This is a genomic window from Streptomyces nymphaeiformis (assembly GCF_014203895.1).
Lineage (GTDB): Bacteria > Actinomycetota > Actinomycetes > Streptomycetales > Streptomycetaceae > Streptomyces > Streptomyces nymphaeiformis.
This window is the reverse complement of the sequence record NZ_JACHJY010000005.1, coordinates 1-57,671: the sequence shown is the minus strand read 5'-3', so window position 1 is coordinate 57,671 and position 57,671 is coordinate 1. Positions and strand designations below refer to the sequence as shown.

Below are 57,671 nucleotides of genomic sequence, written 5' to 3'. Positions count from 1 at the left end.
CGAGGGCTCCACCGAGATCATGCACCTGCTGATCGCCCGCGAGGCCGTCGACGCCCACCTCTCCGTCGCCGGCGACCTCATCGACCCCGAGAAGTCCCTCGGCGACAAGGCGCGGGCGGGCGCCCGGGCGGGCGGCTTCTACGCCCGCTGGCTCCCCGGACTCGTCACGGGCCCCGGACAGCTCCCCGGTTCGTACGGCGAGTTCGGCGCCCTGGCCGTCCACCTCCGGTACGTCGAGCGGACCTCCCGCAGGCTCGCCCGGTCCACCTTCTACGCGATGTCCCGCTGGCAGGGGCGCATGGAGCTCAAGCAGGCCTTCCTCGGGCGGATCGTCGACATCGGGGCGGAACTCTTCGCGATGAGCGCGGCGTGCGTCCGCGCGGAGCTGCTGCGCACGACGACGGACCACGGCGGCGAGGCGCGGCAACTGGCCGATGCCTTCTGCCGGCAGGCGCGCCTGCGGATCGAGGACCTCTTCCGCAGCCTCTGGTCCAACACGGACGACCTCGACCGGAGGATCGTCGACGGGGTGCTGGCCGGGCACTACGTCTGGCTGGAGGCGGGAATCGTGGACCCGAGCGACGGGGGCCCCTGGATCGCGGACGCCACCCCGGGCCCGTCGACCCGTCAGAACGTCCACCGAAAGCTCGACTGACGGCGCCCGCCCCCGTGGGCCTGCACGGCAGCGGGGCGGGCCCGGGGCGCCGCCCCGCGCCCGTCCCCGTCCCGTCCACCTGCCGGACGTCCCCGAGGCCCGTCCCCGGTGCGCGGCAGGATGGGGCCGTGACCGTCATCGACATCCCCGGTTCCAAGTCCGTCACCGCTCGCGCGCTGTTCCTCGCCGCCGCCGCGGAGGGCGTCACCACCCTGCTGCGTCCGCTCGTGTCGGACGACACGGAGGGGTTCGCCGAGGGGCTCGGTGCGCTCGGCTACGGCGTGCGCCGGGAGGCCGACGCCTGGCACATCGAGGGGCGGCCGGCCGGGCCGGGCGTGGAGACCGCCGACGTGTACTGCCGGGACGGCGCCACCACCGCCCGCTTCCTGCCGACCCTCGCCGCCGCCGGCCACGGAACGTACCGCTTCGACGCCTCCGCGCAGATGCGCCGCCGTCCCCTCGGGCCGCTCAGCACCGCCCTGCGCGAGCTCGGGGTCGACCTCCGGCACGGGGAGAAGGACGGTCACCACCCGCTCGACGTCCACGCCGCCGGCGTCAAGGGCGGGGCACTCACGCTCGACGCCGGCCAGTCCTCCCAGTACCTCACCGCGCTCCTCATGCTCGGCCCGCTCACCGCCGAGGGCCTCGACATCACCGTCACGGACCTGGTCTCGGAGCCGTACGTCGAGATCACGCTCGCGATGATGCGGGCCTTCGGGGCCGAGGTCCGGCTGGACGGCCGTACGTACCGGGTCGCGCCCACCGGCTACACCGCGCGGACGTACGGCATCGAGCCCGACGCCTCCACCGCCAGCTACTTCTTCGCGGCAGCCGCACTCGAGCCCGGCCGTTCCGTCACCGTTCCCGGCCTCGGGACCGGCGCCCTCCAGGGCGATCTGGCCTTCGTCGACGTACTGCGCCGCATGGGCGCCGACGTCGAGATCGGCGACACCGCCACCACCGTCCGCTCCACCGGCACCCTCCGCGGTCTCACCGTCAACATGCGCGACATCTCCGACACCATGCCGACCCTCGCCGCGATCGCGCCCTTCGCCGACGGCCCGGTCCGCATCGAGGACGTCGCGAACACCCGGGTGAAGGAGTGCGACCGGCTCGACGCCTGCGCCGAGAACCTGCGCCGTCTCGGGATCACCGTGCACACCGGTCCCGACTGGATCGAGATCCACCCCGGCACCCCGACCGGGCCCGTCGAGATCGCCACGCACGGCGACCACCGGATCGTCATGTCCTTCGCGGTCACGGGCCTGCGCACCCCCGGGATCACCTTCGACGACCCCGGCTGCGTGAAGAAGACCTTCCCCGACTTCCACCGCGTGTTCGACACGTTCACCCGCACCCCGTGAAGACCGCACGGTCTTTGCGGCAAGAATGGGGGGCATGAGCGACCGCCCCTCTCCTCTTGCCGACCCGCACATCGCCTTCGACGTCTCCGAAGGACGCCGGGACATCGTCGTCCTCGGCTCGACCGGGTCCATCGGCACCCAGGCCATCGACCTGGTGCTGCGCAACCCCGACCGGTTCCGGGTCACCGCCCTCGCCGCCTCCGGCGGCCGGATCGGGCTGCTCGCCGAGCAGGCGCACCGACTGAAGGTCCGGACGGTCGCGGTCGCCCGCGAGGACGCGGTCGAGGAACTGCGTACGGCCCTGAAGGCCCTGTACGGCTCCGAGCCCCTGCCCGAGATCCTCGCGGGCCCGGACGCGGCCACCCAGGTCGCCGCGTCCCCGTGCCACACCGTCCTCAACGGCATCACCGGCTCCATCGGCCTCGCGCCCACCCTCGCCGCCCTCGAAGCCGGCCGCACCCTCGCCCTCGCCAACAAGGAGTCGCTGATCGTCGGCGGCCCCCTGGTGAAGGCGCTCGCCAAGCCGGGCCAGATCATCCCGGTCGACTCCGAGCACGCGGCCCTGTTCCAGGCGCTCGCCGCCGGCACCCGCGCCGACGTCCGCAAGCTGGTCGTGACGGCCTCCGGCGGCCCCTTCCGCGGCCGTACGCGCGAGCAGCTGGCCCATGTCACCCGCGAGGACGCGCTCGCGCACCCGACCTGGGCCATGGGCCCGGTCATCACGATCAACAGCGCCACCCTGGTGAACAAGGGCCTGGAGGTCATCGAGGCCCATCTGCTCTACGACATCCCGTTCGACCGCATCGAGGTCGTCGTCCATCCGCAGTCGTACGTCCACTCGATGGTCGAGTTCACGGACGGCTCCACGCTCGCCCAGGCCACCCCGCCGGACATGCGCGGCCCGATCGCCATCGGCATCGGCTGGCCCGAGCGGGTCCCGGACGCGGCCCCCGCCTTCGACTGGACCAAGGCCTCCACCTGGGAGTTCTTCCCGCTCGACACCGAGGCCTTCCCGTCCGTCGGCCTGGCCCGGCACGTCGGCGAGCTGGGCGGCACCGCCCCCGCCGTCTTCAACGCCGCGAACGAGGAGTGCGTCGAGGCGTTTCTCGCCGGACGCCTGCCGTTCAACGGAATCATGGATACGGTCACTGCGGTCGTCACCGAACACGGGCAGCCCACCAAGGGAACTTCGCTCACGGTGTCGGACGTCCTCGAAGCGGAGACCTGGGCACGGGCCCGGGCCCGAGAGCTCGCAGCGAAGGCAACAGCGGAGGCCCGCGCATGACCGAAATGCTCCTGTACGCCCTGGGCATCGTGCTGTTCGCCCTGGGCCTCCTCGTGTCCATCGCGTGGCACGAGCTCGGCCACCTCTCCACGGCCAAGCTGTTCGGCATCCGCGTCCCGCAGTACATGGTCGGCTTCGGCCCCACGATCTGGTCGCGGAAGCGCGGCGAGACCGAGTACGGCATCAAGGCCATCCCGGCCGGCGGCTACATCCGCATGATCGGCATGTTCCCGCCCGGCGAGGACGGCAAGATCGAGGCCCGCTCCACCTCGCCGTGGCGCTCGATGATCGAGGACGCCCGCGAGGCCTCGTACGAGGAGCTCCTGCCCGGCGACGAGACGCGGCTGTTCTACACGCGCAAGCCGTGGAAGCGCGTCATCGTGATGTTCGCCGGACCGTTCATGAACCTGGTCCTGGCGGCGGTGCTGTTCTTCGGCTCGATGATGACGCTCGGCATCGAGGGCCAGACGACCCAGGTCGCCGGCGTCCAGAAGTGCGTCATCAAGCAGAGCGAGAAGCGCGACACGTGCAAGGCGGGCGACCCCGTCTCCCCGGCGTTCAAGGCCGGCCTGAAGGACGGCGACAAGATCGTCGCGTTCAACGGCGCGCCGGTGTCCGACTGGGACACCCTGTCCGACCGCATCCGCCACACGATCGGCCCCGCCACGGTCACCGTCGAGCGGGCCGGACAGCGCATCGACCTGCACCCGACGCTGGTCTCCAACAGCGTTCCGAAGAAGGACGCGGACGGCAAGGTCGTCCAGCCGGTGACGTACGTCGACGCCGGCTACCTCGGCTTCGCCTCCAAGACCGAGGTCGCGCCCCTCAGCTTCGGCGAGACCACCGAGCGCATGACCGACCTCATGGAGAACGGCGTCCACTCGGTGATCGCCCTCCCCGGCAAGATCCCCGGCCTCTGGGACGCCACCTTCGGCGACGGCGAGCGCGCCGAGGACTCGCCGGTCGGTGTGGTCGGCGCGGCCAGGATCACCGGCGAGCTGATGACCGTCGAGGCACCGAAGACGACGATCCTCGTGATGTTCATGAACCTGCTGGTCATGTTCAACGTCTCGCTGTTCCTGTTCAACATGCTCCCGCTGCTGCCGCTCGACGGCGGACACATCGCGGGCGCCCTGTGGGAGTCCCTGCGCCGTCACGTCGCCCGGATCTTCAAGCGCCCCGACCCCGGCCCGTTCGACGTGGCCAAGCTGATGCCCGCCGCATACGTGGTGGCCGGCGTCTTCGTCTGCTTCACCCTGCTCGTGCTCGCCGCCGACATCGTCAACCCGGTGAAGATCACGTAGCTCCCAGGGGGGCCGCACCCGGTGGTGTCCGGCCCCCCGTCCCCGGGGCGGTAACCTCGGAACCCTGAGCCCGCCGACGCACAACCTTGAGGTTGCACTTCAGATGACCGCGATTTCTCTCGGTATCCCGACCGTTCCGACCCGGCTCGCCGAGCGGCGCAAGAGCCGCCAGATCCAGGTCGGCAGCGTGGCCGTCGGCGGTGACGCGCCCGTCTCCGTCCAGTCGATGACGACGACCCGCACCTCCGACATCGGCGCCACGCTCCAGCAGATCGCCGAGCTGACCGCCTCCGGCTGCCAGATCGTGCGCGTGGCCTGCCCGACCCAGGACGACGCCGACGCGCTCGCCACGATCGCCCGGAAGTCCTCCATCCCGGTCATCGCGGACATCCACTTCCAGCCGAAGTACGTCTTCGCCGCGATCGACGCCGGCTGCGCGGCCGTCCGCGTCAACCCCGGCAACATCAAGCAGTTCGACGACAAGGTCAAGGAGATCGCCAAGGCGGCCTCCGACGCCGGCACCCCGATCCGGATCGGCGTCAACGCCGGCTCGCTCGACGCCCGCCTCCTGAAGAAGTACGGCCGGGCCACCCCCGAGGCGCTCGTCGAGTCCGCCCTCTGGGAGGCGTCCCTCTTCGAGGAGCACGGCTTCCGCGACATCAAGATCTCGGTCAAGCACAACGACCCGGTGATCATGGTCGAGGCCTACCGCCAGCTCGCCGCCCAGTGCGACTACCCGCTGCACCTCGGCGTCACCGAGGCGGGCCCGGCCTTCCAGGGCACCATCAAGTCGGCCGTCGCCTTCGGCGCCCTGCTCTCCCAGGGCATCGGCGACACCATCCGCGTCTCCCTCTCCGCGCCGCCGGCCGAGGAGATCAAGGTCGGCATGCAGATCCTGGAGTCGCTGAACCTGCGCCAGCGCCGCCTGGAGATCGTCTCCTGCCCGTCCTGCGGCCGCGCCCAGGTCGACGTCTACAAGCTCGCCGAGGAGGTCACCGCCGGCCTCGACGGCATGACCGTCCCGCTGCGCGTCGCCGTCATGGGCTGCGTCGTCAACGGCCCGGGCGAGGCCCGCGAGGCCGACCTCGGCGTCGCCTCCGGCAACGGCAAGGGCCAGATCTTCGTGAAGGGCGAGGTCATCAAGACCGTCCCCGAGTCGAAGATCGTCGAGACCCTCATCGAGGAAGCCCTCAAGATCGCCGAGCAGATGGAGAAGGACGGCGTCGCCAGCGGCGAGCCGACGGTCGCCATCGCCGGCTGACCCCGCGCGACGAGAAGCCCCTCCACCCCCACCGGGCGGAGGGGCTTCTCGCGTGCCGCGGAGGCCGCCTCCGGGACCAACGAGCGAACCGAGTCCGAGAAAGGGACACGGGGGTACAGTGCGGAGACCAGCAGATCCGTCCCGTGAGGCCCCCTCGTGCTGACAGAGACCACCACTCGGGTCCTCGAACCCGCCGACCTCGGCGCCGCACTCGCCGTCCTGGAGAGCGCCCCCGTCGAGAACGCCTTCGTGACCGCCCGCGTCCAGGTCGCCGGGCTCGACCCCTGGCGCCTCGGCGGCGAGATGTGGGGCTGGTACACCGAGGGCAGACTGCGCTCGCTCTGCTACTCCGGCGCCAACCTCGTCCCCATCTGCGCCACCCCCGAGGCCGTCCGCGCCTTCGCCGACCGGGCCCGCAGGATCGGCCGCCGCTGCTCCTCGATCGTCGGCCCCGCCGAGGCCACCGGCGAGCTGTGGCGGCTCCTGGAGCCGCACTGGGGCCCCGCGAGGGACGTCAGGGCCCACCAGCCGCTCATGGTCGCCGAGGAGCCCTCCGCGACGGTCACGCCCGATCCGCTGGTCCGCCGCGTCCGCAAGGACGAGATGGAGGCGATCATGCCTGCCTGCGTGGCCATGTTCACCGAGGAGGTCGGCGTCTCCCCGCTCGCCAACGACGGCGGACTGCTCTACCAGGCCCGCGTCGCCGAACTCGTCGGCTCCGGCCGCTCCTTCGCCCGCATCGAGGACGGCAAGGTCGTCTTCAAGGCCGAGATCGGCGCCGCCACCCGCCAGGCCTGCCAGATCCAGGGCGTCTGGGTCGCCCCGGAGCACCGCGGCAAGCGCCTCTCCGAGACCGGCATGGCCGCCGTCCTCCGGTACGCCCTCGCCGACGTCGCCCCCGTCGTCAGCCTCTACGTCAACGACTACAACACCCCGGCGAGGGCCGCGTACCGCCGCGTCGGCTTCCGCGAGACCGGCGCCTTCATGAGCGTCCTGTTCTGAACGCGCTGTCCGGATGCGGGCGGTCGCTTGTAGGGTGCGCCGCATGGATGACGCTGAGGTCGTGATCGGTCCGGTCAATCTCGCCGCCCGGGTGGACGAGGCCCTCGCCGTGCAGGCGGTCGCCTTCGGCCTGGACGCCGGCGAGGTCGCCGTACGCCGCCACATCGTGCTGCGCCACCTCCTCAGCCCCGGCGCCCGCGCCTATGGGGCCACGACCCCCGACGGGCGGCTCGTCGGCTTCGTGTACGGGATGCCCAACGACCGCACCCACTGGTGGTCCACCGTCGTCGAGACGTACCTGCGGGCCACCGGCACCGCCGACTGGCTCGACGACTCCTTCGTCATCACCGAGCTCCACGTCCACCCCGCCTTCCAGGGCCGCGGCGTCGGGCGCGAGCTGATCACCACCCTCACCGACGGCGCCGCCGAGCCGCGCTCGATCCTCTCCGCGATCGACACCGAGAGCCCCGCCCGCGGCCTCTACCGGGCCCTCGGCTACGTCGACCTCGCCCGGCAGGTCCACTTCCCGAGCGCCCCCCGCCCGTACGCCGTCATGGGCGCCCCGCTGCCGCTCAAGCGCCGGAACTGATTTCTCCTGCCAGGGGCGGCCCGGCTAACCTCGGGGCCATCACCGTCCGTCCCTTCAGGAGTACGAGAACCATGGCCAACGCACCGGTCCAGCGCATGTCCCAGTTGATGGCGAAGACGCTGCGCGACGACCCGGCGGACGCCGAGGTCCTCAGCCACAAGCTCCTCGTCCGCGCCGGCTACGTCCGCCGCACCGCCGCCGGCATCTGGAGCTGGCTGCCGCTGGGCAAGAAGGTCCTCAACAACGTCGAGCGGATCGTCCGCGAGGAGATGGACGCCATCGGCGCGCAGGAGGTCACCCTGCCCGCGCTGCTGCCCCGCGAGCCCTACGAGGCCACCGGCCGCTGGGACGAGTACGGCGCCGAGCTCTTCCGCCTCCAGGACCGCAAGGGCGGCGACTACCTCCTCGGCCCGACCCACGAGGAGATCTTCACCCTCCTGGTCAAGGACCAGTGCTCGTCCTACAAGGACCTGCCGGTGATCCTCTACCAGATCCAGAACAAGTTCCGCGACGAGGCCCGCCCCCGCGCCGGCATCCTCCGCGGCCGCGAGTTCCTCATGAAGGACTCGTACTCCTTCGACACCGAGGACGAGGGCCTCGCCCAGTCCTACGCCCTGCACCGCCAGGCCTACCAGCGCGTCTTCGAGCGCCTCGGCCTCGACTACCGCATCGTCGCCGCCACGGCCGGCGCGATGGGCGGCTCGAAGTCCGAGGAGTTCCTCGCCCCCGCCGAGGCCGGCGAGGACACCTTCGCCGACTGCCCGAACTGCGACTTCGCGGCGAACACCGAGGCCGTCTCCTACGAGCTGCAGCCCGTCGACGGCTCCGCCGTCCCGGCCGCCGAGGAGATCCCCACCCCGGACACCCCCACCATCGAGACCCTCGCCGCCTCGCTCGGCGTCCCGGCCTCCGCCACCCTCAAGAACCTCCTGGTGAAGGTCGACGGCGAGATCGTCGCCGTCGGCGTGCCCGGCGACCGCGAGGTCGACATGGGCAAGGTCGAGGACCACTTCGCCCCGGCGACCGTCGAGATGGTCACCGAGAACGACTTCGCCGAGCGCCCCGACCTGGTCCGCGGCTACGTCGGCCCGCAGGGCCTCGGCAAGGTGAAGTACCTCGCCGACCCGCGCGTCGCCCCCGGCACCTCCTGGATCACCGGTGCCAACAAGGACGGCATGCACGCGAAGAACGTCGTCGCGGGCCGTGACTTCGAGGTCGAGGAGTACGTCGACGTCGTCGTCGTCCAGGAGGGCGACCCGTGCCCCAAGTGCGGCACCGGCCTCAAGCTGGACCGCGCCATCGAGATCGGCCACATCTTCCAGCTCGGCCGCAAGTACGCCGACGCCCTCAAGCTCGACGTCCTCGGCCAGAACGGCAAGCCGGTCCGCGTGACCATGGGCTCGTACGGCATCGGCGTCTCCCGCGCGGTCGCGGCGCTCGCCGAGCAGACCGCCGACGAGAAGGGCCTGTGCTGGCCCGCCGAGGTCGCCCCGGCCGACGTCCACGTCGTGGCGGCGGGCAAGGCGCTCCAGACGGAGCTGGCCCTCGAGGTCTCGGAGAAGCTCTCCGCGGCCGGCCTGCGCGTCCTCGTCGACGACCGCGCGGGCGTCTCCCCGGGCGTCAAGTTCACCGACGCGGAGCTCATGGGCGTCCCGAAGATCCTCGTCGCGGGCCGCCGGGCCGGCGAGGGCGTCGTGGAACTGAAGGACCGCCGCACGGGCGACCGCGAGGAACTGACGGTCGCGGAGGCCCTGGCCCGCCTCACGGCGTAACCCGAAGGCACGGGGCCCTTCACCGGGCCCCGCGCCCGTGTGGGCCCGCGCCCGGCGGGGCGGTGCCCACCCCCGTGTGGGCAATCGTCCCGCAGGGCGGGACGGGTGGGCACACGGGACGGCGCCCCTAGCGGCGCCTCCGCGTTCCGAGCCTGGACCCGCACCACCAGGGCGCCGTCACTCGTGGTGCGGGTCAGGGCGCGGGAGCCTCTGACGCCGGCAAGGGCGCCGTCCCGTTGCGCCCACCCTCCCCCAAGCTCTCGGCTTCGCTCGAGCAGGGGGACCCCCCCCTCGCCCCAGCGGAACGCATGCCCACAACGGGGCGGGCATGGGCTCACGCGGTGTCGGCGTCCCGAGGGACCGGGTCCACCGAGGAGCCCGTCAGGTCCTCGATCGCGTCGGCCGCCGCCGCGCGGCCCTTCAGGTACGCCTCGCTCAGCGGCGGTGCCGGCTCCGGTGCCGCCACCGGCTCCGTCTCCGGGGCCCCCGGCGTCGCCCGCTCCAGGAACCGCAGCAGTTCCACCGGAATCGGCAGGACCAGCGTCGAGTTCTTCTCCGCGGACACCGCCATCACCGTCTGCAGCAGCCGGAGCTGCAGCGCCGCCGGCTGGTCCGACATGACCCCCGCCGCCTCCGCGAGCTTCTTCGAGGCCTGGAGCTCCGCGTCCGCGTTGATCACGCGCGCCCGCCGCTCCCGGTCCGCCTCGGCCTGCCGGGCCATGGAGCGCTTCATCGTCTCCGGCAGCGACACGTCCTTGATCTCGACCCGGTCGATCGCGACGCCCCAGCCCATCGCCGGGCTGTCGAGCATCAGTTCAAGGCCCTGGTTGAGCTTCTCGCGGTTGGACAGCAGGTCGTCGAGGTCGCTCTTGCCGATGATCGACCGCAGCGAGGTCTGCGCCATCTGCGAGACCGCGAACTTGTAGTCCTCGACCCGCACCAGCGCGTCCGCCGCGTCGACCACCTTGAAGTAGACGACCGCGTCGACCCGTACCGTCACGTTGTCCCGGGTGATGCCCTCCTGCGCGGGCACGGGCATCGTGACGATCTGCATGTTCACCTTGTGCAGGCGGTCGACGACCGGGACGATCATCGTGAAGCCGGGGGAGCGGATGTCGTCGCGCAGCCGCCCGAAGCGGAAGACGACACCGCGCTCGTACTGCTTGACCACCCGCGCCGCCGCGCCCGCGTACACCGCGGCCGCCGCGGCCGCGCCGGCCGCCGCCATCAGCAGCTCTTGGATCATCACGGCCCCCTGGATCGAGCCGAACCGTACAAAAAGGGTATTCCCTTACAGCCAGCTCGCGAACTCCAGAAGCAGCTCCGCGTCCTGCCGCCGCCCCGCCGTCAGCGCCCGCGTCCCCGACTCGACCGCGCGGAACAGCGTCCAGCCGCGCAGCCGCTCCCGGTCCAGGTCCAGGGAGTCCGCCAGCTTGTTGACCCGCCGCCGGGCCGCCGAGGCGCCGGAGGACGCGGCCACCAGGTCCTCGACCCGGTCCCGTACGAGCCGCGCGAGGTCGTACGCCCGCTCGCCGACCAGCGGCTCGGGGCCCACGGCCAGCCACGGGGTCCGGTCGCCGGCGAGCACCTTGCCCTGTCGGAAGTTCCCGTGCAGCAGCACCGTCTCCGTGTCGGCCGCCACCAGCTCCTCGCGGGCGGCGAGCGCCGCCGCCGTCAGCTCCGCGGTCGCCGCGTCCTCGCGGTACGGCTCCATCGCCCGCGCCTGCCGGGCCGTCCGCTCCGCCGCCGTCTCGAAACCGTGCCCCTCCGGGGGTTCGACCCACAGCTTCCGTACGGTGCCCGCCGCCTCCAGGAGCGACTTCGCCTCCGGCAGGGAGCGCAGCGAGACCTCGGGGTGCAGCCGTTCGAGGACGAGCGCGCCCTCCCCGGCCTCGTCGAGGAGCTGGACCGCGCCCCAGCCGTTCCAGTGCGCCAGAGCGTCCCGCTCCAGGTCGGGGCGGGTGAACGGCGGTGCGATCTTGAGCGCGGCGGGGGAGCCGTCGGAGCGCCGGACGAGCACGACCAGGCTGCTCCGTCCGCCGGGGGCCATCACCCGTTCGGCGTCCAGCGACGCGCGGTCGAGCACCGTGCCGACGAGCTCGGGCAGCTTCCCGAGCCACTCGGCCGCCGCGGCGTCCCCGTACGTCTCACCGAGCGTCCTGGCCAGTCGCTGCGGCGGTTCGAAACCCATGCGTACGTTGTTCCTTCGGTCGGGACGGGACTACACCCGCTCGGCGAGCCCAGGAAAGGTTACGTCGGTGCCGCGCCAGCGGACGGCGCGTACCGCCGCCTCCCGGAGCGCGGCGGCCGCCTCGCCGCGCGCGCGGCCCTCGGTGGCGCGGACGAGGTCGGAGTAGACCCCGGCCACCCGGTCCTCCAGGACCGCCGCGAGCCGCACCGCGCCGGCCCGGTCCGCGACGGCGAACGGCAGCTCGTACGCGGCCTCCGCCGCCACCGGCGTCCCGCCGAGGTCCCGTATCGTCCGGCGCAGCCCGTCCCGCCTGGCCCGGTGCGCCTCGTACGCGGCGGTGGCCTCGGCCCGCCGCTCGGTGCCGATCCGACCGCCGACGACCCCGTACCCGTACACCGCGGCGTGCTCGGCGGCCAGCGCGGCCTGGGTCGCGTCGAGGGCGCTCATGCCCGGGCTCCTTCGGTCAGCAGATAGGCGTGCGCGGCGCCCGCCGCCGCGACGGAGGCGAGCAGCCGGGCGTACTCGGGCGGGGCGGTGAGCAGCGCGGCCGCGTGCCCGTCGGCGGCGGACCGCTCGGCGGCGGCGAGCTCCCTGAGGGCGGCCCGGGGGTCGGCCGCCACCCGTACGGCCCCGGGGGAGGCGACGGGATTCGCGGAGCCGGATGCGGAGGCGGATGCGGCAGGGGTGGCGGGGCCCGCGGGCTCGGCGGCCGAGACGCCCGTGCCCGGCGTCCTCCCGGGCGCGGGGGACGCGGTCCCGCCCTCCCCGAGCGCCTTCGCGTGTGCCGCCACCGCGCCCCGCAGCGGCGTCAGCCGGGGGGTCAGGGTCGGGTGGGCGGCGAGCGTCGCGTCGTAACGTTCCAGCAGGCTCCGCGCCACTGTCACCGAGCGCAGCCGCAGGGCCGCCTCGGCGCGCGCCACCCGTTCGGCCTCCCGTTCGGCGGCGCTCGGCCGCCGGGGCTGCCCGCCGGGCGCGGAGGTGCAGCCCGCGAGGGCGGCCGCCCCCGCCGCGGCGCCCGCCACCAGGACCGCACGCCTGCCCGTCGTCGTCACGCCTTCTCCCTCGGCTGCCGTCCGTCGTCGAAGATCGTCGAGATCACCGCAGGCGAGCGTACCCGCGGGCCTCGGGGCGATGGACGGCAACACCCTCCCGGACCGGATACCCTTTGTGCTGACACGCGACGAACCCACAACAGCACACGCGGCCGAGGAGTCACCCGGATGAGCACCACCCAGAGCGACAGGCTGCGCGGACTCGTGGAGCCGCTCGTCGCCGCGAAGGACCTGGATCTGGAAGAGATCGAGGTGTCCCGGGCCGGCCGCCGCGGACTGCTGCGGATCGTCGTCGACTCGGACGAGGGCGTGGAGCTGGACGTCTGCGCCGAGCTGAGCCGCGAGATCTCCGAGAAGCTCGACGAGACCGACGCGATGGGCGACGGCGAGTACGTTCTCGAAGTCAGCTCCCCCGGCGCCGAGCGCCCCCTCACCGAGCGCCGCCACTACGTGCGCGCCACCGGCCGCCTGGCCAAGCTTCAGCTGGTCGAGGGCGGGGACCTGGTCGCGCGCATTCTCGCCGTGGACGAGGACGGCCTCGACATGGAGGTGCCGGGCGTGAAGGGGCGCAAGCCCACCGCCCGCCGGGTCGCTTTCGCCGACATCGCCAAGGCGCGTGTCGAGATCGAGTTCAACCGCAAGGACAAGAAGGAAGAGGAGGCGTAGCCGTGGACATCGACGTGAAGCTCCTGAAGGGCTTGGCACAGGAGAAGGACATCTCCTTCGAGATGCTGGTCGAGGCGATCGAGTCGGCCCTCCTCATCGCGTACCACCGCACCCCCGACGCCCGCCGCCACGCGCGCGTGGAGCTGAACCGGGCCACCGGCCACGTGACGGTGTGGGCGAAGGAGGACCCCTCCGACCTGGAGGAGGGCCAGGAGCCCAAGGACTTCGACGACACCCCGTCGGACTTCGGCCGGATCGCGGCGAGCACCGCCCGCCAGGTCATCCAGCAGCGGCTGCGGGACGCCGAGAACGACGTGACCTTCGGCGAGTACGCGCGCCGCGAGGGCGACGTCGTCGCCGGTGTGGTGCAGCAGGGCAAGGACCCGAAGAACGTCCTCGTCAAGCTGGACGACAAGCTGGAGGCCATCCTTCCGGTGCAGGAGCAGGTGCCGGGCGAGGAGTACACGCACGGTCTGCGGCTGCGCACGTACGTCGTCCGGGTGGCGAAGGGCGTCCGCGGTCCGTCCGTCACCCTCTCGCGCACGCACCCCAACCTGGTGAAGAAGCTCTTCGCCCTGGAGGTGCCGGAGATCGCCGACGGTTCGGTCGAGATCGCGGCCATCGCCCGTGAGGCCGGTCACCGCACCAAGATCGCCGTCCGTTCCACCCGTTCGGGCCTGAACCCCAAGGGCGCCTGCATCGGCCCGATGGGCAGCCGCGTCCGCAACGTGATGGCGGAGCTGCTCGGCGAGAAGATCGACATCGTCGACTGGTCGGACGACCCGGCCGAGATGGTGGCGAACGCGCTGTCCCCGGCGCGGGTCTCCAAGGTCGAGATCGTCGACCTCGCCGCCCGTTCCGCCCGTGTGACGGTGCCGGACTACCAGCTGTCGCTGGCGATCGGCAAGGAGGGCCAGAACGCCCGCCTCGCCGCGCGCCTCACCGGCTGGCGGATCGACATCCGTCCGGACACGGAGCCGGCCGAGCAGCGGGACTGAGACCGTTTTTGGCCAACAACTGTTCGATTCTTGCCCCAAACGGGTGGGGTCGGTACGGGGAGGTAGACTTAACCGTGTCTGGCCGGACGCATGCCTGCGCGTGCCCTGAGCGAACCTGTGTGGGATGCCGGGAGCGAGCGGCCAAGAGCGATCTGCTGCGGATCGTGATGAACAAGGACGAGTGTGTTCCTGATCATCGCGGTACGCTGCCCGGCCGGGGTGCGTACCTGCACCCCGCCGTGGTCTGTCTCGACCTGGCGGTACGCCGTCGGGCTTTCCCGAGGGCCTTCAAGGTCCAGGGACCGCTCGACACCGAGGCGCTCCGCCACCACGTCGAGCAGTCGGCACCGCAGTGAACAAGATGTACGGCACGGAACACCGTGCGGTCAGGTACCTCGCGAGTTGGAAGTAGGTCGAGATTGCGATGAGCACTCGATGAGTACGCGATGAGTACGCCCATGAAGTAGCGACGGTCCGGCGGTAACCGGACCTAAAAGGAGCGAAGTGGCTAAGGTCCGGGTATACGAACTCGCCAAGGAGTTCGGTGTGGAGAGCAAGGTCGTCATGGCCAAGCTCCAAGAACTCGGTGAATTCGTCCGTTCGGCGTCCTCGACGATCGAGGCGCCGGTCGTGCGCAAGTTGACTGACGCTTTGCAGGGTCCCGGCGGCAACGCCGGCAAGACCGCTGCCAAGCCCGGCGCGCCCCGCAAGGCTGCGCCTTCCCCCGCGGCGCCGTCTCCGGCCGCCGCGGCACGTCCCGCTGCCCCGAAGCCCGGCGCCCCGGCCCCCAAGCCGGCCCCCGCCGCGCCTGCGGCGCCGGCTCCGGTCACTCCGGCCGCGCCCGCGAGCAGCACCCCCTCTCCGGCTCCGGCCGCCTCGGGCCCCCGCCCGGGTCCGAAGCCCGCGCCCAAGCCGGTCACGCCGGCTCCGGCCGCCCCGGAGTTCACCGCGCCCCCGTCGGCTCCCGCCGCCGGTCCGCGTTCCGGTGGCGCCACCCCGGGTCCCCGTCCCACCGGCGAGCGTCCCGCCCGCCCGGGTCAGGGTGCCCCCCGCCCGCAGGGCCAGGGTGCTCCGCGCCCCGGCGGCCAGCAGGCCCCCCGTCCGGGCGGTGCCCGTCCGGCCGGTCCCCGTCCGGGCAACAACCCCTTCACCTCGGGTGGCTCCACCGGAATGGCGCGCCCGCAGGCGCCCCGTCCGGGTGGCGGCGCTCCCCGTCCCGGCGGCCCCGGTGCCGTTCCGGGCGCCCCGCGTCCGCAGGGTGGCCCCGGTGGCGCCCCGCGTCCGCAGGGTCAGGGCGGTGCCCGTCCCACTCCCGGTGGCATGCCTCGTCCGCAGGCTCCCCGTCCGGGCGGCGCGCCCGGCGGTAACCGTCCGAACCCGGGCATGATGCCGCAGCGTCCCGCTGCCGGCCCGCGTCCCGGCCCCGGCGGTCGTGGCCCCGGTGGCCCCGGCGGTCGTCCGGGTGGTCCCGGCGGTGGCGGCGGTCGTCCCGGCTTCGCCGGTCGTCCGGCCGGTCCCGGCGGTGGCGGCGGCGGCTTCGCCGGCCGTCCCGGTGGTCCCGGTGGCGGCGGCGGTCGTCCGGGTGGTCCCGGCGGCGGTGGCGGCGGCTTCGGCGGTCGTCCCGGCGGCTTCGGTGGCCGTCCCGGCGGTCCGGGTGGCCGTGGTGGCACGCAGGGCGCCTTCGGTCGTCCCGGCGGTCCCGCGCGTCGTGGTCGCAAGTCGAAGCGTCAGAGGCGCCAGGAGTACGAGGCCATGCAGGCCCCGTCCGTGGGCGGCGTGATGCTGCCTCGCGGCAACGGCGACACCATTCGCCTGTCGCGCGGTGCCTCCCTCACCGACTTCGCCGAGAAGATCGGCGCCAACCCGGCGTCGCTCGTCGCGGTGATGATGAACCTCGGTGAGATGGTCACGGCCACGCAGTCGGTCTCCGACGACACGCTGGTCATGCTGGCCGAAGAGATGAACTACGTCGTTCAGATCGTCAGCCCGGAGGAGGAGGACCGCGAGCTGCTCGAGTCCTTCGACATCGAGTTCGGCGAGGACGAGGGCGGCGAAGAGGCCCTGGTCTCCCGTCCGCCGGTCGTGACCGTCATGGGTCACGTCGACCACGGTAAGACCCGACTCCTCGACGCGATCCGCAAGACCAACGTGGTCGCGGGCGAGGCCGGTGGCATCACCCAGCACATCGGTGCCTACCAGGTCGGTACCGAGGTCAACGGCGAAGAGCGTCGCATCACCTTCATCGACACCCCGGGTCACGAGGCGTTCACCGCCATGCGTGCCCGTGGTGCGAAGTCGACCGACATCGCGATCCTCGTGGTCGCGGCCAACGACGGCGTCATGCCGCAGACGATCGAGGCGCTCAACCACGCCAAGGCCGCCGGCGTCCCGATCGTCGTCGCGGTCAACAAGATCGACGTCGAGGGTGCCGACCCGGTCAAGGTCCGCGGTCAGCTGACCGAGTTCGGTCTGGTGGCCGAGGAGTACGGCGGCGACACGATGTTCGTCGACATCTCCGCCAAGCAGGGTCTGCACATCGACTCCCTGCTGGAGGCCGTCGTCCTCACCGCCGACGCCTCGCTCGACCTCCGGGCCAACCCGAACCAGGACGCGCAGGGTATTGCGATCGAGTCCCACCTCGACCGTGGTCGTGGTGCCGTCTCGACCGTCCTCGTCCAGCGCGGAACGCTGCGCATCGGCGACACGATGGTCGTCGGCGACGCGTACGGCCGCGTCCGGGCGATGCTCGACGACAAGGGCAACAACGTCGAGGAGGCGACCCCGTCGACTCCCGTCCTCGTCCTGGGTCTCACCAACGTCCCGGGTGCCGGCGACAACTTCCTGGTCGTCGACGAGGACCGTACGGCCCGTCAGATCGCCGAGAAGCGCGCTGCGCGTGAGCGCAACGCCGCCTTCGCCAAGCGCGTCCGCCGGGTGTCCCTCGAGGACCTCGACAAGGTGCTCAAGGCCGGTCTCGTCCAGGAACTCAACCTCATCATCAAGGGCGACGCGTCCGGTGCGGTCGAGGCCCTCGAGTCCTCGCTGCTCCAGCTCGACGTCGGCGAAGAGGTCGACATCCGCGTCCTGCACCGCGGTGTGGGTGCGGTCACCGAGTCGGACATCGACCTGGCCATGGGCTCCGACGCCATCGTCATCGGCTACAACGTCCGTGCGGCCGGCCGTGCCGCGCAGATGGCGGAGCGCGAGGGCGTCGACGTCCGGTACTACTCGGTCATCTACCAGGCGATCGAGGAGATCGAGGCGGCGCTCAAGGGCCTCCTCAAGCCGGAGTACGAAGAGGTCGAGCTCGGTACGGCGGAGATCCGCGAGGTCTTCCGCTCGTCCAAGCTGGGCAACATCGCCGGTGTCCTCATCCGCTCGGGCGAGGTCAAGCGCAACACCAAGGCGCGCCTCCTCCGCGACGGCAAGGTCATCGCGGAGAACCTCAACATCGAGGGTCTGCGCCGCTTCAAGGACGACGTCACCGAGATCCGCGAGGGCTTCGAGGGTGGTATCAACCTCGGAAACTTCAACGACATCAAGATCGACGACGTCATCGCGACGTACGAGATGCGCGAGAAGCCGCGCGCGTAACGCGTAGGGCTGCGTCCGGGGCCGGTCGGCGGAAGTATTTCCGTCGATCGGCCCCGGCCGTTGCGTGTACGGTTCTGGTGTCCCTGCCAAGCGACGGCGTGGCAGGCCACCGAACCCGAACCGGCGGGACATCCGGCACCGCATGTACGTGGGGACTCTGTCCTTCGACCTGCTCCTCGGCGACGTCCACTCGCTGAAGGAGAAACGCTCCGTCGTCCGGCCCATCGTCGCCGAGCTCCAGCGCAAGTTCTCCGTGAGCGCGGCAGAGGTGGGCGACCAGGACCTCCATCGCAGAGCCCGTCTCGGCGTCGCGCTGGTGTCCGGGGACGCGGGGTTCGTATCGGACGTGCTCGACCGCTGTGAGCGGCTCGTCGCCGCACGGCCGGAGGTGGAACTCCTTTCGGTGCGCCGAAGGCTCCACACTGATGAAGACTGATTTGAGCAAGGCAAAGAAGGAGAAGGACCAGTGGCCGACAACGCGCGGGCGAAGAAGCTGGCGGACCTCATCCGGGAGGTGGTCGCCGAGAAGCTGCAGCGCGGCATCAAGGACCCCCGCCTGGGCACGCACGTGACCATCACGGACACCCGCGTCACCGGCGACCTGCGGGAGGCCACGGTCTTCTACACGGTCTACGGCGACGACGAGGACCGTGCGAGCGCCGCGGCCGGTCTGGAGAGCGCCAAGGGCATCCTCCGTTCGGCCGTGGGCCGGGCGGCGGGGACCAAGTTCACCCCCACCCTGGCCTTCGTGGCCGACGCCCTCCCGGAGAACGCCCGCACCATCGAGGACCTCCTCGACAAGGCGCGGGCCTCGGACGCCCAGGTGCGGGAGGCGTCCTCGGGCGCCACCTTCGCGGGCGACGCCGACCCCTACAAGAAGCCGGGCGAGGACGAAGCCGCCGAATGAGCACCTCGGGAAAGACGCCCGACGGGCTTGTCATCGTCGACAAGCCGTCGGGCTTCACTTCGCACGACGTCGTGGCCAAGATGCGGGGGATCGCCAAGACCCGCCGCGTCGGCCACGCCGGCACGCTCGACCCCATGGCCACGGGCGTCCTCGTCCTCGGCGTGGAGCGGGCGACCAAGCTCCTCGGTCACCTCGCGCTGACCGAGAAGGAGTACCTGGGCACCATCCGCCTGGGACAGACGACGATCACCGACGACGCCGAGGGCGAGATCACGGCGTCGGCCGACGCTTCGAAGGTCACCCGCGAGCAGATCGACGCGGGCGTCGCCGAGCTGACCGGCGCCATCATGCAGGTGCCGTCGAAGGTCTCCGCGATCAAGATCGACGGCAAGCGGTCGTACGCGCGCGTGCGCGGCGGCGAGGAGTTCGAGATCCCGGCCCGCCCGGTCACCGTCTCCTCCTTCCGGATGTACGACGTCCGCGAGGCCACGGCCGAGGACGGCACGCCCGTCGTCGACCTGGTCGTCTCGGTGGTGTGCTCCTCCGGTACGTACATCCGGGCGCTCGCCCGTGACCTCGGCGCCGGGCTCGGCGTCGGCGGCCACCTGACCGCGCTGCGGCGCACCCGGGTCGGCCCGTACAAGCTGGACAGCGCCCGCACCCTGGACCAGCTCCAGGAGGACCTCACGGTCATGCCGGTCGCCGACGCGGCCGCGGCGGCGTTCCCGCGCTGGGACGTCGACGAGAAGCGCGCCAAGCTGCTGCTCAACGGCGTCCGCCTGGAGATGCCGGAGTACCCCAAGGGGCCCGTCGCGGTCTTCGGACCCGAGGGGAAGCTGCTCGCGCTGGTCGAGGACCAGCGCGGCAAGGCGAAGAGCCTGGCGGTCTTCGGCTGAGCCGAGGGCCCTGTCGTAGGGCTTCGTCGTGGGGGCGGGCACGCACGCGTGCCCGCCCCCACGTCTTTCCCCCCTCGGTTTCCCCCGGACCGATCCTGTCCTGCCGAGCCGCCGAAATTCACCCCATCGGGGAGGCGCTCGGAGTGAACGGGGGAGTGTCGGGGGGCGCGTTTCCCCGCGGGCGCCTCCGGGTGATCACCGGCCGCCTACCGTCGACACCATGGGACGCGGGGACCTGGCGACGCTGGTGCGGATCTGCGATCTGGCGGGCCGGCCACGCGGCACCGGTTTCCTCGCCGACCACCACGGAACGGTCGTCACCAGCCACGAAGCCGTCGACGGGCTCAGCCGTGTCGTCCTGCACGCCCCCGGCGACCGCAGCTGCCTCGCCGAGGCCGAGGCCGTCACCCCACTGCCCGAGAGCGGCCTCGCGCTCGTCCGCACCGAAGGGCTCGGCGGCCGCCCGCTGCCGCTCGCGACCCGGCCCGAGATCGAGCCCGGCACATACGTACGGATCGCCGCCCAGGGCTGGCGCGAGGCCCGCGTCCTCGGCCCCGCCTCCGTCACGTACACCGCCGCCGACCGCTTCCACGCCCTCGCCGACGCCCTCGAACTCGCCATCGGCACCGAGGGCGCCGAAGTGCTCCGCCGCGGCGGCCAGGCCGCCGGCGGGCCCGTCCTCGACACCGTCACCGGCACCGTCCTCGCCGTCCTCGGCACCGCCCTGCGCGGCGACCGCCGGGCCGCCGGGTACGCCGTGCCGGTCCGTCCCGCCGGGCCGCACCACGAGGGGCCGGCCGTTGTGCCGCCACGGCCCGCCGACCCGCTCACCGCCCTGCTGCGGCGCAACGCGGCCACCGTCCCCGCCTACGGACCCGACCTCAACCTCGCCGCGATCCTGGAACTCACCGCCACCTCCACCGGGCCCGTACGCGAGCCCGACCCCTGGCCCGAGCCGGTCGAACGGCCCGACTGCGTCCGTGAGTTCGCCCGCTTCACGGCCGGCGACGCCCCCGTCCTCGCCCTCGTCGGCGCCCCCGGCACCGGCCGCACCACCGCCCTCGCCGCGCTCTGCGCCCGGCGCACCCGGGGCGCCGCACCCGCCCCCACCGTCCGGCTGCGCGGCGCCGACCTGCGCGCCGAGGACCGCTCGCTCGCCGACGCCGTCGGCCGCGCCCTCCACCAGGCCGGGCGGATCGTCGCCGCGTCCGGGGCGCTCGGCGACACCACGACCGCCACCCCGGAGCGGGCCGCCGCCCTCGCCCGCGACGCGGGCCGCCCGCTCCTCGTCGTCCTCGACGGCCCCGAGGAGATGCCCCCGCTCCTCACCCACCGCCTCGCCGACTGGACGACGGCCACGGAGCGCTGGCTCCGCGCCCACGGGGCCCGGCTCGTCACGGCCTGCCGCCCGGAGCACTGGGAACAGGCCGGCGCGCTGTACGGCCCGGGGGCGCTGCACCGGCCGGCGGGAGACCCGGGCCGGGCCGTGACCGGCACCGGCGACGCCGTGCCCGCCGCAGTCGTCCTCGGGCCGTACTCCGAGGCGGAGGCCCGTGCCGTACGCGAGGGCTACGGGATCGGGGAGACGGACCTCGCCCCGGCGGACGCCCGGCACCCGCTGGCCCTGCGGCTGCTCGCCGAGGTGCGGGCGGCGCTGCCGGGGGAGGTGCCGGGACGGCCCGGGCGCGAGGAGATCTTCACGGCCTACCTGGACCTGATGTGCCTGCGGACCGCCGTCAGGATCGCCGCGGGCTCGCGCCCCCTGCCCCGGGGGACCGCCGTCCGCCGGCTCGCCGCGCGCGTGACCGGCCGGCTGCACGAGGCGGCCCGCCGCTGCCTCGGCCCCGGGCACGGCGTCCTCGACCGGGCCTCCTTCGAGGAGCTGTTCCCCTGGCGGGAGGGCTGGGCCTCGGCCGTCCTCACCGAGGGCCTCCTCGTCCCGGCGGGCTCCGGCTACCGCTTCGCCCACGAGGAACTCGCCGACTGGGTCCAGGCCGCCCACCTGGACCTGGACACGGCCCTGCACGCCCTGGTCCACGGAGCCGGGCCCACGGAGCCGCCCCGCTCGCCCGGCGGTCCCGCGAGGCGGAGCAGGGGCAGGCACGCGGCACCCGAGGCGCCCACCGGGGCCGGCGCCCCTGCAGGTCCGGGCGACGCCACCGGCGCGCCCGGCGGGGCCGCGGGCTCGGCCGAGCCCGGTGTGCCCGGCGGGCCGGGTGTCCCTGGCGGTCCGGGTGCCACCGGCGCGGTCGGCGGGGCCGCGGGGGCCGGTGTGTCCTGGGCGTCCGGCGCGGCCGACCGGCCAGGCGGGGCCGGTCCGGGCGCCGGAGAGCAGGCCGCCGGTGGGCGGCTGCCCGTGCCCCGGCACCGGATCGGGCCCGTGTCGCAGGCGCTGCTGCTGCTCCACCGGGAGCGGGGGGTCGCAGGGCTCGCGCCTCGGCTGACCGGGCTCGTCGAGGCGCTCGGGCGGTTCGCCCGGGAGGGGCAGGGCGGGGACGGGGCCTGGTGGGCCGCGCGGTTGCTCGGGGAGAGCGTGCGGCGCGTGCCGGATCCGCGGCCGTACCTGCCCGTCCTGCGGCTGCTCGCGGATCAGGTCGGGGCCCACCCGGAGCACCATCCCGTCTTCGTCTCCTTCGGGACGGACTTCTGGCTGGCGCTGCCCGTCGGAGAGGACGAGCGGATCGATCTGCTGAGGCGGCTCGGGGGCCGGAGCCTCGACGCCGTCGCCGCGAAGCTGGCCGCCGATCCCCGGGGCGTCCAGCCGCTCCTGTGCCGCTGGTTCGGCGACCCCCGGCCCGACGTCGCCCGCGCCGCCCAAGCCCTCCTGCACACCCACCGCCGGCTCGCCGTCGACGACCTCTGCGAGGCGCTCGTCGCCACCGCCCACCCCCTCGCCGACGGCCTCCTCGCCGCGCTCGCCGAGGACGAGCCCTCCGCGCTCTGCCGGGCCGTCGACCGCTGGGCCCACGACGACGGGCGCCCGGAGCGGCGCGTCGCGGCCGCCGCGTACGGACACCTGGCCGCCGGACACGCCGCCACCTCCGCCGACCGAGAGCTCCTCCGCTACGCCGCCCTCGCCCTGCTCGCCCGCCCCGGCGACCAGACCCTCCACGGTCCCGCCCTCGGACTCCTCGTCCGCGACCCGCACACCCGCTCCCGCCACCTGCCCCGTGCCGTGGCCGAGCTCCGGGTGCCCGCCGCCGCCCTGACCGAGGCCCTCCCGACCCACCCCGAGGAGGTCCTCACGGCCTTCCGGGCCCGGCTGATCGGCACCGGCGAGGCCCCGGCCGCCGCCCTGCGGGCCCTCGCGGAGGTCGACACGCCCGCCCTCGCCCGCCGGATCGCCGCCCTCGTCCGCGACTACGCCGCCCGCCACCCCGAGGGCGCCCCGCTGGTCGCCGCCTTCGTCGACCGCCGCTTCGAGGACGGCCCCGCCGCAAGGGCGATCCTCTTCCCGCTGGTCACAGGCCTCATCCGGGGCCGCCCCGCCCCGCTCAGGCGCGCCCTCGCCCCCGTCCTCGCCGCTCCCGGCACCGGCGCCTCCCGCCACCTGCGGGCCGAACTGCTCGACGTACTCCTGGAGCACGAGCGGTACGAGGCCGAGGCCGGACAGCTCACCGTCCTGGAGGCCCTCCTGCAGGCCGCCGCGGAGGGCGCGGAGCTGCGCACCGTCCCGCGCACCCGGGAGCTGACCCACCGGGTCGGCGCGCTGTGCGTCCGTACCCCCGAGGGCGCCTGGTGGCTCGACCGGGCCCTCGCCGGAGCCGTCCGCGAGCGGCCCGCCTTCGCCGCGCTCCTCGGCGCCTGGACCGTCGCCGCCCCCGCCGACTGGGCCCCGCTGCTCGGCCCGGAGACCCTCCGGGCGCTGCGGAGTCCCGGCACTGCCATGCCGATGCGTACCGACGGCCGTGGACATGGCAGTCTTAGACCTGCGTAAGGCGAACAGGGCGAACAGGCGGACGAGGAGCGGTCACAGTGCAGCGCTGGCGTGGCTTGGAGGACATCCCCCAGGACTGGGGACGCAGCGTCGTCACCATCGGCTCCTACGACGGGGTGCACCGCGGACACCAGCTGATCATCGGGCGTGCCGTGGAGCGCGCCCGTGAGCTGGGCGTCCCCTCCGTCGTCGTCACCTTCGACCCGCACCCCTCCGAGGTCGTGCGCCCCGGCAGCCACCCGCCGCTGCTCGCCCCGCACCACCGGCGCGCCGAGCTGATCGAGGAGCTGGGGGTGGACGCGGTGCTCGTGCTGCCGTTCACCGCCGAGTTCTCCCAGCTGTCCCCGGCCGACTTCATCGTCAAGGTGCTCGTCGACAAGCTGCACGCGAAGGCCGTCATCGAGGGCCCCAACTTCCGCTTCGGGCACCGGGCCGCGGGCAACGTCGCGTTCCTGACCGAGCTGGGCGCCACGTACGACTACGAGGTCGAGGTCATCGACCTGTACGTCAGCGGGGCCGCCGGCGGCGGACAGCCCTTCTCCTCCACCCTCACCCGCCGCCTGGTCGCCGAGGGCGACATGGCCGGCGCGGCCGAGATCCTCGGCCGGCCGCACCGGGTCGAGGGCATCGTCGTCCGCGGCGCGCAGCGCGGCCGCGAGCTCGGCTTCCCGACGGCCAACGTCGAGACCCTGCCGCACACGGCGATCCCGGCGGACGGCGTGTACGCGGGCTGGCTGACGGCCGCGGGGGAGCGGATGCCGGCGGCGATCTCGGTCGGCACGAACCCGCAGTTCGACGGCACGGAGCGGACCGTCGAGGCGTACGCGATCGACCGCGAGGGGCTCGACCTGTACGGGCTGCACGTGACGGTGGACTTCCTGGCGTACGTGCGGGGGATGCTGAAGTTCGACACGCTGGACGATCTGCTGCAGGCGATGGCGGGCGACGTGAAGCGGTGCCGGGAGCTGACGGAGGAGTACGACCGCGCCTGACGGGCGCCGGATGCCCACTGCCGGTGTGGGCAGGCGTCCCGCAGGGCGGGAGCCCGACCGCCGGGAGGCGGGGCGGCACATGATCCGGCGCAGCGTGACGCCGCCGTCGCGGCCTCACTCCGGCCAGGGGTTGTTCCGGATGACCTCGACGAAGTCCTTCCGGCTGAACGACGGGTCGAAGTGGGCCAGCACGTCGTCGTTCATGGTTCCGAAGGTGGTGTCGGGACGCTCGGCCATGCCCTCGTAGAAGGCCCTCAGGATGCGGTTCTTGAAGTCGGGGCGCGGGTGCGCGGCGACGACCTCGGCCCGCTGCTGTTCGGTGATCTCGGTGAGGTCGAGACCGAGGACGTCGGTCTCGACGCCGAGGGTCACCACGGCGACCTCCGGTGCCAGCTGGAGCGGGATCTCGGGTGTCGTGTGCAGCGCGATGGCCAGCCAGACATCGCGGGCCTCCTGCTCGGTGCGGCCGTGGTCGAGCAGGAAGGTGCGGGCGACCTCGGCGCCGTCGAGCTCGAAGCGCCGGTCCTTGGTGGCGTAGGCCGGGGTGAGGCCGAGGTCGTGGAAGAGACCGCCGACGTAGGCGAGCTCGGGGTCGGCATCGAGTCCGCGCGCGGCTGCTTTCAGCGATCCCCAGAGGTAGACCCGACGCGAGTGGTGGAAGAGCGTCTCGTCGGCGGCGTCGAGGACGAGGCTGGTGGCCTCGCGGACCAGCGGGGTGTCGGGAATGACGATTCCCGCGATGTTCTCCGCCATGGGTCCTCCTTGGTCGGGTGTGGAGTGGACTGCTTCCAGAGTTCCTCCGGATCACCGTCCGGCCCACCGCCCGAACTGCCGGGCATCCCACAGATCCGGACCTCGTCCGGACGCGGACCGTGGTCGCGTCCGGACGAGGGGTCAGCGGGCGTGGGCCGCCGTGTCGTCCTCGCCGCCGTCGCGCCGGGCGGTGGCGAACCGGGCCAGGTAGCCGCTCGGCGAGACGCCCAGGCGGGCCACGAAGGTGCGGCGCATCGTCTCCGAGCTCCCGAATCCGGCGGCCCGCGCCGCCTCGGCCACCCCGCTGCCCGAGTCGAGCAGCGCTTTCGCATGGTCGAGACGGACCTGCTCGACGAACCGCGCCGGAGTGATGTCCAGCTCGGCGGTGAACATCCGCGCCAGGTGGCGCGGGCTGACGCCGATCAGGGCGGCCAGTGAGCCGACGGTGTGCGGGAGCCCGGGCTGCGCCGCGACGAGGTCGACCACGGAGCGCAGGGCCGGTGTGCGGGGCGGACGTACCTCCAACGGCGCCGAGAACTGGGACTGCCCGCCGGGGCGCTGCATGAAGACCACGAGGCTGCGGGCGACGTTCCGAGCCAGGTCGGCGCCGTGGTCCTGTTCCACCAGGGCCAGGGCCAGGTCGATGCCGGCGGAGACGCCCGCCGAGGTGACGATGCCGTCGTCCTCGACGAACAGGGCGTCGGGCTGCACCCGGACATCGGGGTAGGCGCGGGAGAGCAGCCGGGCGTGCCGCCAGTGGGTGGTGGCCCGCCGTCCGTCCAGGACCCCGGCGGCGGCAAGGGCGAACGATCCGGTGCAGATCGACACCAGCCGCCGGGCACGGGGCCGGAGCATGCGGATCGCTTCGGTCAGATCGGCGGGGACGGCCCGAGTGACCAGGACGTCGCCGCCTGAGACGACGACCGTGTCCGCCTCGGCCACATCGGCCACCGTCCCGCCGACGGGAAGGCGCAGGCCCACAGAGGTGACGACCGGCTCCCCGGACGGCGAGGCGTAGCCGAGCACGTAGTCGGCGCCGAACAGATTGGCCTCGGCGAACACCTCCGCCGGGCCGACCACGTCGAGCATCTTGATGCCGTCGAACACGACGAACACGATGTGCCGTCCGGGTTCCATGACTGCTCGCCTCTCACGTGCCGTGCCGCTGCCCCGTGTCTGCGGACCAATCTCCCACAGACGCGGGGTGGCAACGTGATCAAGGACTGCGGTGGCGAGGCTTCGTCCGAGGAGGCCCGGTTCGGGTGCAGCGCGGTGAACGGCGTGACCGCGTCCCCGCCTCCGCCGCGCCTCCGCGTTCCGCCCGGCGGAACGCATGCCCACAACGGGGCGCGGAAACGCCGCCCACAACGGGGGCGCGGCTCAGCCCCGCGTCACCCAGTGGCACGCCACCGACTCCCCGGCGCCGCCCAGGACCGGCAGGTCCTCGCCCCGGCAGCGGTCCGCGATCGTCGTCGCCTCGCCCGAGGCGAGGAGTTGGCAGCGGGCGTGGAAGCGGCAGCCGGAGGGGATGCGGGACGGGTCCGGGGGTTCGCCCGTCAGGACCACCGGAGCGCCCTCCGACTCCGGGAGCACCGACAACAGCGCCCGAGTGTACGGATGCTGAGGATTCGTCAGGACCGACTCCACCGGGCCCGTCTCCACGACCCGGCCCAGGTACATCACCGCCACCCGGTCCGCGATGTTCCACGCGAGCCCCAGGTCGTGCGTCACCACGAGCGCGGACAGGCCCAGTTCGTCGCGGAGGCGGAGCAGCAGCGCCAGGATCTCGCCCCGTACGGACGCGTCCAGGGACGCCACCGGCTCGTCGGCGACGATCAGTTCGGGTTCCAGGACCAGCGCGCCCGCGATGACCACGCGCTGCCGCTGCCCGCCGGACAGCTCGTGCGGGTAGCGCAGGAAGAAGCGCTCGGGAGGGCGGAGCCCGGCCCGGGACAGGGCCTCGGCGACCGCCGTCCGCTCGTCCCCCGCGTACCCGTGGATCCGCAGCCCCTCCGCCACCGCGTCGTACACGGTGTGCCGGGGGTTCAGCGAGCCGCTCGGGTCCTGGAGGACCAGCTGCGCCCGCTTCCGGTAGGCCCTGAGCGCCCCGGAGGAGTACGCGAGCGGCCGGCCGTCGAAGGACACCGCCCCCGCCGTGGGCCGGACCAGGCCGAGCAGCGAGCGGGCCAGCGTCGTCTTGCCGCAGCCGGACTCGCCGACGAGGGCCACGATCTCGCCGGCACCGATGTCCAGGTCCACGCCGTCCACCGCGCGCGCGGGCGGCGCGCCCCGCCGCCCCGGGAAGGTGACGTGCAGTCCGCGCGCCGACAGGAGGGGGCGTGCGGGGGCCTCGGTGCTCATGACGTGTTCCCCACGCGTCTCGCCGCTCATGACGTGCTCCCCACGTGTACGCAGGCGGCCCGGCGCCCCGCGCCCGCCTCCCGCAGTTCCTGGTCCTGCTCCGCGCAGGCGTCCACCGCCACCGGGCAGCGCGGATGGAAGGTGCAGCCGCCGGGCAGGTCCGCCGGGTCCGGCGGGTCGCCCGGCAGGCCGCGCGGCGCCCGCCGGGACGCGAGGTCCCCGATGCGGGGGAACGCCGAGGACAGCGCCCGCCCGTACGGGTGCTCGGCCGCCTCGTACACCGCCCGCGCGGGCCCCTCCTCGACGACCCGGCCCGCGTACATCACGGCGAGCCGGTCGCAGGTGTCGGCGAGGACCGCCAGGTCGTGGCTGATCATCAGGAGGCTGATGGACTGCTCGGCGACGAGCCGCTCGATCAGCCGCAGGATCTGCGCCTGGATCATCACGTCGAGCGCGGTCGTCGGCTCGTCCGCGACGATCAGGCGCGGGTCGCAGGCGAGCGCCATCGCGATCATCACGCGCTGCCGCTGCCCGCCGGACAGCTCGTGCGGATAGGCGGCGGCCCGGGCCGCCGGAAGCCCGACGTGTTCGAGCAGCTCGCCGACCCGCTTGCGGGCCGCCGCCGGGGTCGCCCGGCCGTGTACGAGCAGCGGCTCGGCGATCTGGTCGCCGATCCGGTGCACCGCGTTCAGGGAGTGCATCGCGCCCTGGAAGACGATCGACGCGCCCGCCCAGCGCACGGCCCGGAGGCGCCCCCACGACATGGCGAGGACGTCCTCGCCGTCGAGCAGGATCTCGCCCTCGATCCGCGCCGAGGCCGGAAGGAGCCGGAGGAGTGCGAGCGCGAGCGTGGACTTGCCGCAGCCCGACTCGCCGGCCACGCCCAGCTTGGTCCCCGGCTCCAGGGTCAGGTCGACCCCGCGCACGGCGGGCACGGCGGCCGCGCCGGAGCCGTACGTCACCTTGAGGTCCCGTACCTCCAGGAGGCTCATCGCCCCACCCCCAGCTTCGGGTTCAGTACGGACTCCACGGCCCGGCCGCACAGCGTGAACGCGAGCGCGACCAGGGCGATCGCGATCCCGGGCGGGGCCAGGTACCACCAGTGCCCGGAGGAGACGGCGCCCGCCTCCCTCGCGTCCTGGAGCATCCCGCCCCAGGAGACGACCGTCGGGTCGCCGAGGCCGAGGAACGCGAGCGTCGCCTCGGTGAGGATCGCGGTCGAGATGCCGAGGGTGGTCTGCGCGAGCACCAGCGGCATCACGTTCGGCAGGACGTGCCGGAGCATGACGTGCCGGTGGCCGCCGCCGAGCGCGGTCGCCCGTTCGATGTACGGGCGGGACTCCACCGCGATCGTCTGCGCCCGTACGAGCCGGGCGGTGGTCGGCCAGGACGTCACTCCGATGGCGAGGACCACCGTCCACATCGACCGGGACATCACGGTGGCGAGGACGATCGCGAGCACCAGCGTCGGCATCACCAGGAACCAGTCGGTGATCCGCATGACGACGGTCGAGAACCAGCCGCCGTAGTGCCCGGCGATGATGCCGACCAGGGTCCCGATGGCGACCGACAGGGTCGCCGCGAGCAGGCCGACGAGCAGCGAGATCCGGGCCCCCCAGATCAGCAGGCCGAGCAGCGAGCGCCCGAACTGGTCGGTGCCCAGCGGGAACGCGGCGCTCGGCGGCTCCAGGGCCGTGCCCGGCGCCTCCGTCACCGACTGCACGTCGGAGCCGACGGTCCACGGGGCGGTGAGCGCGAGCAGCGCGATCAGGACGAGGCCGGCCAGGCCGTAGAGCCCGGCGCGACGGGTCCGGTACGACGTCCAGAAGCGCGCGACCGAACCCTTGCGGCGCTCCCATGCGAGAGAGGTCATCGGCCCACCCGGGGGTCGAGCAGCGGATAGAGCAGGTCGGCGATCAGGTTCATCAGGATCATCGCTCCGGCGAAGACCACGAACAGGCCCTGCACGAGCGGCAGATCGGGCACGCTGAGCGCCTGGTAGAACAGCCCGCCGAGTCCCGGCCAGGAGAACACGGTCTCCACCAGGATCGAACCGGCCGCCACGTGGCCCAGGTTGATGAAGATCATGGTGACGGTCGGAAGCAGCGCGTTCGGCACGGCGTGCCTGCGCCGCACGACGTCGTCCCGCAGCCCCTTCGCCCGCGCCGTCGTCAGGTAGTCGCCGCCCATCTCGTCGAGGAGCGAGGAGCGCATCACGAGCAGCGTCTGCGCGTAGCCGACGGCGACGAGCGTGACCACGGGCAGCACCAGGTGGTGCGCGACGTCCAGGGCGTACGCGAAACCGGTCTCGCCCGTCCCCGACTCCATGCCGCCGGTCGGGAAGAGCCCCGGGATCGGCCCCATGCCCACCGAGAAGACGATGATGAGGATCAGCCCGAGCCAGAAGGAGGGCACCGACCACAGGGTCAGCGCGATCCCCGTGTTCAGCTTGTCGCCGAGCCTGCCGTGCCGCCAGGCCGAGCGGGTGCCCAGCCAGAGGCCGAGCGCCGAGTAGATCACCACGGCGACCCCGGTGAGCAGCAGCGTCGCCGGGAGCTTCTCCGCGATGAGGTCGCCGACGGGCGCGCGGAACTGGAACGAGGTGCCGAGGTCGCCGCTCAGCGCCTTGGCGCAGTAGTCGGTGAACTGCTGCCACAGCGGCAGGTCGAGACCGAACTGGCGGCGCAGCGTGGCGAGTTGCTCGGCCGAGGTGGGCACGCCGTGGGTCATCGCCTTCACCGGGTCACCGGGGATGATCCGGAACAGGAAGAAGCTGGTGACCAGGACGGCGAGGAGCGAGACGAGCGCGCCGCCGACCTTCCCCGCCGCATGGCGGAGATAGCCGAGGGAGGAACCGGTGCGGGGTGCGCCGTCCGTGGCGCGGGCCTTCTCGGCCCGCGCCACGTCGGCGGGGGTGCTTGCCGTCGTCACGTACTACTCGCGGTCGTCGGCGGTGGAGCGGCGGCGCATCCCGAGGAAGGCGCCGACGCCGACGACGACCACCACGGCCGCGACGATGCCGACGATCACCCCGGTGGACGAGCCGCCGTCGGAGTCCTCGGCCTGCGCCGCGGGCACGGCGGACCACCAGCTCCAGTAGCCGTCCTGGCCCCACAGGTTCCCGGCGGCCTCGGGCATGGTCGTGATGGACCTGATCTGGTCCGTGCGGTACGCCTCCAGGGCGTTCGGGTAGGCCATGACGTTCATGTACCCCGTGTCGTACAGCCGGGACTGCATCCGCTTCACCAGATCCGCCCGCTTGGCGGCGTCGTACTCCACCGCCTGCTGCGCGTACAGCCCGTCGAACTGCTTGTCGCAGATGAAGTTGTCGGTGGCGCCGGAGTCCTTCGGGGTCGCCGGGAGCGTGCCGCAGGTGTGGATGGACAGGACGTAGTCCGGGTCGGGGTTGACCGACCAGCCGTCGAAGGCGAGGTCGTAGTCGCCCTTGACCCAGGGGTCCGAGACGCTGTCCAGGCACTCGACCTTCAGACCGATGCCGAGCTTGCCCCACCACTCCTGGAGGTACTTGCCGACCGCCTTGTCGTTCGGGTCGGTGGCGTGACAGAGGATCCGGAACTCCAGCGGCCTGCCGTCCTTGCCGAGCCGCTTGCCGGCGGCGTCCTTCCGGTATCCGGCGGTGTCGAGGACCTTCTCCGCCCGCACCGGGTCGTACGCCCGCTCCTGCGCGGTCTCCGGCTTCCAGAAGTACGAGCCGAAGCGCGGCGGGATGTACCCCTCGCCCTCGACGGCGTGGCCCTGGAAGACCTTGTCGACGAGGGTGGTGCGGTCGACGGCGAGGAAGAGCGCCTTGCGGACCTCGGGGTCGAGCAGCGCCTTGTTGCCGTTGCCGAAGGCCTTGCCGTCCTGGGCCTTCGCGCCCGGGTTGGTGGCGAGGGCGTAGAAGCGGCGGCCGGGGGCGTCGTTGACCTTGATGTCCTTCTGGGTCTTCAGGGCCGCCGCCTGGGCGGGCGTCAGGTTCGGTACGAAGGACACCTCGCCCTTCTGCAGGGCCGCGACGGCCGCGTCGCCGTCCTTGTAGTACTTGAAGACCAGTTCGTCGAACTTGGGTGCGCCCCGCCAGAACTTCTTGTTCGGCTTGAGCTTGATGTACTGGTCGACCTTGAAGTCGGTGATGACGAAGGGGCCGTTCCCGACGATCGGGAACTGCTTGTCGTTGTTGAACTTCGAGAAGTCGGTGACCTTCTCCCAGACGTGCTTCGGCACGATCGGCACGTCGAGGGCCGTCATCGTCGCCTGCGGCTTCTTCAGCCGGATCACCAGGGTCTGCGGGTCGGGCGCGGTGACCTGCGCGAAGTTCGCCGTGAAGCTGCCGTTGGCGGTGGCGGCGTTCGGGTCGGTCATCATCTTGTTGAAGGTCCAGGCCGCGTCCTCGGCGGTGGCCTGCTGCCCGTCGGACCAGGTCGAGTCCTTGCGGATCGTGTACGTCCACGTCAGCTTGTCCGCCGAGGACGTCCACGCGGTCGCCAGACCCGGGATCGTGTGCGCGTCCTTCGGGTCGTAGTTCGTGAGGTACTCGTACGCCAGCCGGTGGATGCTGGTCGAGGTGAGCTTCTGGGCGAGGAACGGGCTCAGCGAGTCGATGCTCTGCGAGACGGCGACCGTGAGGGTGGTGCCGCCGGACTTCCCGTCCTCCGCCTGCACGGTGCCGGGGGCGACGACGAGGGAGCCGGCGGCGAGGCCGCCGGCGAGCAGCAGTCGGAGGGCTCTGCGGGCGGGGGCGGGGCGGGGTGGAACCTTCGTGACCATGACCATGGGACGTGACCTCGCGTGGGAGTTTCTGTCGTGGATCTTGGGCTGACGATGGGTGAAGCGAAGGTGTATCAGCGGTGGTCTGCCGTCGTCAACGATCCCTCAAACCCCTTGTGGTCTGCGGGAACGCCAAGAGGCTCCGTATCGGTGAGTCGATACGGAGCCTCATTGGTCTATTCCTGTGACGCCCTACTGCTGAGGGGCTGGCGGCGCCTGTGGAGGCAGCGCCCCGCCCGGCTGGGGCTCGCCCTCGTCCTGCGGCGGAGGCTGCTGCTGCCAGTTCTGCGGGACGCCCGGTTGACCGGGGTACGGCTGACCGGGCTGGGGTGCGTACGGCTGACCGGGGCCGAACTGACCCGGCATCGGCCCGGGCATCGGCTGCCCCGGCTGCGGGTACCCGGGCTGCGGCGGGTAGGGCTGTCCGGCCTGCGGCTGCGGCGGGTACGGCTGACCGGGCTGCGGCGGCTGGGGCTGCTGGGGAGCGTACGGCTGACCGGGGACGGGCTGCCCCGGCGCGTACTGTCCGGGCATCGGCTGACCGGGAACCTGCCCGGGCATCGGCTGACCGGGCACGGGCTGACCGGGCATCGGCTGTCCGGGCACCTGGCCGGGCGCGAACTGCCCCGGCATCGGCTGCCCCGGCATGGGCTGACCGGGCATCGGCGGGGCCATGTGCGGCGGCATCGCGCCCTGGCCGTCACCCGTCCACAGTCCCTGCGCCTGCTGCGCCCGTACGAAGTCCTCGGCCACCATCGCCGAGAGGTGGAAGTACGCCTCCCGGGTCTTCGGCCGCATCATGTCGAGGTCCACCTCGGCGCCGGCCGCCAGGTGCTCGTCGAAGGGCACGACCACCACACCGCGGCAGCGGGTCTGGAAGTGCTGCACGATGTCCTCGACCTTGATCATCTTGCCGGTCTCGCGGACCCCGGAGATGACCGTGATCGAGCGCTGCACCAGGTCCGCGTAGCCGTGCGCGGAGAGCCAGTCCAGCGTGGTCGAGGCGCTGGAGGCGCCGTCCACGGAGGGCGTGGAGATGATGATCAGCTGGTCGGCGAGGTCGAGGACCCCGCGCATGGCGCTGTACAGCAGACCCGTGCCCGAGTCGGTGAGGATGATCGGGTACTGCTTGCCGAGGACGTCGATCGCGCGCCGGTAGTCCTCGTCGTTGAAGGTCGTCGAGACGGCCGGGTCCACGTCGTTGGCGAGGATCTCCAGGCCGGACGGCGCCTGCGAGGTGAACCGGCGGATGTCCATGTACGAGTTGAGGTACGGGATCGCCTGCACCAGGTCGCGGATGGTCGCCCCGGTCTCGCGGCGCACCCGGCGGCCGAGCGTGCCGGCGTCCGGGTTGGCGTCGATCGCCAGGATCTTGTCCTGCCGCTCGGTGGCGAGGGTCGCGCCGAGCGCGGTCGTCGTCGTGGTCTTGCCGACGCCGCCCTTGAGCGAGATGACCGCGATCCGGTAGCAGGAGAGCACCGGCGTCCGGATCAGGTCCAGCTTCCGCTGCCGCTCCGCCTCCTCCTTCTTGCCGCCGATCTTGAAGCGGTTGGCGGCGCCGGGGTTGCGGCTGGACTTCGGCTTCTGCTTGTTGTTGCGGAGCAGCCGGTCGGAGGAGAGCTCGACGGCCGCGTTGTAGCCGAGGGGGGCGCCCGGCACGGACCGCTCCCGCTGGTCGTGCGTCACCGGCGAGGGCCAGGCGGCACCGGTCCGCGGATCCACCGGCGGCTGACCGTCGTACGGCGGCTGCGGGGCCTGCGGGGCCTGCGGGGGTACGGCTCCGGGGTGCGGGTAGCCGTAGCCGCCGGCGGCCTGCGCCTGCGGCGGGACGCCGCCGGGCACGCCGGGCTGCTGCGGGTAGCCGTAACCGGTCTGCTGCGGAGGCGTCCCGGGGTGCGGGAAGCCGTAACCGCCCTGCGGGGCAGGGGCAGGGGCCGGGGCCTGGGGCTGCTGCGGGTAGCCGTAGGAACCGGGCGCCGGGGGCTGGGCCTGCGGCGGTACGGGCCCGGGCGCGCCGGGCGCGGGCGCCTCGGGGGCGGGCCAGGCGGCGGGGGGCGGCAGCGGCGCGGCGGGCGGCACCGGCTGGGCGCCCGGGGCGGGCTGCGCGGGCCACTGCTGCGCGGGCTCGGGGGCGGCCGGCTGGAACGACGGCGGCAGCGGAGGCAGCCCTGCACCGGGCTGCGGCGCGGAGTACGGGGCGCCGGGGAAGGGCCCGGGAGCGCCGGCGGGCTGCTGTCCGGCGGTGTCGTACGGACCGGGAGAGGGAGCGGGCGCGGGCGCGGGAGCCGTGCCGGGGCCGAAGCCCTGCGGCGCGTCGGGGGCGGGCTGCGCGGCGGGGAGGGGACCGGCGCCGGGAGCGGCCGCGTCGGCGACGACAGCGTCCCCGGTCTCCGGCTCGGCGTCGGCCTCGACGACCGGCTCCGCGGCCGTCTCCGTCGCCGGCTCCGCCTCCGCGGCGGGCGCGGCCGGCTCGTCCTCCGGGCCCGCGGCGTCATCGGAGACCGCGCCGGCCTCGGCCGGCTGCCCGGCGTCCGAAGCAACCGCGGCAGCGTCCTTCGCGTCGTCGTCGTCCGAGCTCTCCGCGGCGGTCCCGGTCTCCGCCGCCCCCGTGGCGGCGTGCTCGTCGGGGGTCGCGGGGGAGTCCTCGGCGGTGTCCGCCTCTTCGGCGGCGGGCTCGGCGGAGCCGTCCGTGCTCTCCGCCGTGCGCTCGGCGATCTCGCGCCGGAGCGCGGCGGGGGAGAAGCGCATGGTGGCACCGCTCTCGACGTCCCCGCCCCCGAACGAGGCCGCGGGCGGCAGCGAGTCCCCGGGCACGGGCGCACCCGGTACGGGCGCATCCGGCACCGGCGCGCCCGGCACGGACGCACCCGGCACCGAACCACCTGTCACGGGAGCACCGACCGGCGGAACCGGAGGCACCGCCGCAGGCGCAGGCGCAGGGACAACCGGAGCGGCCGGCGGTCCGACCGGCTCAACCGACTGACCGGGCGCGGTCGCAGGAGCCACCGGCGGAACGGGTGCCGGGGGCGGAGGCGTCACCGGCGCGGCCGGCGGCGCGATGTTCCAGCCGGGCTCGAAGCCGCTGCCCGCCGGGAGGCCCGGCACGGCGACCGGTGCTCCGCTCGGCGGCGGGGGAGTGACACCGCCCGCTCCCGTACCGCCCGACGCGTTCTGCGTGTACCAGGCGGGCGGGGTGTAGTCGATGGTGAACTCACCCGTCATCTCGGCGGGATCCGCGTCGGACTGATCGTCGGCGGGTGGATTCCAACCCCCGTGGATCTCGTCGCGATCGCCGTTCACTTTGCCTCCTGGTGTGGTCGAGCACCCTTGTGCCGTTGTGGGCGGGGCCCTTCCACCCTAAACGCCGCGGGCCGCCCCGGGGCAGGGCCGATGCCCCCTCCGCGCCGGCCTCCGCGACCCGGTACGGGCCCCAAGTGACCCGGCCGCGCCGCAGAGTGAGAACCCCCACCGTTCAAAACGATGCAAAAACGGACGTACGCAAGCGAGTCCGCACCCGGTCAGTCCATCCGGCGCGCGCCGCCCAACAATCCGGTCTCGGCGTCCGTCGCCTGAGTCATCACGAACTGGCGGTCGTTCGGCGTGCACCAGAGGGTGACCCCGTCGGCGAGCGTGGACAGCGCCTCGTACTCGTGCTGCGGCAGGCTCATGATGCGGCCGATCTGGGCGGCCTCGTCGGGGGACACCCGCTGGACGCCGACCAGGGAGGACTTCTCCAGGAGCCGGGGCGCGACCGGGCTCAGATAGGGCAGCAGCGTCACCACCGACTGCCAGGGCGCCGACACGACACGGCCGCGCGGCGGCCGCATGCCGCAGTCGCGCACCACGACCACCGGGCTGCCCGCGGACGCGCCCTGCGGCGGCACGCGGCCCACGTCGTGCAGGGTGATGCACGGCTGCCCGCCGCCCGCGGCCTGCGCGAGCGCCGTCCACGCCTGCGCGCGGCCGGTCTCGACCGCCACCCGGGCGCCCGTCGCGGCCGCCCGCAGCGCGAGGACCTGCGCGGTCCACAGACCACCGATGAGCGTGACGTCGTACGGAACGGGCCGGTTGATGCCGAGCACCGCCGGACGGCCCTCGGCGTCCACGCCGATCACCATGCCGTCGTCGCCGACGGGCAGGGCCAGCGCCTCCAGCTGTTCCAGGGGTACGGAGTGCCGGTCGCGGCGAGGCCCGACGAGCCCGAAACCGAACCGGGGCCGCGCGGCCCGCCCCGTACGCCGGACGGAGGGCGAGCCGGGGACCGGTGACGTACCGAAGGAGGCGGTGGACATCAGCGCGCACCTCCCAGCGGCAGCGTCGCCAGGACGCCCGGCACCTGCTCACGGTCGAGACGCACCAGGCCCGTCCTCACTCCGCGCGCCGCACGCTCCAGTTCGTGCCGCGCGGCCACCAGTTCCTCGTCGCTGCGCCCGGTGATCCGCACGTGTCCGGTCACCGTCACCTCCTGCCGGTCCCCGCCGCTCAGCGTCAGGCTGAACGTCGTCGCGAGCGCGGGCAGCGAGGTCAGCAGGGCCACCAGCTGCGGCATCGACGCGCCCGCGCCGCCGCCCCGGCCGCCCAACTGGGGCCAGCGCCCCACCCAGTACGTCGTGTGCCGCCGGTCGTCCACCCGCCAGGTCCGCGCGGTCTCCTGGGTCCGGCGCCCCTGCGCCTGCCCCCGGCCCGCCTGCGCGATCGCCATCGGGCTGGCGCAGCTCGACGTGGCGAGCGCGGAGGTCAGCTCCTGCTCCGTCAGGACGCTCGCCCGGAACCCGGCGCCGGCGAGCCGGCTCGCCAGCTGGTCCGCCGCGCGCACCACGCACTTCTGGGCGCCCGTCATGCCGCCGCCGCGCGCGGCGACCGCCTCCGGGCAGAGTTCGGGGTCGAGCTTGAGCGCGATCCAGGTGATCCGCACCGCGGGCGAACCCGTCTGCGCCTGCAGCGGCCCGTAGTTGCGGGCGGCCATCGACTGCACGGGCAGGTGCGGCGCGGGCGCCGGCTGCGTGTGCTGCACGATCTGCGCCGACTCCAGGCGGATGCCGTCCACGCTCAGCACGTCCCGGACGATCCCCACGGGCAGCGGCTTCGCCGCGCGGTCCGGGCGCAGCGCCGTGCCGTCCGACTCGACCCGCAGGACGGCGGTCAGGAAGGTGCCGTCGCCGACCATCCCGACCGGACGCCGGTCGCGGTCGCTGTACGCGTAGGTCCGCAGCGCCGGGTCGCACTCCACGAGCGGCGCGAACCCCGGCTCGGTGCCCTCCGGCACGGTGAGCGAGGAGGCGCGGCGCGAACGGGCGCGCAGCGCGAGGAAGGTGCCGAGCCATTCGGGCAGCGAGCGCCGGTGCCGGCGCACCACGGCGAGCAGTACGAGCACGACGGCGACCACGCCCGCGGGCACGAGCAGCATCTTGTCGACGGCCCAGGCGAGGAGCAGCAGAGCCGCCGCCACCTCGATCAGTACGAGCTGTTGCAATCGGAACGAACCGAAGTGTCCGGGGCGTGCCTGGAGCCGCGGTGAGACCGCCGGCGCGGGGCCCGTGGACGGGGGTGTGGAGGCAGCGGCCGCATCGGGCCGCCTCCGCCTCGCGGAAGCCATGATGGAGAATCCCCCTCAATTCATCCCGATGACCCTGGCCCGCCAGGGCTTTGGCGGCCGGATCACCCTACCCGCCCCACGAACCCCACGGGACAGCAGGCATAGTAGGGGGCCGGTCCGAAGGCCGGGGCCCCGGTGTCACCACCCGGGGGCCCCGCGCGAAGATCGCGCCTGACGAGAATGGGGACTCATGGCATCGCGGCGGGACGAGCTCAACGCGTACACCTTTGCGAAGAAGCGCACGGTGGCGGCATTCCTCCAACCCTCGCCCTCCGGCACGGAGGAGGGTGCCCCGAAGCCGTTGAAGGCGGTCGTCCCCGGCCTGATCGTCGCCGCGCTCGTCGTCGCCGGGTTCGGCGCCTGGGGCATGTTCAAACCGAACGCCCCCAAGGGCTGGGACACCCCCGGCACCCGGGTCATCGTCGGCAAGCAGTCGACCACCCGGTACGTGGTCCTGGAGACCGGCAGTGGCAAGGACAAGAAGACCCTGCTCCACCCCGTCCTCAACCTCGCCTCCGCCCGGCTCCTGCTCAACCCCGACCAGTTCCAGGTCATCCAGGTCGACGACAAGACGCTCGACCTGGGCAAGCCGCCGCGCGGCCCCATCCTCGGCATCCCGTACGCGCCGGACCGTCTCCCCGCCGCCGACGACGCGGGCACCGCCAAGCGCTGGGCCGTGTGCGAGCAGCCGGGCGGCGGCAACGGCGGCGGTGTGCAGAAGGCCACCTTCCTCTTCGCCAAGCGGGACCTCGGGCGCACGGACAACAGCAGCAAGCTGGTCCCCGGCCAGGTCCTGTACGTGAAGGGGCAGAAGGAGAGCGCCCAGTACCTCGTCGACCACACGGGCACCAAGTACCGGGTCAACGAGAAGGCGCCCAACCTCACCACCACCCTCTTCGGCGTCAACCGGCAGCCGCAGCAGGTCACCGACGACTGGCTGGCCACCCTGAAGACGGGCACCCCCGTCGACTTCCCGGACATCCCCGGCGCGATCGGCTCCGACGCCGGCGTCGACGGCGGCCTCACCCCGGCCCAGGACAAGGTCGGCATGGTGCTGCTCGCGCAGACCGGCTCCGGCCCGCAGCACTACGTGGTGCTCCAGGGCAAGGTGCAGCCGGTCTCCGCCTTCACCGCCTGGCTGCTCATCAACTCCCCGGAGACCGTGGGCCTCGGCATGAAGGGCAACGCGAGCGGAGTCGACATCAACTCCCTCGGCCCCGACAGCGCCCCCTTCGCCGCCGACCGCCGCTGGCCCGAGCGGAAGCCGGACGAGGTCAACTCCGTTGGCGGGCCGGGTGCCCGCGACACCGTCTGCTCGGTCCTGGAGAGCGTCGGCGACAAGGGCCAGACGACCCTGTCGACCTGGGCCGGCACCAAGTACCCCGCCGACATCACCGCCGGCGGCACCAGCACGTACGTCACTCCCGGCACCGGACTGCTCTACACCCAGGTGCAGGGCAAGCAGTCCGCGCCCGGCGGCTCGCTCTTCCTCGTCACCGACACCGGACTGCGCTACGCGATGCAGGCCAACGGCGACAGCGACAAGGGGCGTTCCAAGATCGGCGCGGGCGAGCAGCAGCAGACCGACAAGCGTCCGGAACCCTCCGATGCCCAGAAGCGTCTCGGCTACGAGAAGGTCACTCCGGTCCTCGTCCCGATGGAGTGGTCGGAGTTCCTGTCCAAGGGCCCGCGCCTCGACACCAACAGCGCGCGCCAGCCGCAGGGTTCGTGAGGGGGTGGAGCGGATGACGACGTACCGTACGACGGCCCTGCTCGCCGCCGCGACGCTCACGGCCCTGGTCGCGGCGTCGCCCGCCGCCTACGCCGAGGGCATCGCGCGGCCCGCCGGTCTCGACGGCAGCGGCGAGTGCACCTTCCCCATGAAGAAGCAGATCGAGGGCATCCCCTGGCCGCTCCAGCGGGTCCTCCTGGACGAGCTCTGGCAGGACACCAAGGGCAAGGGCGTCCGGGTCGCCGTCATCGACACCGGCGTGGACGACGTCAACCCGCAGCTGCGCGAGGCCGTCGACGCCAAGGCGGGCAAGGACTACCTCAAGCCCGACCCGAAGAACCCCTCCTTCGGCGACGAGAAGCGCGGCAAGACCGACGGCACCGTCGACGAGGTCGGCCACGGCACCAAGGTCGCCGGCATCATCGCCGCCCACCCCCGCAAGGGCACCGGCTTCGTCGGCCTCGCGCCCGAGGCCAAGATCATCCCGATCCGGCAGAACGACGAGAAGAACAGCGGCAAGTCCGACACCATGGCGCAGGCGATCACCTACGCCGTCGACAAGGCCGGCGCCGACGTCATCAACATCTCGCAGGACACCACCCAGCCGCTGAGCCCCGACTCGCCCATGGCCAAGGCCGTGGCCCACGCGATCGAGAAGAACGTCGTCGTCGTCGCCTCCGCCGGCAACGACGGCATGGACGGCGCCCTCAAGAAGACGTACCCGGCCGCCTTCCCCGGCGTCCTCGCCGTCGCCTCCTCGGACCGCAACAACGAACGCGCCGCGTTCTCCCAGTCCGGCCCCATGGTGGGCGTCGCCGCGCCCGGAGTCGACGTCGTCTCCACCGTCCCGGGCGGCGGCCAGTGCGTCGACAACGGCACCAGCTTCTCCGCCCCGTACGTCGCCGGCGTCGCCGCCCTGCTCCGCGCCAAGTACCCGAAGTGGAGCGTGGCCCAGATCGTCACCCGGATCGAGCAGACGGCGGTTCGCTCCATCAACGGGCGTGACAACCACGTCGGTTGGGGCGTGATCGACCCGGTGCGGGCCCTTGCCGACCAGCCCGGGACGCCGGCCTCCACGCCCGTGCCCGACCCGGGCCCGCCCAAGCCGCCGGCTCCCGAGCCGGCCGCCCTGGCGCTGTCGGAGACGCCCCAGGAGCGCTCCGAACGGCTCGCCACCTATGCGTTGGGGATCGGGGGTGTCCTGGTGGCCGTCGTCGTCGGGACGGCCACCGTGATCCGCGACAGCCGCCGCGGAAGGGAGGCCCGATGACCCGCGTATCGGTCAAGTATCGGGACCTTCCTTTGCAGTTGGAACTGTCGCCGTCAATGGCTACAGTGACCGCTGGGGGCACGGCAGTGCGAACCCAGCACGGGGGCGGCATCAGAAGATTCCCGTCCGCATCAAGACCGGTAGGCCCGACGGCCCGTCCGTCGATGCCACCGAAGGAAGAAGGGGCAAGATGTCGAAAGACCTGAACGTAACCAGTGCCGAACAAGTCAAGCTCGCCGGCCGGATCCAGGACTTCTCCGACGAGCTCCAGGCCCGCATCACCTCCCTCAACGGCGTGGTGGACCGCATCCAGGCGGGCTGGCAGGGCGCTGCGAGCAAGGAGTACGACCGGGTCCAGAACGACCTGAACCAGCGCCTGCGCAACATGCGCGCCGAGCTCAACCGGCTCGAGGAGATCATGCGCATGAGCGCCGACGGGTTCTCGCAGGAGGAGGAGGACCGTCTGCGGTCCTTCCGTCAGATGGACAGCTCCGGCGGCGGCCAGAGCGCCATCCTCGGCATGGCCTGAGCCGTCCGACCCGACCAGTCCTCCGCGCCACTCTCACTCCAGGAGTCATCACCATGACCACTGCGGTCAATTACGACACCGTGACGCAGGCGGCGGCCGACACCCGCCTGACCTCCAGCACCCTCAGCCAGAAGCTGGACGACCTCATGGCCGAGGTCAACCGCGTCGCCTCCAACTGGGAAGGTGAAGCGAAGATCGCCTACCGCGAGAGCCAGGACCGCCTGACCCGCGACATGGCCGGCATGAACCAGGACCTCGCGCAGATCGCCCGGCTGCTCGACGAGTCGGTCGTCGGCTACCAGGACACCGACAAGGGCAACGCGGCGCGCTTCCGCATGATGTGAGACTGCGCTTGATGTGAAACTCGGCGAACACGCGTGAGGGGGTGGCCCGTTCCGACGGGCCACCCCCTCACGCGTACGCGCTACCGCAGATCGAACTCGCCGTCACGGGCGCCCAGGACGAACGCGTCCCACTCGGCCTTCGTGTACCGCAGCACCGTCCCCTTGTCGAGGGACGAACGCATCGCCACCGCGCCCTCGGGCAGCCGCGCGATCTCCACGCGCTCCTCGTCCGGGCTCGTCCCCGGGGCGCCCTCCCACTCGACGTCGGAGATGTCGAGCGCGTACAGCTCGTCCTTCTGGCGCTTCTTCTCGGCGGCCAGGGCGGCGTCCGCGCTCGCGGTGCTGGTCTCGTGGACGTCGGTCATCGGCGCATTCCCTTCGCGGTGGTACGGCGGTCCCTCCCACACTAGTGGGAGGGACCGCTCCGCTCAGTGCTGTTCGGGCAGCCAGCCCAGCTGCACCAGCGGCGTCCCGCGCTTCCGCGACACGAACGTGCCCCGGCCCGGAGGCATCGGCCGCGCCCGGACGCCGCCCAGGATGTCGCCCTCCTGCGGATCGCCGGAGAGGAGCACGCCCTGCGCGCCCAGCTCCCGCATCCGCTGCATGAACGGCTCGTACATGGCACGCGAGGCGCCCGCCTGGCTGCGCGCCACGATGAACCGGATGCCGACGTCCCGCGCGAACGGCAGGTTCTCCACCAGAACGGCCAGCGGGTTCCCCGAGTTGGTGGCCACCAGCTCGAAGTCGTCGACCAGGACGAACAACTGCGGACCCGACCACCAGCTGCGGTCCCGCAGCTGCTGCGGCGTGATGTCGGGCTTCGGCGCCCGCTTCGTCATCACCGTGTTGATGGCCTCCATGTGCATCTGCATGGCCGAGGCCATCGGCGCGTACTCCAGGAGGTGCGAGGGCGCCACGGCCTCCAGCATCGTCCGCCGGTAGTCGCCGACGACGATCCGCGCCTGCTCCGGCGAGTACCGCTCGCACAGCTGCTTGGCGATCAGCCGCAGCAGCGCCGTCTTGCCGGACTCGCTCTCGCCGAAGACCAGGAAGAACGGATCCGACTCGAAGTCGACGAACACCGGCTCCAGGTTCGTCTCGTCGATGCCGATCGCGATGCCGTGCTGCGGGTACTCGAAGCCCTTCGGCAGCTGCTCCGCCGGCAGCCTGCGCGGAAGGAGCCGCACCGCGGGCGCCGGGGCACCGGTCCAGCTCGCCTTCACGGCCTGCACGAACGCCGACGTGCCCTCCGCCAGGTCGGCGGAGGAGCTCGCCCCGTCGATCCGCGGCAGCGCCCCCATGAAGTGCAGCTTCTCCGGCACCTGACCGCGGCCCGGCACACCGGTCGGCACGTTCGCCGCGACCTTCCGGTCGAACTCGGAGTCCATGACGTCACCGAGCCGCAGTTCGAGCCGGCCCAGCATCTGGTCCTTGAGCGCCGCCCGCACCTCCATGTACCGGGCGGCGGTGATCACCACGTGGATGCCGTAGCCCAGACCGCGCGCAGCGATGTCGGCGACGATCGGCTCAAGGGTGTCGTAGTCGTTGCGGAAGCTGCCCCAGCCGTCCACGACCAGGAAGACGTCGCCCCAGGCCTCGCCCGGCAGTTCGCCCGCGGCCCGCTTGCGCCGGTACGTCGCGATCGAGTCGATGGAGTGCGAGCGGAAGAACTCCTCCCGCCGGTTCAGGACGCCCATGACCTCCGCGACCGTCCGGCGCACCCGCTCCGGGTCGAGCCGGGACGCCACCCCGCCGACATGCGGCAGGTCGGCCAGCGAGACCATGCCGCCGCCACCGAAGTCCAGGCAGTAGAACTGCACTTCGGCCGGGGTGTGGGTGAGCGCGAACGAGGAGATCAGCGTCCGCATGATCGTCGACTTGCCGGACTGCGGACCGCCGACCACCATCATGTGGCCCGCCGCGCCGGAGAAGTCCCGGTACAGCACCTCGCGCCGCTGCTCGAACGGCTTGTCGATGAGGCCGAGCGGCACCGTGAGCGCGCCCTGACGCGTGTACTCCGTCGCCGTGAGCCCCCGGTCCGCCGTCTGCGCGAGCCCCGGAAGCAGCTGGTCGAGCGAGGGCGCCTGGTCGAGCGGCGGCAGCCACACCTGGTGCGCCGGCACCCCCTGGCCCTCCAGGCGTCGCACGATCACGTCGAGGACGGTGTCCGCGAGCGCCTCGTCCTCCTCGGAGCGCCGCTCCGTCAGATAGGCCGGGTCGGGCGCCGCGTACACGACCGGCACCGGCGCCGCCGTGAACAGCGCGGGCCGCCGCTCCACCGGCATGTGCCCGATCTCCAGACGCGGCCCGCCCGTCCGGTACGTACCCGAGACGTACGCCGCCTTGAAGCGGGTCATCTCGTCCGTACCGAACTTCAGATAGCCCGAGCCGGGCACCGACGGCAGGTGGTACGCGTCGGGGACGCCGATCGCCGTGCGCGACTCCGCCGCCGAGAAGGTCCGCAGACCGATCCGGTACGAGAGGTACGTGTCCAGGCCGCGCAGCTTGCCCTCCTCCAGGCGCTGCGAGGCCAGCAGCAGGTGCACGCCCAGGGAGCGGCCGATGCGGCCGATCTGGATGAACATGTCGATGAAGTCGGGCTTGGCGGTGAGGAGCTCGGAGAACTCGTCGATCACCAGGACCAGCGAGGCCAGCGGTTCGAGCGGAGCACCCGCGGCCCGCGCCTTCTCGTAGTCGTGGATGTTCGCGTAGTTGCCCGCCGAGCGCAGCAGCTCCTGCCGCCGCTGGAGCTCGCCGCGGATCGCGTCGCCCATGCGGTCGACGAGCGTCAGGTCGTCGGAGAGGTTCGTGATGACCGCCGCCACGTGCGGCATCTGCGACATGCCCGCGAAGGTCGCGCCGCCCTTGAAGTCCGCGAGGACGAAGTTCAGCGTCTCCGAGGAGTGCGTCACCGCGAGACCGAGCACCAGCGTGCGCAGCAGCTCCGACTTTCCGGAACCCGTCGCGCCGACGCACAGACCGTGCGGGCCCATGCCCTCCTGCGCCGCCTCCTTCAGGTCCAGCATGACCGGCTGGCCGTCCTCGCCGACACCGATCGGCACCCGGAGCCGCTCGGCCACCGACCGGGGCCGCCAGGTCCGCGTCACGTCCACCGAGGCCGCGTCGCCCAGGTTCAGCAGGTCCGTGAAGTCCAGATTGGCGAGCAGCGGCTCGTCGTCGTCCCCGCCGCCCATCCGCAGCGGCGCCAGCTGCCGGGCCAGCGCCTCGGCCGCCGGCAGTGAGATGCCGTCCGGCAGACCCTCGTACGCGAAGCCGCCGCCCGACTCCAGGCGCAGCCGGCCCGGCCGTACCACCACCGACAGGCCACCGCGCGGCTCGTCGAGCTCGCCGTTGACGACCTCCACGATCGTCACGCCCTGGAGGCCCTCGGCCGCCGCGAGCAGCGAGTCCGGCGGCACCATGCCGCCGTCGAGGACCACCACCACGTGCGGCTGGTCGAGCACCGGCTGGTTCTCCCGGGAGAACCGCGGCCGCCCGTCCAGCTTCGAACGGACCAGGTTCTCCAGCTCACCGAGGTCGTCGCCGAACAGCCGCTTCGTACCGGCCCCGTCGACCTGCCCCGGCACCTGGGTGTGCGGCAGCCACTTCGTCCAGTCCCAGCGCTCCTGCGCCGGCCGCGCCGCCACCACGGCGAGCATCAGGTCGTCGGGGGAGTGCAGCGTCACCAGCTGCGCGACGAGCGCCCGCGCCGCGGCCTGCGCCGACTCCGGCTCGCCCGACACCGTCACGTGGTAGAACGCCCGCATCGAGACCGCCATCGGCAGCCCGTCCAACGTGCCGTGCACCGCGAGGAACTGCTGCATCGCACCTGCACACAGCGGCTCCAGCTCGTCGACCGGGGCGGTGTCCGGAGCCACCAGCGGAGTCGCCAGCTGCTGCGCGCCGAGACCGATCCGCGCCTGCCCGAAGTCGTGGTCGCCGACCCGGCGTTCCCACACCCGCGAACCCTCGGCCACCACCGACCACAGTTGTTCGGGGGAGGGGTGCAGATACAGCTGCGCGTCCCGCTGTCTGCGCGCCGTGCGCCGGACCGTACGCCGGGTCTGCGCGAGGTATTTGAGGTAGTCGCGGCGGACATCGGCCATTTGCCCCTGCGTACCGCGACGGAATCTGAAGAACTGCGCGATGGCCATGCCGACCGTCGACGCCAGCATCAGCGTGCCCATGATCCGCATGATCGGCGAGGGCGTCATGAAGAAGAAGACGACCGACGAACCCATGCCGAGCATCGGCAGGAGCTGCATCAACGCCGACTCCTGCTGTCCCCGCGGAAGTTCCGGTGGAGACTCCAGGACCAGTTCCTCACCGGGCACTTCCGGAGGAAGAGACCTCGGCGGGCGTTTGACGACGATCTGGCTCACCGGCGCATCAATCCCTCGTTGGAGGCGGGCTCGTGGCGGGAGCATCCGCACGCCACCCCTGTCGGCAGCCGAGCGCGCGGACTTCCCCCATGGGACGGCGATCCTACTTGCAGCCCCCACCGGCCGTCCCCGGTAGGGTGGCGCCGCATCGTGCGCAACCGCGAATCAGAAGGCGCGGGACCGCGCATCAGACGGGCGCAACCGCGAACCAGGGGGTCCACACACGTGAGTACGACCGCAGCGACCGGCTTCTGCCGCGTCACCGTCGTGGCGCCGGACAGCCGCATCGACGTCGCGCTCCCCGAGGACATCGCCGTCGCCGACGTCTACCCGGAGATCCTGCGCCTCACCGGCCAGACCCAGGCGCCGGGCACCCCGACCGGCTACCACCTGGTCCGCCGCGACGGATCCGTCCTCGACGGCGCCCGGACCCTCGCCGCCCAGCAGGTCCTCGACGGCGAGGTGCTCTCCCTGCGGCCGTTCGCCCAGTCCCTCCCGCCGGCCGTCTACGACGACGTGTCCGACGCCGTCGCCTCCGCCGTCACCCGCGACCGGCACCTGTGGAGCGACGAGCTCCTCCGCGGCGCCGGACTCGTCGGAGGCGTGCTGCTCCTCGTCCTCATGGGCTTCGTCCTCTGGTTCGCCGACCCGGTCCGCCACGACATGCACAGCCTCCCCGGGATCATCGCGGGCGCCGCCGGCTTCCTGCTCACCGCCTTCGCCGGCGTCCGCGCCCGCGTCTACGCGGACCGGGCCACCGCCGTCGCCCTCGGCCTCGGCGCGCTGCCCCTGCTCCTCATCGCCGGCTCCGGCATCATCGCCGCCGACCCCGGCCAGGGCCCCGGCCGCCTGCAGTTCCTGCTCGGCTCCGTCACCGTCCTCGTCGCCTCCGTGGCCCTCGTCGCGCTCACCCCCAGCGGCGACGCCCCCTTCGTGGCCGCCACCTTCCTCGCCGGCGTCGGCACCCTCGCCACCTTCCTGCTGATCCTCACCGAGGGCACCGCCACCGAGGCCGCCGCGGCCTGCGCCCCGATCGCCATCGGCCTCGTCGCCTTCCTGCCCGGCCTCTCCGCCCGCTTCGCCCGCCTCCCCATCGGCTACGCCGCCCCGCGCAGCGCCGCCGACGACGAGTTCTCCGGCGATCCGCAGCAGGGCGAGGAGGCGCAGCCCGTCGACGCCGAGCGCATCGCGCTCCAGGCCCGCCGCGGCCACGAGATGCTCCTCGGCCTGGTCGGCGGCTGCGCGGCCGTCGTCGTCGGCTCCGCCGCCGTCCTCGGCTTCGCCGGGAACGTCTGGGGCCAGCTCCTCGCCCTCGCCGCCGGCCTCGCGATGCTGCTGCGCGCCCGCCTCTTCCGGTACACCTCGCAGATCGCCTGCGTCCTCGTCGCCGGCATCGCCGCCATCGCGCTGCTCGTCCTCGGCCTCTCCCTCAACCCGCCGGTCGACCTGGTCAAGGACCTCCTCATGTACGGGGACCGCGGCGGCCTCGACATCCGGACCATCTGGCTCACCGCGGCCGTCGCCGCCGGCGCCGCCGTCATCACCGCGATCGGCCTGATCATCCCGAAGAAGGGCCTCTCGCCCTTCTGGGGCCGGCTCCTCGACCTCGCCGAGGGCTTCGTCCTGCTCTCCCTCGTCCCGCTCTGCCTCGCCGTCCTCGACGTCTTCAACCAGGTCCGCTCCCTCACCAGTAAATGAGGGGCCCCGCTCCGGCGAGCTGGTACGCTGTGTGACGGCCGTTTGTGTACGCGCTCCCGGAAAGCCCCGAGATCACTCGGAAGCCTCTGGAAGCTGCGCCCATCGGACCTTCGCCCGTCGAGTCACGGAAGCTTCCCCTGAGACCTAGACCAGGGGCACTCACGGGCGCACGAACACCAATGAGGAGATCCGCGTGGCTCTCGACGCCGCTGTCAAGAAGCAGATCATGGCCGAGTTCGGCACCAAGGAGGGCGACACCGGCTCCCCCGAGGTCCAGGTCGCGATGCTGTCCCGTCGCATCTCGGACCTGACCGAGCACCTCAAGCAGCACAAGCACGACCACCACTCCCGTCGTGGTCTGCTGATCCTGGTCGGCCAGCGCCGCCGCCTGCTGCAGTACCTGGCCAAGAAGGACATCCAGCGCTTCCGTACGCTGGTCGACCGCCTCGGCATCCGCCGCGGCGCGGCCGGCGGCGCCAAGTAATTCCGTTCCAAGGTGAACGCTGCGAAGGGAGCGGTTCCCACTTTCAGGGGGCCGCTCCCTTTGCTGTACGTGCACAAAGTGCGCACCGGCACTTAGTCTGGTCGCACAACCCCATACGACGAGCGTGAAGCCGCCGGCCAGCCGCCGGTCCTCGGTAGTGGCCCCCGGAAACGAACACCCGGGTGCTTCGATCGAAGACCGGCCCGCACCCGAGGCGAGCTTCTCCGCCCCGTCGGACACCGTCCCCGGCCACACGGGCCGAAGGACGCAAAGACGAACACGTAGGAGAAACCCATAGTGGAGAACGAGACCCACTACGCCGAGGCCGTCATCGACAACGGCGCCTTCGGTACCCGCACCATCCGCTTCGAGACCGGCCGTCTGGCCAAGCAGGCCGCCGGCTCCGCCGTCGCCTACCTGGACGACGAGACGATGGTCCTCTCGGCGACCACCGCCTCGAAGCGCCCCAAGGACCAGCTCGACTTCTTCCCCCTCACGGTGGACGTCGAGGAGCGGCAGTACGCGGCCGGCAAGATCCCCGGCTCCTTCTTCCGCCGGGAGGGCCGCCCCTCCGAGGACGCCGTCCTCACCTGCCGCCTGATCGACCGGCCGCTGCGCCCCTCCTTCAAGAAGGGCCTGCGCAACGAGATCCAGATCGTCGAGACGATCATGGCGCTCAACCCCGACCACCTGTACGACGTGGTCGCGATCAACGCCGCCTCCGCTTCCACGATCCTGGCGGGCCTGCCCTTCTCCGGCCCCATCGGTGCCACCCGCGTCGCCCTGATCAAGGGCCAGTGGGTCGCCTTCCCGACGCACACCGAGCTCGAGGACGCCGTCTTCGACATGGTCGTCGCCGGTCGCGTCCTGGAGGACGGCGACGTCGCGATCATGATGGTCGAGGCCGAGGCCACCGAGAAGACCATCACCCTCGTCAAGGGCGGCGCCGAGGCGCCGACCGAGGAGATCGTCGCCGCCGGTCTCGAGGCCGCGAAGCCCTTCATCAAGGTCCTCTGCAAGGCCCAGTCGGACCTCGCCGCCAAGGCCGCCAAGCCCACCGGCGAGTTCCCGGTCTTCCTCGACTACCAGGACGACGTCCTGGAGGCGCTCTCCGCCGCCGTCAAGGGTGACCTCGCCAAGGCGCTCACCATCGCCGGCAAGCAGGAGCGCGAGACCGAGCTCGACCGCATCAAGGAGCTCGCCGCCGAGAAGCTCCTCCCGGCCTTCGAAGGCCGGGAGAAGGAGATCTCGGGCGCCTACCGCGCGCTGACCAAGAAGCTGGTCCGCGAGCGGATCATCAAGGACAAGGTCCGCATCGACGGCCGCGGCATCACGGACATCCGTACGCTCGCCGCCGAGGTCGAGGCCATCCCGCGCGTGCACGGCTCGGCGCTGTTCGAGCGTGGCGAGACCCAGATCCTGGGCGTCACCACCCTCAACATGCTCCGCATGGAGCAGCAGCTGGACACCCTCTCCCCGGTGACCCGCAAGCGCTACATGCACAACTACAACTTCCCGCCGTACTCCGTCGGCGAGACCGGCCGCGTGGGCTCGCCCAAGCGCCGCGAGATCGGCCACGGCGCCCTCGCCGAGCGCGCCCTCGTGCCGGTCCTCCCGACCCGCGAGGAGTTCCCCTACGCGATCCGCCAGGTGTCCGAGGCCCTCGGCTCCAACGGTTCGACGTCCATGGGCTCGGTCTGCGCCTCCACCATGTCCCTGCTGAACGCCGGTGTGCCGCTCAAGGCCCCCGTCGCCGGCATCGCCATGGGTCTGATCTCCGAGGAGATCGACGGCCAGACGCACTACGTCGCCCTCACCGACATCCTCGGTGCGGAGGACGCCTTCGGCGACATGGACTTCAAGGTCGCCGGTACGAAGGACTTCGTCACCGCCCTCCAGCTCGACACCAAGCTGGACGGCATCCCGGCCTCCGTTCTGGCCGCGGCCCTCAAGCAGGCCCGCGACGCCCGCCTCCACATCCTCGACGTGATGATGGAAGCGATCGACACGCCGGACGAGATGTCCCCGAACGCCCCGCGGATCATCACCGTCAAGATCCCCGTGGACAAGATCGGTGAGGTCATCGGCCCCAAGGGCAAGATGATCAACCAGATCCAGGAGGACACCGGCGCCGAGATCACGATCGAGGACGACGGCACCATCTACATCGGTGCCGCCGACGGCCCGGCCGCCGAGGCCGCCCGCGCCACGATCAACGGCATCGCCAACCCGACCATGCCGGAGGTCGGCGAGCGCTACCTGGGTACGGTCGTCAAGACCACCACCTTCGGTGCCTTCGTCTCCCTGCTCCCGGGCAAGGACGGCCTGCTGCACATCTCGCAGATCCGCAAGCTCGCCGGTGGCAAGCGCGTGGAGAACGTCGAGGACGTGCTCGCGATCGGCTCCAAGGTCCAGGTCGAGATCGCCGAGATCGACCAGCGCGGCAAGCTCTCCCTGATCCCCGTGATCGCGGACGAGGACGCCGAGGGTGACAAGGACGACGCTGCCAAGTGACGTCCCGTAGTTCCCGCGCGACGGCCCGCCCCTCTTCGGAGGGGCGGGCCGTCGCCCGTACCCAAACGCTTCTCCCGGGCAAGGACGGCATCGGCACGGTCCGCCGCACGACCCTCCCCGGGGGCCTGAGGATCGTCACCGAGACCCTCCCCTCCGTGCGCTCCGCCACCTTCGGCATCTGGGCGCACGTCGGATCCCGCGACGAGACCCCGACGCTCAACGGCGCGACCCACTACCTGGAGCACCTCCTCTTCAAGGGCACCCACAAGCGGTCCGCCCTCGACATCTCCGCCGCGATCGACGCAGTCGGCGGCGAGATGAACGCCTTCACGGCGAAGGAGTACACCTGCTACTACGCCCGGGTCCTCGACACCGACCTGCCGCTGGCGATCGACGTCGTCTGCGACATGCTCACCGACTCGCTGATCCTCGACGAGGACGTGGACGCCGAGCGCGGCGTCATCCTCGAAGAGATCGCGATGACCGAGGACGACCCCGGTGACGTCGTGCACGAGCTGTTCGCGCAGACGATGTTCGGCGACACCCCGCTGGGCCGTCCGGTCCTCGGCACCGTCGACACGATCAACGCGCTCAGCCGCGGCCAGATCGCCCGCTTCTACAAGAAGCACTACGACCCGACCCACCTGGTCGTCGCCGCCGCCGGCAACGTCGACCACGCCACGGTGGTGCGCCAGGTCCGCCGCGCCTTCGAACGCGCCGGCGCCCTGACCCGTACCGACGCCGTCCCCGTCGCCCCCCGCGAGGGCTCCCGGACCCTCCGTACGGCGGGCCGCGTCGAGCTCCTGAACCGCAAGACCGAGCAGGCGCACGTGGTCCTCGGCATGCCGGGCCTGGCCCGCACCGACGACCGCCGCTGGGCCCTCGGCGTGCTGAACACCGCCCTCGGCGGCGGCATGTCCTCCCGCCTCTTCCAGGAGGTCCGCGAGAAGCGCGGCCTGGCCTACAGCGTGTACTCGTACACCTCGGGCTTCGCCGACTGCGGCCTCTTCGGGGTGTACGCGGGCTGCCGGCCCAGCCAGGTCCACGACGTCCTGAAGATCTGCCGCGACGAGCTCGACAAGGTCGCCTCCGACGGCCTCACGGACGAGGAGATCAACCGCGCCGTCGGCCAGCTCTCCGGCTCGACCGTCCTCGGCCTGGAGGACACCGGCGCGCTGATGAACCGCATCGGCAAGAGCGAGCTGTGCTGGGGCACCCAGATGTCCGTCGACGACATGCTGACCCGGATCGCGGCGGTCACCCCGGACGAGGTCCGCGAGGTCGCCCGCGATGTACTGGAGCAGCGGCCCTCGCTGTCGGTGATCGGCCCGCTGAAGGACAAGCAGGCGGACCGCCTCCACCAAGCGGTCTCCTGACCCACAAGTCCCGTAAGGAAGAGCAATGAGCAAGCTGCGCGTGGCGGTCCTCGGAGCCAAGGGCCGCATCGGCTCCGAGGCCGTCAGGGCCGTCGAGGCCGCCCAGGACATGGAACTGGTAGCGGCCCTCGGCCGCGGCGACCGTCTGGAGGCGCTCACCGAGGCGGGCGCCCAGGTCGTCGTCGAGCTGACCACCCCCGACTCGGTCATGGAGAACCTCGACTTCTGCGTGGGCCACGGCATCCACGCGGTCGTCGGCACCACCGGCTGGACCGAGGACCGTCTCGCGCAGCTGAACGGCTGGCTCGCCGCCTCCCCGGAGACCGGCGTCCTCATCGCCCCGAACTTCTCCATCGGCGCCGTCCTCACCATGAAGTTCGCGCAGATCGCGGCCCCGTACTTCGAGTCGGTCGAGGTCGTCGAACTGCACCACCCCAACAAGGTCGACGCGCCCTCCGGCACGGCGACCCGCACCGCCCAGCTCATCGCCGAGGCCCGGTCGAAGGCAGGCTGCGCCCCGCAGCCCGACGCCACGACCACCGCCCTCGACGGGGCGCGCGGGGCGAACGTCGACGGCGTTCCCGTGCACGCGGTACGCCTCCGGGGCCTGCTGGCCCACCAGGAGGTGCTGCTCGGCGGCGAGGGCGAGACCCTCACGGTCCGGCACGACTCCCTGCACCACTCCAGCTTCATGCCGGGCATCCTTCTGGGCGCCCGCCGCGTGACCACGACTCCGGGCCTCACCTTCGGCCTGGAGCACTTCCTGGACCTGGGCTGACGGCCATGGGCGGAAAGATCACGTACGTCTTCCTGGCCACCGTCCTCGTCCTCGTCTTCGGCGTGGTCGGGATGGAGGGGGTCCTGCTCCTCCTCACGGGCGAGCCGGCCGCCATGGGCATGGGCGCGGTGGCGTTCCTGCTGCCCGTCGTCGGCGGCTGGTTCCTCTGGAAGAACACCGGCTTCGCGCGCCGGGCCAACCGCCTGGCCGCCGAGCTGGAGGCCGAGGGCGGTCTGCCCGTCGACGAGCTGAAGCGCACGCAGGGCGGCCGGATCGACCGGGACTCGGCCGACGAGGTCTTCGCCCTGCGCAAGGCCGAGGCGGAGGACTCACCCGAGGACTGGCGCTGCTGGTTCCGGCTCGCGGTGGCCTACCACGACGCCCGGGACACCCCGAGGGCCCGCAAGGCGATGCAGCGGGCCATCGCGCTCCACGAGGGGCGTCCGGTCAGCGCGTAGCGGCCGGGGCCGTGCCGTACTCGGCGTTCCAGGCCTCGACCGAGTCGGCCGCCCGGTCGAAGGCCTCGATGCGGGACAGGAAGTCGGCGTTGTGGGTGGTGAGCAGCAGCAGCTGCTCACCACCCCGCCGGTCGAGCGCCAGGGCCTGGCCCTGGACCGTGCGGGGGAATCCCAGCCAGCGCACCGGCTGCTGGGTGGTCCGGACGGACGTCACCTTCGCCCAGGGCACGGTGACGGTCGAGAAGAAGCCCACGCGGCGCACGCCGGCGCGGCTCACCCAGGCGCCCATGCGCAGCATCCGCAGGGCGGCCGCGATGACGAGCACGGCGAGGCCGAGCGTGACGCACGCGCCGCCGAAGGCTCCGGCGAACGCGACGACCACGGCGGCGAGCAGGATGAACGAGGCGAGCAGCAGCGCGAGCGCCGCCGCCCCCACCCGCCAGGACCCGGGCCGGTACGGACGGCGCCACTGATCGTGGTCGTCGAACGGCAGGGCGGCATGGTCGGTCGTGTCAAACGCACGGTCGGCCGTCAGGAAGGGCAGGGGCACGACAGGTCCTCACTCACAAGCACGCTCGAAGGGGCGATGCCCGGTGAGGCTACCTCAGCGGTTGTCGGACGCCTCGGACTGCTGCTGACGAGTGGCGGAGTCACCCGACTGGAGCGAGGGCATCCCGAAGACGAGGGAGCCGACGAGGCCGGCCACGACGGTCAGCCCGAGCAGGGTGCGGCCCACGATCTGCGAGGGGCTGAGGCGCTCCCGGGGCGGTGGAGTGACGTTACTGCGGAAGTGGTCGGCCTCCGCGACGAACGCGAACGGTACGGCCTCTCGCCGGCGGAACATCAGAGCCACTCTCCTTCTTCGTCGTCATGCGTCACAGGTACAGACGACGGAACCGACGTTTTGGTGCCCTTTTTCATCAAAGCGGCGGAATATAGTCCTCCGGTAGGACGCAGTCCCGGCGAGCGGACCGGGTTCGGAGGACCGTGGAGCTCCTGTGGAGCACACATGTCCGAACGCACGATGCGAAGTGTCCGTATTGCGACGTTTCGAGAAGTTCATCTAGGCTGATCAAACGGACCCGGCGCTGCCTGAACCCCCGAGCAGGCAGCGCCGGGCTCCCTTTCTCCTGTCCCCCTCAGGGGCACCCGGCGCTGAGCAGCGAGTAGCGTGTTACCCATGGCTCCGATCTCCACTCCGCAGACCCCCTTCGGGCGGGTCCTCACCGCCATGGTCACGCCCTTCACGGCGGACGGCGCACTCGACCTCGACGGTGCCCAGCGACTCGCCACCCACCTGGTGGACGCAGGCAACGACGGCCTCGTCATCAACGGCACCACCGGCGAGTCCCCGACCACCAGCGACGCGGAGAAATCGGACCTCGTACGAGCGGTACTGGAGGCGGTCGGCGACCGCGCCCACGTCGTCGCCGGCATCGGCACCAACGACACCCACCACTCCGTCGAACTCGCCCGCACCGCCGAGCGCGACGGCGCCCACGGCCTCCTCGCCGTGACGCCCTACTACAACAAGCCCCCGCAAGAGGGCCTGTACCGGCACTTCTCGGCCATCGCCGACGCCACCGGCCTCCCCGTCATGCTGTACGACATCCCCGGCCGCAGCGGCGTCCCGATCGACACCGAGACGATCGTCCGCCTCGCCGAGCACCCGCGCATCGTCGCCAACAAGGACGCCAAGGGCGACCTCGGCCGCGCCAGCTGGGCCATCACCCGCTCCGGCCTCGCCTGGTACTCCGGCGACGACATGCTCAACCTGCCGCTGCTCTCCGTCGGCGCCTGCGGCTTCGTCTCCGTCGTCGGCCACCTCGTCACCCCGGAGCTCCGCGCCCTCCTCGAGGCCCACCTCGGCGGCGAGGTCCAGAAGGCCACCGAGATCCACCAGAAGCTGCTCCCGGTCTACACCGGCATGTTCCGCACCCAGGGCGTCATGACCACCAAGGCCGCCCTCGCCCTCCAGGGCCTCCCGGCCGGCCCGCTGCGCCTGCCGCTCGTCGAGCTCTCCGCACAGGAGACCGAGCAGCTCAAGGTCGACCTGGCCGCCGGCGGGGTAGAACTCTGACAACAGACTTCACAACTGAACACTGACAACAGCAAGTGCACGATTGTCATGCGCGCCACGTGCCCGACCGGTACGTGGCGCGCATGGTGAGGAGAGTCTTTTGAGTCATCCGCATCCTGAACTCGGCGCCCCGCCGAAGCTGCCCAAGGGCGGCCTGCGCGTCATCCCGCTCGGCGGCCTCGGCGAGATCGGCCGCAACATGACGGTCTTCGAGTTCGACGGCCGTCTGCTGATCGTCGACTGCGGCGTCCTCTTCCCGGAGGAGGAGCAGCCCGGTGTCGACCTGATCCTGCCGGACTTCACCATCATCAGGGACCGCCTCGACGACATCGAGGGCGTCGTGCTCACGCACGGCCACGAGGACCACATCGGTGCCGTCCCCTACCTGCTCCGGATGAAGCCGGACATCCCGCTCATCGGCTCCAAGCTGACCCTCGCCCTGATCGAGGCGAAGCTCCAGGAGCACCGCATCCGCCCCTACACCCTCGAGGTGAAGGAAGGCGACCGCGAGCAGCTGGGCCCCTTCGACTGCGAGTTCGTCGCGGTCAACCACTCCATCCCGGACGCCCTGGCCGTCGCCATCCGCACCCCTGCGGGCATGGCCGTCGCCACCGGTGACTTCAAGATGGACCAGCTCCCGATGGACGGCCGCCTGACCGACCTCCACGCCTTCGCGCGGCTCAGCGAGGAGGGCATCGACCTCCTGCTGTCCGACTCGACGAACGCCGAGGTCCCGGGCTTCGTCCCGCCGGAGCGGGACATCTCGAACGTCCTGCGGAACGTCTTCGCGAACGCCCCGAAGCGCATCATCGTGGCCAGCTTCGCCAGCCACGTGCACCGCATCCAGCAGATCATCGACGCCGCCCACGAGTACGGCCGCCGGGTCGCCTTCGTCGGCCGCTCGATGGTCCGCAACATGGGCATCGCCCGCGACCTGGGCTACCTCCGGGTCCCGGCCGGCCTCGTCGTGGACGTGAAGACCCTCGACGACCTGCCGGACGACGAGGTCGTGCTGGTCTGCACGGGTTCCCAGGGCGAGCCCATGGCGGCCCTGTCCCGCATGGCCAACCGCGACCACCAGATCCGCATCGTCCCCGGCGACACGGTCATCCTCGCGTCCTCGCTCATCCCGGGCAACGAGAACGCGGTCTACCGCGTGATCAACGGCCTGACCCGCTGGGGCGCGAACGTGGTCCACAAGGGCAACGCCAAGGTCCACGTCTCGGGCCACGCCTCGGCCGGCGAGCTGCTGTACTTCTACAACATCTGCAAGCCGAAGAACCTCATGCCGGTCCACGGCGAATGGCGCCACCTGCGCGCCAACGCCGAGCTCGGCGCGATGACGGGCATCCCCAAGGACCACATCGTCATCGCCGAGGACGGCGTCGTCGTCGACCTGGTCGACGGCCGCGCCCGCATCACCGGCAAGGTCCAGGCGGGCTACGTGTACGTGGACGGCCTCTCGGTCGGCGACGTCACCGAGACCTCCCTCAAGGACCGCCGCATCCTCGGCGAGGAGGGCATCATCTCGGTCTTCGTGGTCGTGGACTCCTCGACCGGCAAGATCACGGCCGGCCCGTACGTCCACGCCCGCGGCTCCGGGATCGACGACTCCGCCTTCGACGCGGTGATCCCGAAGATCGACCAGGCGCTCAACAAGTCGGCCCAGGACGGCGTCGTCGAACCCCACCAGCTCCAGCAGCTGATCCGCCGCACCGTCGGCAAGTGGGTCTCCGACACCTACCGCCGGCGACCGATGATCCTCCCGGTCGTCGTCGAGGTCTGACAGGCCTGACCAGCGCGACACCGGAGCGGGGCCCCTCGATTTGCATCGGGGCGCCCCGCTCCAGTACGTTTACGGCTCCGCCAGATCGGGAAGTCCCCGGCGCCGCAGTGCGCCCGGAGGATGAACCGGGAGGCGGGAAATCCGACTCAGAACATCTGATAAAGTCGGAACACGCCGGAAGGCCTCGAAGAAAACAAATTCGAGACCGGAAAGCACCGAGGAAATCGGATCGGAAAGATCTGATAGAGTCGGAAACGAAGGAAGCGCCCGGAGGGCCCGGAAACGGGAACGAAGGAAG

The 57,671-nt window shown here is 72.2% G+C and carries 47 protein-coding genes (1 of these 47 running past the window's edge); 29 read left to right on the top strand and 18 right to left on the bottom strand.

Features of this window, described 5'->3' with window-relative positions; all coding sequences use genetic code 11:
• From GGE06_RS17840 to GGE06_RS17805, 8 genes are all read left to right on the top strand, one after another.
• Nucleotides 1-655, top strand: the final stretch of a protein-coding gene (locus tag GGE06_RS17840) for an acyl-CoA dehydrogenase family protein (RefSeq protein ID WP_184931262.1). The gene continues 1,268 nt to the left of window position 1, outside the view; 655 of the gene's 1,923 nt are visible here — the last part of the coding sequence; the start codon falls outside the window, past its left edge; the stop codon is at nt 653-655.
• A 128-nt stretch (nt 656-783) separates the two neighbouring features.
• The gene (gene aroA / locus GGE06_RS17835) at nt 784-2,019 is read left to right on the top strand and encodes a 3-phosphoshikimate 1-carboxyvinyltransferase (RefSeq protein ID WP_116158570.1); all 1,236 of its coding nucleotides are present in this window, start codon (nt 784-786) and stop codon (nt 2,017-2,019) included.
• A gap of 34 nt (nt 2,020-2,053) precedes the next feature.
• Complete coding sequence (dxr, locus tag GGE06_RS17830) at nt 2,054-3,304, top strand: 1-deoxy-D-xylulose-5-phosphate reductoisomerase (protein ID WP_184931261.1); 1,251 nt, start codon at nt 2,054-2,056, stop codon at nt 3,302-3,304.
• Nucleotides 3,301-4,608, top strand: coding sequence for a M50 family metallopeptidase (locus GGE06_RS17825; protein ID WP_116158568.1), 1,308 nt, complete (start codon nt 3,301-3,303; stop codon nt 4,606-4,608). The genes dxr and GGE06_RS17825 overlap by 4 nt, the downstream gene beginning before the upstream one ends.
• Before the next feature lie 103 nt (nt 4,609-4,711).
• Nucleotides 4,712-5,869: a flavodoxin-dependent (E)-4-hydroxy-3-methylbut-2-enyl-diphosphate synthase gene (gene ispG, locus GGE06_RS17820; RefSeq protein ID WP_116158567.1), complete on the top strand. Its 1,158-nt coding sequence runs from the start codon at nt 4,712-4,714 to the stop codon at nt 5,867-5,869.
• A gap of 156 nt (nt 5,870-6,025) precedes the next feature.
• Nucleotides 6,026-6,871 carry a GNAT family N-acetyltransferase gene (locus GGE06_RS17815; protein WP_181924488.1) on the top strand — a complete coding sequence of 282 codons (846 nt, stop codon included), beginning with the start codon at nt 6,026-6,028 and terminating at the stop codon, nt 6,869-6,871.
• A 43-nt stretch (nt 6,872-6,914) separates the two neighbouring features.
• Entirely contained in the window at nt 6,915-7,460 is a 546-nt protein-coding gene (locus tag GGE06_RS17810; protein ID WP_116158566.1) for a GNAT family N-acetyltransferase, read from the top strand.
• A 71-nt stretch (nt 7,461-7,531) separates the two neighbouring features.
• Nucleotides 7,532-9,232 (top strand): proline--tRNA ligase, encoded by a 1,701-nt coding sequence (locus GGE06_RS17805; protein WP_116158565.1) that lies wholly within the window; start codon nt 7,532-7,534, stop codon nt 9,230-9,232.
• A 334-nt stretch (nt 9,233-9,566) separates the two neighbouring features.
• Here the strand turns inward: GGE06_RS17805 and GGE06_RS17800 are convergent, their stop codons facing one another.
• The 4 genes from GGE06_RS17800 to GGE06_RS17785 are packed head-to-tail and all read right to left on the bottom strand — an operon-like array spanning nt 9,567 to nt 12,475.
• The gene (locus tag GGE06_RS17800; RefSeq protein WP_116158564.1) at nt 9,567-10,478 is read right to left on the bottom strand and encodes a slipin family protein; all 912 of its coding nucleotides are present in this window, start codon (nt 10,476-10,478) and stop codon (nt 9,567-9,569) included.
• A 45-nt stretch (nt 10,479-10,523) separates the two neighbouring features.
• Nucleotides 10,524-11,423 (bottom strand): aminoglycoside phosphotransferase family protein, encoded by a 900-nt coding sequence (locus tag GGE06_RS17795; RefSeq protein WP_184931260.1) that lies wholly within the window; start codon nt 11,421-11,423, stop codon nt 10,524-10,526.
• Between the two features lie 30 nt (nt 11,424-11,453).
• Nucleotides 11,454-11,870, bottom strand: a complete 417-nt coding sequence (locus GGE06_RS17790) for a ferritin-like domain-containing protein (protein WP_184931259.1) — start codon at nt 11,868-11,870, stop codon at nt 11,454-11,456.
• Nucleotides 11,867-12,475, bottom strand: coding sequence for a hypothetical protein (locus tag GGE06_RS17785; RefSeq protein ID WP_184931258.1), 609 nt, complete (start codon nt 12,473-12,475; stop codon nt 11,867-11,869). The genes GGE06_RS17790 and GGE06_RS17785 overlap by 4 nt, the downstream gene beginning before the upstream one ends.
• 168 nt (nt 12,476-12,643) lie before the next feature.
• On the opposite strand from GGE06_RS17785, the gene rimP reads away from it, so the two are divergent.
• From rimP to GGE06_RS17740, 9 genes are all read left to right on the top strand, one after another.
• Nucleotides 12,644-13,141, top strand: coding sequence for a ribosome maturation factor RimP (gene rimP / locus GGE06_RS17780; RefSeq protein ID WP_116158561.1), 498 nt, complete (start codon nt 12,644-12,646; stop codon nt 13,139-13,141).
• Between the two features lie 2 nt (nt 13,142-13,143).
• Nucleotides 13,144-14,139 carry a transcription termination factor NusA gene (gene nusA, locus GGE06_RS17775; protein WP_116158560.1) on the top strand — a complete coding sequence of 332 codons (996 nt, stop codon included), beginning with the start codon at nt 13,144-13,146 and terminating at the stop codon, nt 14,137-14,139.
• Between the two features lie 74 nt (nt 14,140-14,213).
• Nucleotides 14,214-14,495 carry a YlxR family protein gene (locus GGE06_RS17770; protein WP_116158559.1) on the top strand — a complete coding sequence of 94 codons (282 nt, stop codon included), beginning with the start codon at nt 14,214-14,216 and terminating at the stop codon, nt 14,493-14,495.
• 148 nt (nt 14,496-14,643) lie between these two features.
• Nucleotides 14,644-17,733 (top strand): translation initiation factor IF-2, encoded by a 3,090-nt coding sequence (gene infB, locus GGE06_RS43750; RefSeq protein WP_116158558.1) that lies wholly within the window; start codon nt 14,644-14,646, stop codon nt 17,731-17,733.
• A 142-nt stretch (nt 17,734-17,875) separates the two neighbouring features.
• A complete protein-coding gene (locus tag GGE06_RS17760) occupies nt 17,876-18,169 on the top strand; it encodes a DUF503 domain-containing protein (protein ID WP_116158557.1) in 294 nt (97 codons plus the stop codon).
• Nucleotides 18,170-18,199: 30 nt separating this feature from the next.
• Nucleotides 18,200-18,640 carry a 30S ribosome-binding factor RbfA gene (rbfA, locus tag GGE06_RS17755; RefSeq protein WP_116158556.1) on the top strand — a complete coding sequence of 147 codons (441 nt, stop codon included), beginning with the start codon at nt 18,200-18,202 and terminating at the stop codon, nt 18,638-18,640.
• The gene (truB, locus tag GGE06_RS17750; RefSeq protein WP_184931257.1) at nt 18,637-19,536 is read left to right on the top strand and encodes a tRNA pseudouridine(55) synthase TruB; all 900 of its coding nucleotides are present in this window, start codon (nt 18,637-18,639) and stop codon (nt 19,534-19,536) included. The genes rbfA and truB overlap by 4 nt, the downstream gene beginning before the upstream one ends.
• Nucleotides 19,537-19,756: 220 nt before the next feature.
• Nucleotides 19,757-23,473 (top strand): trypsin-like peptidase domain-containing protein, encoded by a 3,717-nt coding sequence (locus GGE06_RS17745; protein WP_184931256.1) that lies wholly within the window; start codon nt 19,757-19,759, stop codon nt 23,471-23,473.
• Between the two features lie 38 nt (nt 23,474-23,511).
• Nucleotides 23,512-24,465, top strand: a complete 954-nt coding sequence (locus GGE06_RS17740; RefSeq protein ID WP_116158553.1) for a bifunctional riboflavin kinase/FAD synthetase — start codon at nt 23,512-23,514, stop codon at nt 24,463-24,465.
• A gap of 114 nt (nt 24,466-24,579) precedes the next feature.
• Here GGE06_RS17740 and GGE06_RS17735 read toward each other — a convergent pair whose 3' ends face one another.
• The 10 genes from GGE06_RS17735 to eccE form a co-directional block, all read right to left on the bottom strand.
• Nucleotides 24,580-25,218, bottom strand: a complete 639-nt coding sequence (locus GGE06_RS17735) for an HD domain-containing protein (RefSeq protein ID WP_116158552.1) — start codon at nt 25,216-25,218, stop codon at nt 24,580-24,582.
• A 141-nt stretch (nt 25,219-25,359) separates the two neighbouring features.
• Entirely contained in the window at nt 25,360-26,355 is a 996-nt protein-coding gene (locus GGE06_RS17730; protein ID WP_116158551.1) for a GlxA family transcriptional regulator, read from the bottom strand.
• Nucleotides 26,356-26,598: 243 nt separating this feature from the next.
• On the bottom strand, nt 26,599-27,579 hold the full coding sequence (locus tag GGE06_RS17725; protein ID WP_116158550.1) for an oligopeptide/dipeptide ABC transporter ATP-binding protein: 981 nt from the start codon (nt 27,577-27,579) through the stop codon (nt 26,599-26,601).
• Between the two features lie 26 nt (nt 27,580-27,605).
• Entirely contained in the window at nt 27,606-28,571 is a 966-nt protein-coding gene (locus GGE06_RS17720) for an ABC transporter ATP-binding protein (protein WP_116158549.1), read from the bottom strand.
• Complete coding sequence (locus tag GGE06_RS17715) at nt 28,568-29,452, bottom strand: ABC transporter permease (protein ID WP_116158548.1); 885 nt, start codon at nt 29,450-29,452, stop codon at nt 28,568-28,570. The genes GGE06_RS17720 and GGE06_RS17715 overlap by 4 nt, the downstream gene beginning before the upstream one ends.
• Nucleotides 29,449-30,510: an ABC transporter permease gene (locus GGE06_RS17710; protein WP_184931255.1), complete on the bottom strand. Its 1,062-nt coding sequence runs from the start codon at nt 30,508-30,510 to the stop codon at nt 29,449-29,451. Before GGE06_RS17710 ends, GGE06_RS17715 begins: the two co-directional genes overlap by 4 nt.
• 3 nt (nt 30,511-30,513) lie before the next feature.
• Entirely contained in the window at nt 30,514-32,346 is a 1,833-nt protein-coding gene (locus tag GGE06_RS17705; protein ID WP_184931423.1) for an ABC transporter substrate-binding protein, read from the bottom strand.
• Nucleotides 32,347-32,538: 192 nt separating this feature from the next.
• Nucleotides 32,539-35,646 (bottom strand): SCO5717 family growth-regulating ATPase, encoded by a 3,108-nt coding sequence (locus GGE06_RS17700; protein WP_184931254.1) that lies wholly within the window; start codon nt 35,644-35,646, stop codon nt 32,539-32,541.
• A gap of 218 nt (nt 35,647-35,864) precedes the next feature.
• A complete protein-coding gene (locus GGE06_RS17695) occupies nt 35,865-36,638 on the bottom strand; it encodes a hypothetical protein (protein WP_116158545.1) in 774 nt (257 codons plus the stop codon).
• Nucleotides 36,638-37,942, bottom strand: coding sequence for a type VII secretion protein EccE (eccE, locus tag GGE06_RS17690; RefSeq protein ID WP_184931253.1), 1,305 nt, complete (start codon nt 37,940-37,942; stop codon nt 36,638-36,640). Before eccE ends, GGE06_RS17695 begins: the two co-directional genes overlap by 1 nt.
• A gap of 190 nt (nt 37,943-38,132) precedes the next feature.
• Between eccE and eccB the strand changes: the two genes are divergently transcribed.
• From eccB to GGE06_RS17670, 4 genes are all read left to right on the top strand, one after another.
• Nucleotides 38,133-39,674, top strand: coding sequence for a type VII secretion protein EccB (gene eccB / locus GGE06_RS17685; protein WP_184931252.1), 1,542 nt, complete (start codon nt 38,133-38,135; stop codon nt 39,672-39,674).
• 13 nt (nt 39,675-39,687) lie between these two features.
• Nucleotides 39,688-40,944 carry a type VII secretion-associated serine protease mycosin gene (gene mycP, locus GGE06_RS17680; RefSeq protein ID WP_184931251.1) on the top strand — a complete coding sequence of 419 codons (1,257 nt, stop codon included), beginning with the start codon at nt 39,688-39,690 and terminating at the stop codon, nt 40,942-40,944.
• A gap of 190 nt (nt 40,945-41,134) precedes the next feature.
• Nucleotides 41,135-41,473 (top strand): WXG100 family type VII secretion target, encoded by a 339-nt coding sequence (locus tag GGE06_RS17675; RefSeq protein ID WP_116158541.1) that lies wholly within the window; start codon nt 41,135-41,137, stop codon nt 41,471-41,473.
• A gap of 53 nt (nt 41,474-41,526) precedes the next feature.
• A complete protein-coding gene (locus tag GGE06_RS17670) occupies nt 41,527-41,817 on the top strand; it encodes a WXG100 family type VII secretion target (protein ID WP_116158540.1) in 291 nt (96 codons plus the stop codon).
• An 80-nt stretch (nt 41,818-41,897) separates the two neighbouring features.
• On the opposite strand, the gene GGE06_RS17665 is transcribed toward GGE06_RS17670, so the two are convergent.
• Together GGE06_RS17665 and eccCa are read right to left on the bottom strand one after the other, a co-directional pair.
• Entirely contained in the window at nt 41,898-42,182 is a 285-nt protein-coding gene (locus tag GGE06_RS17665) for a DUF397 domain-containing protein (RefSeq protein WP_116158539.1), read from the bottom strand.
• Between the two features lie 63 nt (nt 42,183-42,245).
• Nucleotides 42,246-46,199, bottom strand: a complete 3,954-nt coding sequence (eccCa, locus tag GGE06_RS17660) for a type VII secretion protein EccCa (protein ID WP_184931250.1) — start codon at nt 46,197-46,199, stop codon at nt 42,246-42,248.
• A gap of 225 nt (nt 46,200-46,424) precedes the next feature.
• Between eccCa and eccD the strand changes: the two genes are divergently transcribed.
• From eccD to GGE06_RS17630, 6 genes are all read left to right on the top strand, one after another.
• Entirely contained in the window at nt 46,425-47,897 is a 1,473-nt protein-coding gene (gene eccD / locus GGE06_RS17655) for a type VII secretion integral membrane protein EccD (RefSeq protein ID WP_184931249.1), read from the top strand.
• Nucleotides 47,898-48,090: 193 nt separating this feature from the next.
• The gene (gene rpsO, locus GGE06_RS17650) at nt 48,091-48,381 is read left to right on the top strand and encodes a 30S ribosomal protein S15 (RefSeq protein ID WP_015036567.1); all 291 of its coding nucleotides are present in this window, start codon (nt 48,091-48,093) and stop codon (nt 48,379-48,381) included.
• 297 nt (nt 48,382-48,678) lie between these two features.
• Nucleotides 48,679-50,895: a polyribonucleotide nucleotidyltransferase gene (locus GGE06_RS17645; RefSeq protein ID WP_116158536.1), complete on the top strand. Its 2,217-nt coding sequence runs from the start codon at nt 48,679-48,681 to the stop codon at nt 50,893-50,895.
• Nucleotides 50,892-52,271, top strand: a complete 1,380-nt coding sequence (locus GGE06_RS17640; RefSeq protein ID WP_116158535.1) for a M16 family metallopeptidase — start codon at nt 50,892-50,894, stop codon at nt 52,269-52,271. The genes GGE06_RS17645 and GGE06_RS17640 overlap by 4 nt, the downstream gene beginning before the upstream one ends.
• 25 nt (nt 52,272-52,296) lie before the next feature.
• Nucleotides 52,297-53,049: a 4-hydroxy-tetrahydrodipicolinate reductase gene (gene dapB, locus GGE06_RS17635; RefSeq protein WP_116158534.1), complete on the top strand. Its 753-nt coding sequence runs from the start codon at nt 52,297-52,299 to the stop codon at nt 53,047-53,049.
• A 5-nt stretch (nt 53,050-53,054) separates the two neighbouring features.
• Complete coding sequence (locus GGE06_RS17630; protein WP_116158533.1) at nt 53,055-53,507, top strand: hypothetical protein; 453 nt, start codon at nt 53,055-53,057, stop codon at nt 53,505-53,507.
• On the opposite strand, the gene GGE06_RS17625 is transcribed toward GGE06_RS17630, so the two are convergent.
• Both GGE06_RS17625 and GGE06_RS17620 read right to left on the bottom strand, forming a co-directional pair.
• A complete protein-coding gene (locus GGE06_RS17625) occupies nt 53,497-54,057 on the bottom strand; it encodes an SCO5741 family PH domain-containing membrane protein (protein ID WP_116158532.1) in 561 nt (186 codons plus the stop codon). The two genes, GGE06_RS17630 and GGE06_RS17625, sit on opposite strands and share 11 nt — an antisense overlap.
• A gap of 54 nt (nt 54,058-54,111) precedes the next feature.
• Nucleotides 54,112-54,351 (bottom strand): hypothetical protein, encoded by a 240-nt coding sequence (locus tag GGE06_RS17620; protein ID WP_116158531.1) that lies wholly within the window; start codon nt 54,349-54,351, stop codon nt 54,112-54,114.
• A gap of 336 nt (nt 54,352-54,687) precedes the next feature.
• Here GGE06_RS17620 and dapA point away from each other — a divergent pair, with 336 nt between their 5' ends.
• Nucleotides 54,688-55,587 carry a 4-hydroxy-tetrahydrodipicolinate synthase gene (dapA, locus tag GGE06_RS17615; protein ID WP_184931248.1) on the top strand — a complete coding sequence of 300 codons (900 nt, stop codon included), beginning with the start codon at nt 54,688-54,690 and terminating at the stop codon, nt 55,585-55,587.
• A gap of 100 nt (nt 55,588-55,687) precedes the next feature.
• Nucleotides 55,688-57,373, top strand: coding sequence for a ribonuclease J (locus GGE06_RS17610; RefSeq protein WP_116158529.1), 1,686 nt, complete (start codon nt 55,688-55,690; stop codon nt 57,371-57,373).
• The last annotated feature ends 298 nt before the right edge of the window (nt 57,374-57,671 follow it).

Excerpts from the sequence above, each read along its gene's own strand:
- GGE06_RS17665 (WP_116158539.1), bottom strand. The coding sequence starts at position 42,182 with ATGACCGACGTCCACGAGACCAGCACCGCGAGCGCGGACGCCGCCCTG.
- eccE (WP_184931253.1), bottom strand. The coding sequence starts at position 37,942 with ATGGCTTCCGCGAGGCGGAGGCGGCCCGATGCGGCCGCTGCCTCCACA.
- GGE06_RS17670 (WP_116158540.1), top strand. The coding sequence starts at position 41,527 with ATGACCACTGCGGTCAATTACGACACCGTGACGCAGGCGGCGGCCGAC.
- GGE06_RS17735 (WP_116158552.1), bottom strand. The coding sequence starts at position 25,218 with ATGGCGGAGAACATCGCGGGAATCGTCATTCCCGACACCCCGCTGGTC.
- dapB (WP_116158534.1), top strand. The coding sequence starts at position 52,297 with ATGAGCAAGCTGCGCGTGGCGGTCCTCGGAGCCAAGGGCCGCATCGGC.
- GGE06_RS17725 (WP_116158550.1), bottom strand. The coding sequence starts at position 27,579 with ATGAGCACCGAGGCCCCCGCACGCCCCCTCCTGTCGGCGCGCGGACTG.
- GGE06_RS17720 (WP_116158549.1), bottom strand. The coding sequence starts at position 28,571 with ATGAGCCTCCTGGAGGTACGGGACCTCAAGGTGACGTACGGCTCCGGC.
- eccB (WP_184931252.1), top strand. The coding sequence starts at position 38,133 with ATGGCATCGCGGCGGGACGAGCTCAACGCGTACACCTTTGCGAAGAAG.
- truB (WP_184931257.1), top strand. The coding sequence starts at position 18,637 with ATGAGCACCTCGGGAAAGACGCCCGACGGGCTTGTCATCGTCGACAAG.
- GGE06_RS17825 (WP_116158568.1), top strand. The coding sequence starts at position 3,301 with ATGACCGAAATGCTCCTGTACGCCCTGGGCATCGTGCTGTTCGCCCTG.
- mycP (WP_184931251.1), top strand. The coding sequence starts at position 39,688 with ATGACGACGTACCGTACGACGGCCCTGCTCGCCGCCGCGACGCTCACG.
- GGE06_RS17675 (WP_116158541.1), top strand. The coding sequence starts at position 41,135 with ATGTCGAAAGACCTGAACGTAACCAGTGCCGAACAAGTCAAGCTCGCC.
- dapA (WP_184931248.1), top strand. The coding sequence starts at position 54,688 with ATGGCTCCGATCTCCACTCCGCAGACCCCCTTCGGGCGGGTCCTCACC.
- GGE06_RS17630 (WP_116158533.1), top strand. The coding sequence starts at position 53,055 with ATGGGCGGAAAGATCACGTACGTCTTCCTGGCCACCGTCCTCGTCCTC.
- GGE06_RS17760 (WP_116158557.1), top strand. The coding sequence starts at position 17,876 with ATGTACGTGGGGACTCTGTCCTTCGACCTGCTCCTCGGCGACGTCCAC.
- GGE06_RS17715 (WP_116158548.1), bottom strand. The coding sequence starts at position 29,452 with ATGACCTCTCTCGCATGGGAGCGCCGCAAGGGTTCGGTCGCGCGCTTC.
- GGE06_RS17730 (WP_116158551.1), bottom strand. The coding sequence starts at position 26,355 with ATGGAACCCGGACGGCACATCGTGTTCGTCGTGTTCGACGGCATCAAG.
- ispG (WP_116158567.1), top strand. The coding sequence starts at position 4,712 with ATGACCGCGATTTCTCTCGGTATCCCGACCGTTCCGACCCGGCTCGCC.
- GGE06_RS17800 (WP_116158564.1), bottom strand. The coding sequence starts at position 10,478 with ATGATCCAAGAGCTGCTGATGGCGGCGGCCGGCGCGGCCGCGGCGGCC.
- GGE06_RS17745 (WP_184931256.1), top strand. The coding sequence starts at position 19,757 with ATGGGACGCGGGGACCTGGCGACGCTGGTGCGGATCTGCGATCTGGCG.
- rimP (WP_116158561.1), top strand. The coding sequence starts at position 12,644 with ATGAGCACCACCCAGAGCGACAGGCTGCGCGGACTCGTGGAGCCGCTC.
- GGE06_RS17705 (WP_184931423.1), bottom strand. The coding sequence starts at position 32,346 with ATGGTCACGAAGGTTCCACCCCGCCCCGCCCCCGCCCGCAGAGCCCTC.
- GGE06_RS17805 (WP_116158565.1), top strand. The coding sequence starts at position 7,532 with ATGGCCAACGCACCGGTCCAGCGCATGTCCCAGTTGATGGCGAAGACG.
- GGE06_RS17795 (WP_184931260.1), bottom strand. The coding sequence starts at position 11,423 with ATGGGTTTCGAACCGCCGCAGCGACTGGCCAGGACGCTCGGTGAGACG.
- dxr (WP_184931261.1), top strand. The coding sequence starts at position 2,054 with ATGAGCGACCGCCCCTCTCCTCTTGCCGACCCGCACATCGCCTTCGAC.
- GGE06_RS17695 (WP_116158545.1), bottom strand. The coding sequence starts at position 36,638 with ATGTCCACCGCCTCCTTCGGTACGTCACCGGTCCCCGGCTCGCCCTCC.
- GGE06_RS17620 (WP_116158531.1), bottom strand. The coding sequence starts at position 54,351 with ATGTTCCGCCGGCGAGAGGCCGTACCGTTCGCGTTCGTCGCGGAGGCC.
- GGE06_RS17790 (WP_184931259.1), bottom strand. The coding sequence starts at position 11,870 with ATGAGCGCCCTCGACGCGACCCAGGCCGCGCTGGCCGCCGAGCACGCC.
- GGE06_RS17810 (WP_116158566.1), top strand. The coding sequence starts at position 6,915 with ATGGATGACGCTGAGGTCGTGATCGGTCCGGTCAATCTCGCCGCCCGG.